This is a genomic window from Leclercia sp. S52 (genome assembly GCF_039727615.1).
Lineage (GTDB): Bacteria > Pseudomonadota > Gammaproteobacteria > Enterobacterales > Enterobacteriaceae > Enterobacter > Enterobacter adecarboxylatus_B.
This window is the reverse complement of sequence record NZ_CP152474.1, coordinates 3,508,211-3,565,881: the sequence shown is the minus strand read 5'-3', so window position 1 is coordinate 3,565,881 and position 57,671 is coordinate 3,508,211. Positions and strand designations below refer to the sequence as shown.

The window sequence follows — 57,671 nt, the reverse complement described above, 5'->3', positions numbered from 1 at the left end:
GACCGTGCGCAGCGGCCAGGCTGAGACGCTGGCGGATGCGCAGGGGCAACACCTGCTGCCGTCTGTGGTCCACTATCAGCCCCAGGGCCACAGCGTGGGTTACGACGCCCGCACCAACGCTGCTCAGGATCCGGCCAACACCATCAGCTCGGTCAAACGCATGATGGGCCGTTCGTTGGCAGACATCCAGAGCCGTTACCCGCATCTGCCGTATCAGCTGCAGGCCAGTGAGAATGGTCTGCCGATGATCGCCACCGCGGCGGGTTTACTGAACCCGATCCGCGTCTCTGCCGATATCCTTAAGGCGCTGGCCGCCCGCGCAACCGCGACGCTGGAAGGCGAGCTGGATGGCGTGGTCATCACCGTTCCGGCCTATTTCGATGACGCCCAGCGTCAGGGCACCAAAGACGCCGCGCGTCTGGCGGGTCTGCACGTGCTGCGTCTGCTCAACGAGCCGACCGCTGCCGCCATTGCCTACGGCCTCGACTCCGGTCAGGAAGGGGTGATCGCGGTCTTCGATCTCGGCGGCGGTACCTTTGATATTTCCATCCTGCGCCTGAGCCGCGGGGTGTTTGAAGTGCTGGCAACCGGCGGCGACTCTGCCCTCGGCGGCGATGACTTTGACCATCTGCTGGCGGATCATATCTGTGAGCAGGCGGGGATCGTCGATCGTAGCGACGCGCGTCTGCAACGTCAGCTGCTGGACGCCGCGACGGCCGCCAAAATCGCCCTCAGCGATGCCCAGTCCGTTACCGTTGAAGTCGCAGGCTGGAAAGGCGATATCAGCCGCGAGCAGTTTAATGAACTGATTGCCCCGCTGGTGAAGCGTACTCTGCTGGCCTGCCGTCGCGCGCTGAAAGATGCGGGCGTCGAGGCACAAGAGGTGCTGGACGTGGTCATGGTCGGCGGCTCGACCCGCGTACCGCTGGTGCGTGAGCGCGTGGGCGAATTCTTTGGCCGCACCCCGCTGACCTCCATCGATCCGGATAAAGTGGTCGCCATTGGCGCCGCCATCCAGGCCGATATTCTGGTCGGCAACAAGCCGGACAGCGAAATGCTGCTGCTGGACGTGATCCCGCTGTCCCTCGGTTTAGAAACCATGGGTGGCCTGGTCGAGAAGGTGATCCCGCGTAATACCACCATTCCGGTGGCGCGCGCGCAGGAGTTCACCACCTTCAAAGACGGCCAGACCGCGATGTCGATTCACGTGCTGCAGGGTGAGCGCGAGCTGGTTCAGGACTGCCGTTCGCTGGCGCGTTTCGCGCTGCGCGGGATCCCGGCGCTGCCTGCTGGCGGGGCGCATATCCGCGTCACCTTCCAGGTAGATGCTGATGGCCTGCTGAGCGTCACGGCGATGGAAAAATCGACCGGTGTCGAATCCTCCATCCAGGTAAAACCGTCCTACGGTCTGACCGATGGCGAAATCGCCACCATGATTCAGGATTCAATGAGTTTTGCTGCGCAGGATGTGAAGGCGCGTATGCTGGCTGAACAGAAAGTCGAAGCCGCACGCGTGCTGGAAAGCCTGAACAGTGCACTCACTGCTGATGCCGCGCTGCTAAGCGCCGCTGAACGTCAGGCCATTGACGACGCCGTCGCGCAACTGAGCGCGGTAGCGGAAGGCGATGACGCTGACGCCATAGAACAAGCGATTAAAAACGTTGATAAACAAACCCAGGAGTTCGCCGCTCGCCGTATGGACCAGTCTGTCCGTACCGCGCTGAAAGGCCACTCCGTGGACGAGGTTTAATATGCCAAAGATTGTTATTTTGCCTCATGCGGACCTCTGTCCGGATGGTGCAGTTCTGGAAGCTGAGACCGGCGAAACCATCCTTAACGTTGCCCTGCGTAACGGTATCGAAGTGGAACACGCCTGTGAAAAATCCTGTGCCTGCACGACCTGCCACTGCATCGTTCGCGAGGGGTTTGACTCCCTTGCGGAGAGCACAGAAGATGAAGACGACATGCTGGATAAAGCATGGGGTCTGGAGCCGGAAAGCCGTCTGAGCTGTCAGGCGCGCGTCACCGATGAAGATCTGGTGGTCGAACTTCCGCGTTATACGCTTAACCACGCACGCGAGCATTAATATGGGACTGAAGTGGACAGACAGCCGTGAAATCGGCGAGGCGCTGTACGACGCCAACCCGGATCTCGATCCGAAGACCGTACGCTTCACCGATATGCATCAGTGGATTTGCGATCTGGAAGAGTTTGACGATGATCCTAACGCATCCAATGAAAAAATTCTGGAGGCGATTCTGTTAGTCTGGCTGGACGAAGCAGAATAAAAACGTAACGGGCTGCCTTCAGGCGGCCCGTTTGCTTGTTGCTAATAAGGATAAATAAAAATGACCGAAGCGATGAAGATTACGCTCTCTACTCAGCCTGCCGATGCGCGCTGGGGTGAAAAAGCCACTTACAGCATCAACAATGACGGTATTACCCTGCACCTGAACGGCAGCGACGATTTAGGTCTGATCCAGCGCGCGGCGCGTAAAATTGACGGCCTGGGCATTAAACATGTCTCTCTCGACGGCGAAGGCTGGGATACCGATCGCAGCTGGGCATTCTGGGCAGGCTACAAAGGCCCGAAAGGCACCCGTAAAATTGAGTGGGCCAACCTCGACGAAGCCGGTCAAACAGAGCTGGAAAGCCGTCTGACCATCATCGACTGGGTACGCGACACCATTAACGCCCCGGCGGAAGAGTTAGGCCCGGAACAGCTGGCGCAGCGCGCGGTGGATCTGCTGAGCAAAGTCGCTGGCGACAAGATGTCTTATCGCATCACCAAAGGTGAAGATCTGCGCGAGCAGAACTACATGGGCATCCACACTGTAGGCCGCGGCTCTGAGCGTCCTCCTGTGCTGCTGGCGCTGGATTACAATCCAACCGGTGATAAAGCGGCCCCGGTATTCGCCTGCCTGGTCGGGAAAGGCATTACCTTTGATACCGGCGGTTACAGCCTGAAGCAGAGCGCGTTCATGGACTCCATGAAGTCCGACATGGGCGGCGCGGCCACCATTACCGGCGGGCTGGCGTTTGCCATCACCCGCGGCCTGAACAAGCGCGTGAAGCTCTGGCTGTGCTGCGCTGATAACATGGTCAGCGGTAACGCCTTCAAGCTGGGCGACATCATTCGCTACCGTAACGGCAAGAACGTCGAAGTGATGAACACCGACGCCGAAGGCCGTCTGGTGCTGGCGGATGGCCTGATTGACGCTTCCGCGCAGAAACCAGAGCTGATCATCGACATGGCAACCCTGACCGGCGCGGCGAAAACCGCGTTGGGCAATGACTACCATGCGCTGTTCAGCTTCGACGACAAGCTGGCAGGCAAACTGATGGCAAGCGCCGCCGCCGAGAACGAGCCATTCTGGCGTCTGCCGCTGGCCGAGTTCCACCGCAGCCAGCTGCCGTCGAACTTTGCCGAACTGAACAATACCGCCAGCGCGGCCTACCCGGCCGGCGCCAGCACCGCCGCCGGTTTCCTGTCGCATTTTGTTGAGAACTATCACGAAGGCTGGCTGCACATCGACTGCTCCGCCACCTACCGTAAAGCGGCGGTCGAGCAGTGGTCTGCCGGCGCAACCGGTCTGGGCGTGCGTACCGTAGCGAACCTGTTGACCGCAGAGTAATTATTTTGCCCTCACCCTAGCCCTCTCCCACGGGGAGAGGGAATGGTTTGCTCCCTCTCCCTTGAGGGAGAGGTCCGGGGTGAGGGGGGAAAATGCAACATCTGGAATACCTATGTCAGAAACCAAAAACGAATTAGAAACCCTGCTGGAGAAAGCGGCCACCGAGCCCGCTCATCGTCCGGCATTTTTCCGCACTCTGCTGGAGTCCACCGTCTGGGTGCCCGGCACCGCGGCGGAAGGTGAGCAGGTTGTTGAGGACAGTGCGCTGGATCTGCTGCACTGGGAAAAGGACGACGGCACCTCGGTGATCCCGTTCTTCTCCTCGCTGGAGGCCTTACAGGAAGCGGTTGAAGATGAGCAGGCGTTCGTGGTGATGCCGGTGCGCACCCTGTTTGAGATGACGCTGGGCGAAACCCTGTTTCTGAACGCCAAACTGCCGACCGGGAAAGAGTTCACCCCGCGCGAAATCAGCCACCTGATTGGCGAAGAGGGTAACCCGCTCAGCACCCAGGAGGTGCTGGAGGGCGGTGAGTCGCTGCTGCTGTCGGAAGTGGCCGAGCCACCGGCGCAGATGATCGACTCCCTGACCACCCTGTTCAAAACCATCAAACCGGTCAAGCGCGCGTTTCTCTGCTCGATTAAAGAGCAGGCCGACGAACAGCCGGTATTGCTGATCGGCATTGAGGCGGATGGTGAGATCGATGACATCATTCAGGCCGCGGGCAGCGTGGCGACCGACACCCTGCCGGGCGACGAGCCGATCGATATCTGCCGGGTCGTAAAAGGCGAGAAGGGCATCAGCCACTTTATCACCGAGCACATCACGCCGTTCTATGAACGTCGCTGGGGTGGCTTCCTGCGCGATTTCAAAAACAACCGTATTATCTGAACCCTTACGGGGTGAGCCTCACCCCGTTGCTTCCAGCAGCAGTAAATCCATCAGCAGCACCAGGTTCGACTCAAACGATGTGATCCCGGCGGCGTCGGCGGCGAAATGCACCGCTTCGTCGTACAGGGCAAAATGGAGATCCGCCATCCCGGCCAGGCTATTCGCCGACGCCCGGGTAAAGGCCACCACCGTCATCCCCACGTTCTGCGCGATCCGCGCCTTATCCAGCACCTGTTCCGTTTCCCCGCTGCGCGAGACCGCGATAAACACCTGATAGCGCGAGGCGTTGCTGAGAAATATATTGCGGCTGTCGCCAGGGCCGGAGATAAACGCCGTCTTGCCCAGCACCTGCAGTTTCTTGGTCAGGTACTCGGCAAACAGATAGGAGAAGCCCGCGCCGTAGAGGAAAAAGCTCTCCTTGTCGCGCAGCAGTTCGGCAAACCGGCGACGTTTCTCCGCCGTGGCCCACTGAAAGGTCTGCTGATAGTTGGCGATAAACTGATTAAAGAGCGCGGGTAATTCATCGGGCGGTCGGGTTTCGGCGGCGATGTGCGGGGTATCGCTCAACAGCTGCTTGCAGTGCCAGATGAACTCGCTAAAGCCGCTAAACCCCAGCTTGCGGCACAGGCGCATAATGGTGGCGGTGGAGACAAAGGTCGCCTGCGCCAGCTCCCGCACCCGAATATGCCCCACCAGCAGGGGATGCTCGGTGAGATGGGCCAGTACGCGATACTCTGCGCGGGTCAGAGACTCCCCGCGCGTTAACAGTGTCGCCAGACGGTTATCCATTACGGGGTCGGTTCAACCGGCAGATCGTCCCGGGCACCCCATTCGCTCCACGCGCCGTCGTACAGCGTGACGTCGGTTTTGCCGAGGGTCGCCAGCGCCAGAATGACAACGCAGGCGGTCACGCCGGAGCCGCAGCTGGCGACGATCGGCTGATGCAGATCCACCCCCTGACGAGAGAAAATCTCCCGCAGCTCGTCGGTGGTTTTCAGTTCACCCTCGAAGACCAGGTCGCCCCAGGGCACGTTACGTGCGCCGGGGATATGGCCGCGCTTAAGACCCGGGCGCGGCTCGTCGGCTTCGGCGTTAAAGCGCGGGGCAGGGCGGGCATCGACAATCTGCGCCGTCTGCTCGTGGCTTGCCAGCAGCACGTCGGTGACGCGCTTGACCGCTCCGGCATCGAAGGTGGCTTCAAAATCGCCATCCGGCAGAGAGACATCGCCCTGCTGGAGCGGTAACTCAGCCCGCTGCCAGCCGGCAAGACCGCCCGCCAGAATCGACACCTTCTCGACGCCAAAGGTTTTCAGCATCCACCACGCGCGTGGGGCGGAGAAGAGATTCCCTTCATCGTAAATCACCAGATGCTTGTCGCTGCTAACGCCCAGCTCGCGCATCGCCACGGCAAAGGCTTCCGGACGCGGCATCATGTGCGGCAGGGGAGAGGTGTGATCGGAGAGGGCTTCGATATCAAAAAATACCGCACCCGGCAGATGCCCGGCGCGGTATTCCGCGGGAACGTCACGATGCTCCTGGCCTGGCGGCGCCATGCGCGCGTCGAGGATCTGGACTTCAGGGTCTTCACTGTGCTCAATCAGCCACTCGGCTGCGACAAAATATGAGGTGGACATGGGTGCCTCCATTAATGAATCCATTGATGGATTGTCGGTGTTTTTTCTGACACCGACAAGCGAACCACGTTCAACTCGCGAGCAAGCCCTTATTTTTTCACCGCTTCCCCATCCTGCCAGGCTTTTTGCAGCGCAGGCCAGTATTCCCGGTTGGCCTCAATCATCTCATCCAGAATCGCCTTCGCATGTTCCATGGTTGGCACGGTGCGGTTCAGGGTGAACGCCTGCAGCGCTTTCTCGTAGCTGCCTTCAATGGTGGCTTCCACCAGCAGCTGCTCGGACGCCAGCTGCTGTTGCAGCAGAGTCTGGTGGAACAGCGGTACCTGGCCGATGCGGATCGGCTCTGGACCAACGCTTGTGATATAGGCCGGGACCTCAACCATCGCGTCGTAAGGCAGGTTGACGATCGCCCCCCGGTTTTCCACCATCACCAGGTGGCGCTGGCGCAGGTTAAACGCCAGTGAACGGGCCACATCCACGATAAACTCGCCGTGCACCCCCACGTGGAACGCATCCGGCAGGATCCCGGTCTGTTTATACTCTTCGGCGGCGGCAAAGAGCTTTTTCTCGCGACCGTTCATCACTTCGTTGGCACGGGTGTAGTCCGGGTTCTGATGTTCCACGATCTGATTCGGCATCAGGTAGTACTGCAGATACGGGTTCGGCAGATACTCCGGGAAGTTATCCATGATCGGCTTGATGTTGCGCCAGGTTTTCACCCACGACGGATCCGAGTGCTGCGGGTCGGTTTTGGCCGCGTCTTCGGTCAGCAGACCAAATCTGGCGACATGGCGACGCAGCTCCGGCAATTTATCCTCGCAATCCACCAGCACGCGGGTAAACCAGCCGAAATGGTTCAGGCCGAAGTAGTCCACCTCCAGCTTGTGGCGATCCACACCCAGAATGGCCCCCATGTTACGCATCGCCGCTACCGGCATATCGCAAATATTCAATACCCGGGCATTCGGGCGCAGGCGGCGCACGCCCTCGGCGACGATGGCCGCCGGGTTGGAGTAGTTAACGATCCACGCCTTCTCATGGGCATAGCGGTCAACCATGTCGATCAGCTCAACCATTGGCAGGATGGTGCGCAGGCCGTACGCCAGCCCGCCCGGGCCGCAGGTCTCCTGGCCGACGACGCCGTGACGCAGGGGGATCTTCTCATCCTGCTCGCGCATTTTGTACTGGCCGACGCGCATCTGGGCGAAGACAAAATGGGCCCCGCTGAAAGCCACCTCCGGGTCGCTGGTGACGATAAATTTGATGCTCTGGCTGTGATCGCGAATCACCTTCTCCACCACCGGGGCGATGGTGTTCTGCCGCGCGGCATCAATGTCGTAGAGGCGAATCTCGGCCAGCGGGAATTTGTCCAGCTGCACCATCAGGCTTTTCACAATCCCGGGCGTATAGGTGCTGCCGCCACCGGCGATAGAGAGAATAAATGGGGGTGTAATCATGTTTATCTCCTTCAGAGAACCGTCTCGACCGCTTCTCGCATTTTTTTGACATGCAGCCCGTAGACCACCTGAACGTTGTTACCTTGCTTGATAATGCCTTTCGCGCCCGTCGCCTTGAGCCGCGGCTCGTCGATGATGGCAACGTCTTTGACCGTAACGCGCAGGCGGGTATAGCAGTTATCCACCACCTCGATGTTTTCACGTCCGCCGAGGCCGACGACAATCGCCTCGCCCAGGCCATCATTACTGCCTTTCGCCTGATACTCCTGCTTGCTGTACAGACGGGTCTCCTGATCTTCCTCTTCGCGTCCCGGGGTCTTCATGCGGAAATGCAGGATCAGGAAGCGGAAGATCACGAAGTAGAGGGCGAACATGATCAGCCCGACCAGGATGTACATCGGCCAGTTGGATTTTTCGGTGCCCAGCGGCAGGTTATAGAGAATGAAATCGATGATGCCGTTGGCCCCGATGGCGTGAACGCCCAGCAGATAAAAGAGCATCATGCCGATCCCGGTCAGCACCGCGTGCACCACAAACAGCAGCGGGGCGACGAACAGGAAGGAGAACTCAATCGGCTCGGTGACACCCACCAGCAGGGAGGTGAGCGCGGCCGGGATCAGAATCGCTTTCGCCGCGGCTTTACGCTCCGGTTTGGCGGTGACATACATCGCCAGCGCGGCGGCAGGCAGACCAAACATCTTGCTGATGCCGCGGGCATCCCACACCGCGGTGCTGCTGAGCTGTTTCACGTCCGGACAGGCCATCTCGGCAAAGTAGATGTTGCGCGCGCCGTGGTAGGTGGCACCGCAGACCTCCTGGGTACCGCCCAGCTCGGTATAGAGGAAGGGGGTATAGACCAGATGGTGCAGGCCGGTTGGCACCAGGATGCGCTCAAGGAAGCCGTATATCGCCACCCCAAACGCTCCGGAGCCTTTGATGGCCAGCGCCATGGTGCTGATCCCGTGCTGGGCAAACGGCCACAGCTCGCTCATTACTACCCCGAGCAGCATCGAGACCGGCAGCATAATAATGGCGACGAAGCAGTGCCCCGAGTAGATCGCCATCGCGCCGTTAAACTGCACCCCGGAGTATTTGTTATACAGGTAACCTGACAGCGCCCCGGTGAGGATCCCGGCAAACACGCCCATCTCCAGCACCTGTACGCCGAGCACCATGCTCTGTCCGGCGGCTTTCATCTGGTCCGCCGGGGCCAGCGCGCCCTGCAGATTCAGGGTCACGTTCATGGCGTTGATAAACACCACGAAGGTCACCAGGCCAATCAGCGCCGCGTAACCTTTATCACGCGTTGCCAGACCAATGGGGATCCCCACGGCAAACACCAGTGCCAGGTTCACCAGCACCGAGACGGCAGATTTTGATATCAGCTGGCCGATGCTCTGGATCAGCGGATGACCGAGGAACGGCAGATAACCGGCAAGGGCGCCGTTACCCAACACATTACCAAAAGCGATGAAAAGACCGACAATAGGCAGGATAAGTACCGGTCCGTACAGTGATTTTCCGAAATTTTGTAGGGCGTTCACGGCTCGTTTCATGTCGTTCTCTCTTATTGAACCGCGCACTCAGGGTGCGTCATAGCATTAAAATTAGCAGTTCAAGCATGAACTTATCCAGCTATCCTGTTGTTTTAAAAACAAATGACGTCAAAGGTCACATGTAACCTTGAACGCTGTGATCGCGCCAGCAACGGAATCTTTATTGGCACACAAAACTTTGCGAGGCGTTGTCCAGAATTGGAATCAACGCTTTTGTATTAATGAAACTTGCGGATAATACTTAACCCGACGACGACCAACAGGCCCGCAAGGCCAGGGATAAAGGATGAAACCGTTTCGCCTTGCCGCGCTGTCAATAGCGCTGCTTACCACCATCACGCTTGTCGGCTGTGATGACAGTAACGATAAGACCTCTTCAGTGGCACCCGCCACAGCCACCGCTTCCACGTCTACGCCAGCGCCTGCCTCTGTGCCGGCAAAGCCGGACAACGCCACGCTGGAGAAGCTGGCTGCGCTTAGCCAGGGCAAAGCGCTGACCCTGCTGGATGCCTCTGAGATCCAGCTGGACGGGGCCGCCGCGCTGGTGCTGACCTTCTCGGTGCCGCTCGATCCTTCGCAGGATTTTGCCCGCACGGTGCACGTGGTCGACAAAAAAAGCGGCAAAGTCGATGGTGCCTGGGAGCTGGCGCCGAACCTGAAAGAGCTGCGCCTGCGCCATCTTGAGCCGAACCGCAACCTGGTGGTCACCGTCGAGCGCGATCTGCTGGCGCTGAATAAAAGTACCTTTGGCAGCGACGTCGAAAAAGCGATCGCGACCCGCGACATTGAACCGAGCGTTGGCTTTGCCAGCCGCGGCTCGCTGCTGCCTGGTAAGGTGGTGGAAGGGCTGCCGGTGATGGCGCTGAACGTTAATAACGTCGATGTGAATTTCTACCGGGTCAAACCCGAATCATTAGCGGCCTTTGTCAGCCAGTGGGAGTACCGCAACTCGCTCACCAACTGGGAGTCCGACAATCTGCTGAAGATGGCGGATCTGGTCTACACCGGTCGTTTCGACCTTAATCCGGCCCGTAATACCCGTGAAAAACTGCTCCTGCCGCTGGCGGATATCAAGCCGTTACAGCAGGCGGGCGTCTATATCGCGGTGATGAATCAGGCCGGGCATTACAACTACAGCAACGCCGCCACCCTGTTTACCCTCAGCGATATTGGCCTCTCTGCGCACCGCTACCATAACCGGCTGGATATCTTCACCCAGAGCCTGGAGAACGGCGCGGCGCAATCGGCTATCGAAGTGCAGCTGCTCAACGATAAAGGGCAGACGCTGGCGCAGGCCACCAGCGACGCCGACGGCCACGCAACGTTACAGACCGACAAAGAGGCCGCGCTGCTCCTCGCCCGCAAGGACGGGCAGACCACGCTGCTGGATCTCACCCTCCCGGCGCTGGATCTGGCGGAGTTCGCCATCTCCGGCGCGCCTGGCTTCACTAAACAGTTCTTTATGTTTGGTCCGCGGGATCTCTACCGCCCGGGCGAAACGGTGATCCTCAACGGCCTGCTGCGCGACAGCGACGGCAAGCCGCTCCCTGACCAGCCGGTGAAGCTGGAGGTGCTGCGCCCGGACGGGCAGGTGGCGCGCACTGTGGTCAGCCAGCCCGCGAACGGCCTTTACCGCTTTGACTACCCGCTTGAAAGCGGTGCTCAGACCGGGATGTGGCATGTTCGCGCCAGCACCGGCGATAACCAGCAGCGGATGTGGGATTTCCACGTCGAAGACTTTATGCCGGAGCGCATGGCGCTGAATATTGAAGGGCAAAAAGCCCCAATTTCGCCGCAGGATCCTGTCGCCTTCGACGTGGTGGGATATTACCTGTACGGCGCGCCCGCCAACGGCAACAGCCTGCAGGGCCAGCTCTTCTTACGTCCGCTGCGTGAAGCCGTCGCCGCCCTGCCGGGCTTCCAGTTCGGGGATATCGCCGAAGAGAACCTGAGCCGCAGTCTTGATGAGGTGCAGTTAACCCTCAACGAGCAGGGGCGTGGACAGGTGAGCAGCGACAGCCAGTGGAAAGAGACCCACTCTCCGCTGCAGGTTGTTTTGCAGGCCAGCCTGCTGGAGTCCGGTGGCCGACCGGTCACCCGACGGGCGGAACAGGCCGTCTGGCCGGCAGCGACCCTGCCGGGCATCCGTCCGCAGTTCGCCAGCAAAGCGGTCTATGACTACCGCACCGATACCACCGTCAACCAGCCGATTGTTGAGGAGAACAGCCAGGCCGGGTTCGATATTGTTTATGCCGATGCCAGCGGGGCGAAAAAAGCGGTCTCGGGCTTGCAGGTTCGCCTGATCCGCGAGCGCCGGGACTACTCCTGGAATTGGTCAGAAAGTGACGGCTGGCAGTCGCAGTTCGATCAAAAAGATCTGATCGAGGGCGAGCAGGCGCTGGATCTGGCCGCCGACGAGACCGGAAAAGTGAGCTTCCCGGTGGAGTGGGGCTCCTATCGTCTGGAGGTGAAAGCCCCGGATGAGACGGTCAGCAGCGTACGCTTCTGGGCAGGCTACAGCTGGCAGGACAACAGTGACGGCACCGGGGCGGCACGTCCGGATCGGGTGACCATGAAGCTGGACAAACCGGCCTATCAGCCCGGGGATACCATCAGGCTGCACATCGCTGCTCCGGCTGCAGGGAAAGGCTATGCGATGATCGAGTCCAGCGAAGGGCCGCTGTGGTGGAAGGAGATCGACGTCCCGGCCGAGGGGCTGGATATGACCATCCCGGTGGATAAAGCCTGGAAACGTCACGATCTCTATCTCTCCACGCTGGTGGTGCGTCCTGGCGATAAATCCAAATCGGCCACGCCAAAACGGGCGGTGGGCTTGCTGCATCTGCCGATGGGCGATGAGAGCCGTCGTCTGAGCATTGCGCTCGATAACCCGCAGAAAATGCGGCCGAACCAGACGCTGGCGGTCAAAGTGAAGGCCAGCGTGAAAGAGGGGGCGACCCCGCAGAAAATCAACGTGCTGGTCTCAGCGGTGGACAGCGGTGTACTTAACATTACCGATTACGTTACCCCCGATCCGTGGCAGGCATTCTTTGGTCAGAAGCGCTATGGCGCGGATATCTACGATATCTACGGCCAGGTGATTGAAGGCCAGGGGCGTCTGGCGTCGCTGCGCTTTGGCGGCGATGGCGATGAACTCAAGCGTGGCGGCAAACCGCCGGTCAACCATGTCACCATCATCGCCCAGCAGGCGCAGCCGGTGGAGCTGGATGCCAACGGCGAGGGCACGGTTTCGTTGCCGATTGGCGACTTCAACGGTGAGCTGCGTCTGATGGCCCAGGCCTGGACCGATGACGATTTCGGCAGCAGTGAAAGCAAAGTCGTCGTGGCCGCGCCCGTCATTACCGAGCTGAACACGCCGCGCTTCCTTGCCAGCGGTGATAACGCCCGGTTGACGCTGGATCTGACCAACCTGACCGATAAACCGCAGACCCTGAACGTGGCGCTGACCGCAGGCGGCAATCTGGCGCTGGAAGGTGCCCAGCCGCAGCCGGTGCAGCTGGCGGCCGGTGAACGCTCGACGCTGTTTATTCCGGTGCGGGCGCTGGACGGTTACGGCGAGGGCGAAATCGCCGCCCAGGTGAGCGGCCTGACCCTCCCCGGCGAAACCTTTGCGCCGCAGCAGAAGAGCTGGAAGATCGGCGTACGTCCGGCGTTCCCGGCGCAGACGGTGAACAGCGGTACGATGCTCAAGCCGGGTGAAAGCTGGCACGCGCCGGAACAGCACCTCGCTAATTTTTCTCCGCTGACGTTGCAGGGGCAGCTTCTGCTCAGCGGTAAGCCGCCGCTCAACCTGGCCCGTTACATTCGTGAACTGCAGGCCTATCCGTATGGCTGTCTGGAACAAACCACCAGCGGCCTGTTCCCGTCGCTCTATACCAGCGCCGCTCAGCTGAGCGCGCTGGGTATTAAGGGCGACAGCGACGAGAAGCGCCGGGCAGCCATCGAGATCGGCATCTCCCGCCTGCTGCAGATGCAACGTACCGACGGTGGCTTTGCCCTGTGGGATAAAAACGGTCCGGAAGAGTACTGGCTCACCGCCTACGTCACCGATTTCCTGGTGCGCGCGGGCGAGCAGGGCTACAGCGTGCCGGCAGATGCTGTTAACAATGCCAACAACCGCCTGCTGCGCTACCTGCAGGATCCGGGCATGATGGCTGTCCGCTACAGCGAGGATACTCAGGGGAGCAGGTTCGCAATCCAGGCCTATGCTGCGCTGGTGTTGGCACGTCAGCAAAAAGCGCCTCTTGGGGCACTGCGCGAAATTTGGGAGCGTCGTGCGCAGGCGAAATCGGGCCTGCCGCTGATGCAGCTGGGGCTGGGGCTGAAGCTGATGGGCGATGCGCCGCGCAGCCAGCAGGCGCTGGATCTAGCCATTAAAACGCCGCGCAGCGAAACGCAGAGCTGGATGGCCGATTACGGTAGCCCGCTTCGCGATAACGCGATGATGCTTAGCCTGCTGGAAGAGTACAACCTGCTGCCGGATGCGCAGAGCACGCTGCTGAACGTCCTTTCTCAGCAGGCGTTCAGCCAGCGCTGGCTCTCCACCCAGGAGAGCAACGCCCTGTTCCTGGCGGGTCGTTCCCTGCAGAACCTCTCCGGACAATGGCAGGCCACCACGTTGCTGGCGGAAGGCAATCTCAAGGGTGACAAACCCCAGATGCAGAACCTCAATGCCGATCAGCTGGCTGCTCTGCAGGTCACCAATACCGGCACTGCGCCGCTGTGGGTGCGCCTGGACAGCAGCGGCTATCCGCAATACGCGCCGCAGCCTGCTTCCAGCGTGCTGAAAATCGAACGTCAGATTCTGGCGACCGATGGCAGCAGCAAATCCCTCTCGTCCCTGAAGAGCGGCGAGCTGGTGCTGGTCTGGCTGAACGTCACTGCCAGCCAGAACGTACCGGATGCCCTGGTGGTTGACCTGTTGCCTGCCGGGCTGGAGCTGGAAAACCAGAACCTTGCCAGCAGCAGCGCCAGCCTGCAGGAGAGCGGCAGCGAGGTGCAAAACCTGCTCAGCCAGATGCAGCAGGCTGATATTCAGCATATGGAGTTCCGCGACGATCGCTTTGTCGCCGCCGTGCCGGTCAATGAAGGCCAGCCGGTGACGCTGGTCTATCTGGCCCGCGCCGTCACGCCGGGAACCTATGCGGTGCCCGTACCGCTGGTGGAATCGATGTACGTGCCGCAGTGGCGGGCAACGGGTGCGGCCAGTGGCCCACTGATCGTCGTACCGTAACGTGCAGTATCGGAAATGGATACGCTCCCGCTGGCTGTGGCTGGCGGGGGTGATACTTCTGCTGTGGGGCGGTGTCATTGCTGCCGATCGCCTGTGGCCGCTGCCGTTACACGAGGTCAATCCCGCCCGGGTGGTGGTGGATGAGAAGGGGATCCCGCTGTGGCGATTTGCCGATCGCGACGGGATCTGGCGCTATCCTGTCACCATCGAAGAGGTCTCACCGCGCTATCTCGAGGCCCTGATCCAGTATGAAGATCGCTGGTTCTGGGATCATCCCGGCGTTAACCCGTTCTCTGTGCTGCGCGCCGCCTGGCAGGATCTTACTGCCGGGAAGGTGGTGTCGGGCGGAAGTACGCTGACCATGCAGGTGGCCCGTCTGCTGGATCCTCATCCCCGTACCTTTGGCGGCAAAGTGCGTCAGCTCTGGCGCGCGCTGCAGCTGGAGTGGCACCTCTCCAAACGTGACATCCTGACCCTCTATCTGAACCGCGCCCCCTTTGGTGGCACGCTGCAGGGGGGTGGGGGCCGCCAGCTGGGCTTATCTTGGAAAAGCCCCTGCGCAGCTGAGCTACTCCGAAGCCGCACTGCTTGCCGTCCTGCCGCAGGCCCCGAGCCGTTTGCGCCCGGACCGCTGGCCGGAGCGCGCCGAGGCGGCACGTAATAAAGTCCTCAAACGCATGGCCTCCCAGGGCGTCTGGCCCGCGCGTCAGGTAAGCGAATCGCAGGAGGAGCCGGTATGGCTGGCCCCCCGGCAGATGCCGCAGCTGGCGCCGCTGTTCTCACGGATGATGCTCAGCAAAAGCCGTGACACCAAAGTGGTGACCACCCTCGATGCCACGCTGCAGCGCCAGCTGGAGGAGCTGGCGCTGAACTGGAAATCCCGGCTGCCGCCCCGCAGTTCGCTGGCGATGATCGTCGTCGATCATAGCGACATGAAGGTGCGCGGCTGGGTCGGATCGGTCGACATCAACGACGACAGCCGTTTCAGCCATGTGGATATGATCTCGGCGATCCGATCCCCGGGATCGGTGCTCAAGCCTTTTGTCTATGGCCTGGCGATGGACGATGGGCTGATTCATCCGGCCTCGCTGTTGCAGGATGTCCCACGCCGCACCGGCGATTACCGACCAGGGAATTTTGACAGCGGTTTTCATGGCCCGATCAGCATGAGCGAGGCGCTGGTGCGATCCCTGAACCTACCCGCCGTGCAGGTGCTGGAAGCCTACGGGCCGAAAAAGTTTGCCGGGATGCTGCGCAACGCCGGCTTACCGCTGCTGCTTCCCGCAGGCGCGCAGCCGAACCTCTCCCTGATCCTGGGCGGTGCCGGGGCGCGTCTGGAGGATATTGCCGCGGCGTACAGCGCCTTTGCCCGTCAGGGGCGGGCAGGGAGACTGCGCATGCAGCCGGGCGACCCGCTGGTTGAGCGGCCCCTGCTGTCACCCGGTGCGGCGTGGATCGTTCGCCGTATTCTGGCCAACGAGGCGCAGCCGCTGCCGGACAGCGCGCTTGCTCAGGTGGTACCCCTGGCGATCAAAACCGGTACCAGCTATGGCTATCGCGATGCCTGGGCGATAGGGCTGAATGCGCGCTACGTGATTGGGATCTGGACCGGCAGACCGGACGGTACGCCGGTGGCCGGGCAATTTGGTTTTGCCAGCGCGGTTCCGGTGTTAAATCAGGTCAACAACCTGCTGCAGTCGCGCTCGGCGCTGGACGAGGCGCGCCAGCCGCGCGACCCGCGTCCGGCCTCGGTGAGCCGCGGCGTGATCTGCTGGCCAGGCGGGCAGTCCCTGCCGGAAGGAGACAGCAACTGTCGCCGTCGCCTCGCGACCTGGCTGCTTGAAGGGAGCCAGCCCCCGACGCTGTTGCTGCCGGAGCAGGAGGGCATCCGCGGGATTCGTTTCCCTGTCTGGCTGGATAACAGCGGTAAACGCGTGGCGGCGGACTGCCCGCAGGCCCAGGAACACAGCGTCGACGTCTGGCCGCTGCCGCTGGAGCCGTGGCTGCCGCAGGCGGAACGGCGGGCGGCGCGTATCCCGCCCGCATCAACAGCCTGTCCGCCGCTCGGCCAGCCCTTCCCGGCGCCGCTGATCCTCTCCGGCATTCGCCAGGGGGCGGTGATTAAGCGTCTGCCAGGGGAGGCGCGCGTATCGTTGCCGCTGCAGGCCAGCGGAAGCGACGGGGCCCGCTGGTGGTTCCTCAACGGTGAACCGCTGAACGGGCAGGGGCGAGCCTGGACGTTGCACCTTGAAAGCGCCGGGGAGTATCAACTGTTGGTGATGGATGAGGCAGGGCAGGTGGCAACCGTCGATTTTACATTGCAATAGATAAAACAGGTTTTAGCCACGATCTGTTGTTAAAACTCGTCTTATTTTAAAAAAATGTTACATCCATCCATAGGCAATGGCGCTAATGCTCATTATAATCCGCGCCATATCTTTCGCATGAATGCAAAACAACAGAACAAATCACAGAGGTAATCATGGCTATTGAACGTACTTTTTCCATCATCAAACCAAACGCGGTGGCAAAAAACGTTATTGGCAGCATCTTTGCTCGCTTTGAAGCGGCAGGGTTCAAAATTGTTGGCACCAAAATGCTGCATCTGACCGTTGAGCAGGCTCGCGGTTTCTATGCAGAGCACGAAGGTCGCCCATTCTTCGACGGTCTGGTTGAGTTCATGACCTCTGGCCCAATCGTGGTATCTGTGCTGGAAGGCGAAAATGCCGTTCAGCGTCATCGCGATCTGCTGGGTGCAACCAACCCGGATAACGCTCTGGCAGGTACTCTGCGTGCAGACTACGCTGACAGCTTCACCGAGAACGGCACCCACGGTTCCGACTCCGTAGAATCTGCTGCGCGCGAAATCGCTTTCTTCTTCGCAGAAGGCGAAGTGTGTCCACGTACCCGTTAATCTAACGGTTTCGTTTACACATTATTTTCGTAAATGCCGCGTGCAGACGTGGCATCCCTGCGCCAGACTTTGTACAATGCAACGCCCCGGATGAGCAGACTGCTTGCCGGGGCGTTTCTTTTTAACCCTCCACGGGCCATAACGTGTAACAACGAGGCCGGAATATATTATGTCTGAACTAGTTAATACCTCCGAAGTCGCCATTCCTGCGGTTCCAAATAAAAATGGAAAAATCAACCTGCTGGACCTGAACCGTCAGCAGATGCGCGAGTTCTTCAAAGAGATGGGCGAGAAGCCGTTTCGTGCCGACCAGGTCATGAAATGGATGTACCACTATTGCAGCGACAACTTTGATGACATGACGGACATCAACAAAGTCCTGCGCAATAAACTCAAAGAAGTGGCTGAAATCCGCGCCCCGGAAGTGGTGGAAGAGCAGCGTTCAGCTGACGGCACCATCAAATGGGCGATTGCCGTAGGCGATCAGCGCGTTGAGACTGTCTATATCCCGGAAGACGATCGCGCCACGCTGTGCGTCTCTTCTCAGGTCGGTTGTGCGCTGGAGTGTAAGTTCTGCTCCACGGCGCAGCAGGGCTTTAACCGTAACCTGCGTGTTTCGGAAATCATCGGCCAGGTCTGGCGTGCGGCGAAGATCGTCGGCGCGGCAAAAGTGACCGGCACCCGTCCAATCACCAACGTGGTGATGATGGGGATGGGCGAGCCGCTGCTGAACCTGACCAACGTGGTTCCGGCCATGGAAATCATGCTCGATGACTTCGGTTTTGGCCTGTCCAAACGTCGCGTGACGCTCTCCACGTCAGGTGTTGTGCCTGCGCTGGACAAGCTCGGCGATATGATTGACGTTGCGCTGGCGATTTCGCTGCACGCGCCAAACGATGCCATCCGTGATGAGATCGTGCCAATCAACAAGAAATACAATATCGAGACCTTCCTGAACTCGGTGCGGGGCTACATTTCGAAGTCCAATGCCAACCAGGGACGCGTCACCATCGAGTACGTCATGCTGGATCACGTCAACGACGGCACCGAGCATGCGCACGAGCTGGCGGCACTGCTGAAAGATACGCCGTGCAAGATCAACCTGATCCCATGGAACCCGTTCCCGGGCGCGCCGTATGGCCGTAGCTCAAACAGCCGTATCGACCGTTTCTCCAAGGTTCTGATGGAGTACGGTTTCACCACTATCGTGCGTAAAACCCGTGGTGATGATATCGATGCTGCCTGCGGGCAGCTGGCCGGTGATGTTATCGACCGCACCAAGCGTACGCTGCGTAAGCGGATGCAGGGTGAGGCTATCGACATCAAGGCCGTGTAATTATTATGCAGTCACGGCGCATTATCTGCGCCGTGGCAGCGTAAGATGCGAATAAACAGTCATTGCACCGGCGTATGGGTAATAATTACGGTGCGTTTTATATGACTTTAAGGCAGTATGTAACGACGCAACAACAGTTTAGCCTCACTGACAAGCCGCTTCTGTCAACGAAAACCTGACAGCGTTGTGCTGTCTTACTAAGGTTAACTGACCAGAAGTTTCGCGGTGCGGGTGGCATTGTGACTCACCAGCGCCAGGATCCTCAATTTTCACGTACCAGTAGTTGTAGCGAATGAATACTGAAGCCACTCACGACCAAAATGCAGCACTTTCCACTGGCGTTCGTCTTCGCAACGCCCGTGAACAACTCGGACTAAGCCAGCAAGCCGTTGCGGAACGCTTATGCCTGAAGGTTTCCACGGTCCGCGATATTGAAGAAGATAAGGCGCCTGCCGAACTCGCTTCAACGTTTCTGCGTGGTTATATCCGCTCCTATGCGAAACTGGTGCATATCCCTGAAGACGAACTGCTGCCGATGATGGAAAAACAGGCACCGGTCAGAGCGGCGAAAGTCGCGCCGATGCAGAGTTTTTCGCTGGGCAAACGTCGTAAAAAACGTGATGGCTGGCTGATGAGCTTTACCTGGCTGGTCTTGTTTGTGGTTATCGGCCTGACGGGCGCCTGGTGGTGGCAAAACCACAAAGCGCAGCAGGAAGAGATCACCACCATGGCCGATCAGTCCTCCGCCGAGCTGAATGGCTCAGCGGGCGATGGCGCTCAGAGCATCCCACTGAATACCGACGCAACCGCCAGCGAACCGCAGGCGCCAGCGACCGACACCACAGATACAGCAACGGCGCAGACTGCTGCGCCTGCTGCTAATCAAACAGCCCAGGCTCCGGCTGACAGCGCCGTTGTTTCGCCTTCTCAGGCGAACGTCGAGACTGCACCGGCCGCCACCGCGGACAACGCGGTTCAGCCTCTGCCATCCGATCCGGCTGGCGTCGCGGCGGCACCGGCCGACCCGAACGCGCTGGTCATGAACTTCAGCGCCGACTGCTGGCTTGAAGTGACCGACGCGACCGGCAAAAAGCTGTTCAGCGGACTGCAGCGTAAGGACGGCACGTTAAATCTGGCAGGCCAGGCGCCTTATAAGCTCAAGATTGGTGCTCCGGCAGCGGTCCAGATCCAGTTCCAGGGTAAACCTGTCGATCTGAGCCGTTTTATCAGAACTAACCAGGTTGCGCGTCTGACCCTCAATGCCGAACAATCAGCAGCACAGTAAGTAACAGACAGGCAACGCGGGAGATTTTCCATGCATAACCAGGCTCCTATTCCACGTAGAAAATCGAAACGTATTTACGTCGGGAATGTGCCAATTGGCGATGGTGCTCCCATCGCCGTTCAGTCGATGACCAACACCCGTACCACCGATGTGGCGGCGACGGTCAATCAGATCAAAGCGTTAGAACGTGTAGGCGCAGACATTGTCCGCGTTTCCGTGCCGACAATGGATGCGGCAGAAGCGTTCAAACTCATCAAACAGCAGGTCTCCGTTCCGCTGGTTGCCGATATTCACTTCGATTACCGTATCGCGCTGAAGGTGGCGGAATACGGCGTCGATTGCCTGCGTATCAACCCCGGCAATATCGGCAGCGAAGAGCGTATCCGCGCGGTCGTTGATTGCGCCCGCGATAAGAACATCCCTATCCGTATCGGCGTGAACGCCGGTTCGCTGGAAAAAGATCTGCAGGAAAAGTACGGCGAACCGACTCCGCAGGCGCTGCTCGAATCGGCCATGCGTCATGTGGATCATCTCGATCGTCTGAACTTCGACCAGTTCAAAGTCAGCGTTAAAGCGTCGGACGTTTTCCTCGCCGTTGAATCCTATCGTCTGCTGGCGAAGCAGATCGATCAGCCGCTGCACCTCGGAATCACCGAAGCCGGCGGCGCGCGTAGCGGTGCGGTGAAATCAGCGATTGGCCTCGGTCTGCTGCTGAATGAAGGTATTGGCGACACCCTGCGTGTCTCGCTGGCCGCCGATCCGGTGGAAGAGATTAAAGTCGGTTTCGATATTCTGAAGTCGCTGCGTATTCGCTCCCGTGGCATCAACTTTATCGCCTGCCCGACCTGTTCGCGTCAGGAGTTTGATGTTATCGGTACGGTGAATGCGCTCGAGCAGCGCCTGGAAGATATCATCACCCCGATGGATGTTTCGATTATCGGCTGTGTGGTGAACGGTCCGGGTGAGGCGCTGGTCTCAACGTTAGGCGTCACGGGCGGCAACAAGAAAAGTGGTCTCTATGAAGATGGCGTCCGCAAAGATCGTCTGGATAATAACGACATGATCGATCAGCTTGAAGCCCGCATTCGCGCCAAAGCCACCATGCTGGATGAAGCGCAGCGTATCAGCGTGCTACATGTAGAAAAATAACGTGATGGGAAGCGGTTCGCTTCCTGTGTATGATTGAACCCTTCGGTTATGAACCCCAGGGTTCATTTTTGTCTATAGAAAGAGAACAAACGTGGCAAAGAACATTCAAGCCATTCGCGGCATGAACGATTATCTGCCTGCCGAGACCGCCATCTGGCAGCGCATTGAAGGCACCCTCAAGCAGGTGCTCGGCAGCTACGGTTACAGCGAAATCCGTTTGCCGATTGTAGAGCAGACCCCGTTATTCAAACGCGCTATCGGTGAAGTCACCGACGTGGTTGAAAAAGAGATGTATACCTTTGAGGATCGTAACGGCGACAGCCTGACCTTACGTCCGGAAGGTACGGCGGGATGTGTACGCGCCGGCATCGAGCATGGTCTCCTGTACAATCAGGAGCAGCGCCTGTGGTATATCGGCCCAATGTTCCGTCACGAACGCCCGCAGAAAGGCCGTTATCGCCAGTTTAACCAGCTGGGTGTCGAAGCCTTTGGTCTACAGGGCCCGGATATCGACGCCGAGCTGATTATGCTTACCGCCCGCTGGTGGCGCGCGCTGGGTATCGCTGACCACGTTTCGCTGGAGCTGAACTCCATTGGTTCTCTTGAAGCGCGTGCAAACTACCGCGATGCGCTGGTGGCCTTCCTCGAGCAGCATAAAGAGAAGCTGGACGAAGACTGCAAGCGTCGCATGTACAGCAACCCGCTGCGCGTGCTGGATTCCAAGAATCCGGACGTGCAGGCCCTGCTGAACGACGCGCCTGCCCTGGGCGATTATCTGGACGAAGATTCCCGCGAACACTTTGCTGGTCTGTGCAAGCTGCTGGAAGCTGCCGGTATTGCTTACACCGTCAACCAGCGTCTGGTGCGTGGTCTGGACTACTACAACCGCACCGTGTTTGAATGGGTCACCACCAGCCTCGGTTCACAGGGAACGGTCTGTGCGGGCGGTCGTTATGATGGTCTGGTAGAGCAGTTAGGCGGTCGTCCCGCCCCTGCAGTTGGTTTCGCCATGGGCCTTGAGCGACTTGTTTTGTTAGTTCAGGCAGTTAATCCGGAATTTAAAGCCGATCCTGTTGTCGATATATACCTGGTGGCCTCAGGCGCGGAAACGCAGTCTGCGGCAATGCAGCTTGCCGAACGCGTGCGCGATGCGCTGCCAGCGGCTAAGCTGATGACCAACCACGGCGGCGGCAACTTTAAGAAACAGTTCGCCCGTGCCGACAAGTGGGGCGCGCGTATTGCACTGGTACTCGGCGAGTCAGAAGTGGCTAACGGCGAAGTGGTAGTGAAGGATCTGCGCTCTGGTGAGCAAACAACGGTAACGCAGGACGGCGTTGCGGCGCACTTGCGCACTCTACTGGGCTAAGGAGAAGGACTGCGTGGAAATGTACGAGAACGAAAACGACCAGGTTGATGCGATTAAACGCTTCTTTGCTGAAAATGGCAAAGCACTGGCTGTTGGGGTCATTTTAGGTGTTGGCGCCCTGGTGGGCTGGCGTTACTGGAACAGTCATCAGGTCGATTCCGCGCGTGGCTCCTCCTTACAGTATGAAAATACCGTGAGCGCCATTCAGGCCGATCGTCCGCAAACCCTGGCGGCGGCAGAGAAATTTGCCGCAGACAACAAAAATACCTATGGCGCGCTGGCGTCGCTGGAAGTGGCTCAGCAGTTCGTGGATAAAGGCGAACTGGATAAGGCGGCAGCCCAGCTGCAGCAGGGTCTGGCAGCAGCAGGTAACGATAACCTGAAAGCGCTCATCAATCTGCGTCTTGCCCGTATTCAGGTGCAGCAGAAGAAGCCCGACGAAGCGCTGAAAACCCTCGACACTGTCAAAGGTGAAGGTTTTGCCTCGATTGTTGCCGACCTGCGTGGTGAAGCACTGCTGAGCAAGGGTGACAAACAAGGCGCGCGCAGCGCATGGGAAGCGGGTGTGAAAAGCAACGCCTCACCAGCGCTGAGCGAAATGATGCAGATGAAAATAAATAATTTGTCCGTCTGAGAGGGACCCGATGCAATTGCGTAAATTACTTCTGCCAGGACTGCTTTCCGTTACGTTATTGAGCGGCTGTTCACTGTTCAGCGGCGAAGAAGATGTTGTCACCATGTCTCCACTGCCGACGGTTGAAAACCAGTTTGCGCCGTCTACCGCATGGAGCACCTCCGTCGGTGACGGTATTGGCGACTTCTATTCCAACCTGCATCCGGCTTCTGCGGACGGCGTTGTCTATGCGGCTGACCGCAAAGGCATAGTAAAAGCCGTTAACGCCGATGACGGCAAAGAGGTGTGGTCGATTAATCTGGCAGAAAAAAGCGGCTGGCTGTCACGCACGCCGGCTCTGCTGTCAGGTGGCGTAACGGTTGCCGGTGGCCATGTCTACATTGGCAGCGAAAAGGCCCAGGTCTACGCCCTTAACGCCAGCGACGGTTCCATTGCCTGGCAAACCCGCGTGGCGGGAGAAACCCTCTCCCGTCCGGTCGTCAGCGACGGCATGGTGCTGGTGCATACCGCCAACGGTCAGCTGCAGGCGCTGAATGAATCTGACGGTGCGGTGAAGTGGACCGTTAACCTGGATATGCCTGCGCTCTCCCTGCGCGGTGAGTCTGCGCCAGCGACTGCCTTTGGTGCGGCCATTGTTGGCGGCGATAACGGTCGCGTCAGCGCCGTATTGATGCAGCAGGGTCAGCTGATCTGGCAGCAGCGTATCTCTCAGGCAACCGGTCCGACCGAAATCGACCGTCTGAGCGACGTGGATACCACGCCGGTTATCGTCAATGGCGTTGTCTACGCTCTGGCCTATAACGGCAACCTGACCGCGATGGATCTGCGTAGCGGCCAGGTGATGTGGAAACGCGAGCTGGGCTCGGTGAATGATTTTGTGGTGGATGGCAACCGCATCTATCTGGTCGATCAGAACGATCGCCTGCTGGCGCTGAGCACCGATGGCGGCGTGACGCTGTGGACGCAGAGCGATCTGCTGCACCGTCTGCTGACCGCACCGGCGCTGTATAACGGCAGCCTGGTGGTGGGTGATAGCGAAGGTTACATGCACTGGATTGACCCGAGCAACGGTCGTTTTGTCGCCCAGGAAAAAGTCGACGGTTCCGGTTTCCTGACCGAGCCGGTGGTGGCTGACGGCAAACTGCTAATCCAGGCAAAAGACGGTACGCTGTACGCGATCACGCGTTAATCACCGCGGTTGTAGTATACTCAACGGCTCCTGTTGCTTCAGGGGCCGTTTTGATTTTTTAAAAAACGCCGCAAACGCGACGTGATATCGAATTTTATGAGGCTTTAAACATGGTACCTGTGGTCGCGCTTGTCGGGCGCCCGAACGTTGGAAAATCCACTCTTTTTAACCGTTTAACACGCACCCGTGATGCGCTGGTTGCGGATTTCCCGGGGCTCACGCGTGACCGTAAGTACGGTCGTGCAGAAGTGGAAGGTCGTGAGTTTATCTGTATCGATACCGGCGGTATCGACGGGACAGAAGACGGCGTTGAAACCCGCATGGCGGAACAATCCCTGCTGGCGATTGAAGAAGCGGACATCGTGCTGTTTATGGTGGATGCGCGCGCGGGCCTGATGCCTGCCGACGTTGCCATCGCCAAGCACCTGCGCTCACGTGAAAAATCTACCTTCCTGGTGGCGAACAAAACCGACGGTATCGATCCCGATCAGGCGATGGCCGATTTCTGGTCATTAGGCCTGGGCGATATCTACCCGATCGCCGCTTCACACGGTCGTGGCGTTACCAGCCTGCTGGAAACCGCGCTGCTGCCGTACGTTGACGAGATCAACCCGCCGGAAGAGGTCGACGAAGACGCCGAGTACTGGGCGCAGTTCGAAGAAGGCGAAGAGGGTGAAGAGGAGCCGGAAGACGACTTCAACCCGCAGGATCTGCCGATCAAGCTGGCCATCGTCGGTCGTCCAAACGTCGGTAAGTCAACGCTTACTAACCGTATTCTCGGTGAAGACCGCGTGGTGGTGTACGACATGCCGGGCACCACCCGCGACAGTATCTACATCCCGATGCAGCGTGACGAACGTGAATACGTTCTGATCGACACCGCGGGCGTGCGTAAGCGCGGCAAAATCACCGATGTGGTGGAAAAATTCTCGGTAATCAAAACTCTGCAGGCGATTGAAGACGCCAACGTGGTGATGCTGGTTATCGATGCCCGTGAAGGCATCTCCGATCAGGATCTCTCCCTGCTCGGCTTTATCCTTAACAGTGGGCGCTCACTGGTTATCGTCGTCAACAAGTGGGACGGCCTGAGCAACGAAGTGCGTGAGCAGGTCAAAGAGATGCTGGACTTCCGTCTGGGCTTTATCGACTTTGCCCGCGTCCACTTCATCTCAGCCCTGCACGGCAGCGGCGTGGGTAACCTGTTTGAGTCCGTACGCGAAGCCTATGACTGTTCAACGCGTCGTGTCGGTACCGCGATGCTGACCCGTATCATGACCATGGCGGCAGAAGACCATCAGCCACCGCTGGTGCGTGGTCGTCGCGTGAAGCTGAAATATGCCCACGCCGGCGGTTATAACCCGCCTATCGTGGTGATCCACGGTAACCAGGTGAAGGATCTGCCGGATTCTTACAAACGCTATCTGATGAACTACTTCCGTAAATCGCTGGAAGTAATGGGCACACCGATTCGTATCCAGTTCAAGGAAGGCGATAACCCGTTTGCTAACAAGCGTAACACCCTGACGCCGAACCAGATGCGTAAGCGTAAGCGTTTGATTAAACACATTAAGAAAAGCAAATAATCCTTGCTGCTCTGCTGAAAAACCCGCGCCTGTCGCGGGTTTTTTTATGCCTGAAAGGGACGAATAATTATTGATGTGATGTCAATCACTATTCATGTTTATCCAACATAAAATCTAAGAAATAAGACGATTGTCGAACTTTCATCTTTTGGTGGTGGGTTGGGGGCTGGACAAAAGTTGCCTTAGGTTATCAAATGGTTAAATAACATTTCGCCGGATGTAAAAAAAGCCACCTGAACGTTAACCGGGCGGCGGGTTTCCGGTGTTTACAAGTACGACGACACATCATCTCGGGAGAATTATGCAATCCTCTGTTAATAAAAACGAAAGCCGAACTTTCTTCGGCCATCCTTATCCGCTCGGCGCGCTGTTCTTCACGGAGATGTGGGAGCGCTTCTCGTTTTACGGTATTCGTCCGCTGCTGATCCTGTTTATGGCGGCCACCGTCTATGACGGCGGCATGGGGCTGGCGCGTGAAAATGCCTCCGCTATCGTCGGTATCTTCGCCGGAACCATGTACCTGGCCGCGCTGCCGGGCGGCTGGCTGGCGGATAACTGGCTCGGCCAGCAGAAAGCGGTCTGGTACGGCTCAATTCTGATTGCCCTCGGCCACCTGTCGATTGCGCTGTCGGCGGTGATGGGCAACAACCTGTTCTTTATCGGCCTGATGTTTATCGTCCTGGGCTCGGGCCTGTTCAAAACCTGTATCTCGGTGATGGTGGGCACGCTGTATAAAAAGGGCGATGCGCGTCGTGACGGCGGCTTCTCGCTGTTCTATATGGGCATCAACATGGGGTCGTTTATCGCGCCGCTGATCTCCGGCTGGCTGATTAAATCCCACGGCTGGCACTGGGGCTTTGGTATTGGCGGCATCGGCATGCTGGTGGCGCTGGTCATCTTCCGCCTGTTTGCCGTGCCGTCGATGAAGCGCTACGACAGCGAAGTGGGGCTGGACTCCACCTGGAACAGTCCGGTGGTGAAGAAAAATGGCGTTGGCGGCTGGTTACTGGCGCTGGCGGCGGGTGTGGCGATTATTGTCACCCTGATTGCGCAGGGCGTGATTGTCATTAACCCGGTCGCGGTGGCCAGCGTGCTGGTGTACGTGATTGCCGCCTCGGTGGCCCTGTACTTCATCTGGCTGTTCATGTTTGCCGGCCTGAACCGCAAAGAGCGCGCCCGCCTGCTGGTGTGCTTTATCCTGCTGGTTTCTGCGGCCTTCTTCTGGTCGGCGTTTGAACAAAAGCCGACCTCGTTCAACCTGTTTGCCAACGACTACACCAACCGCATGATCGGTGATTTTGAAATCCCGGCGGTGTGGTTCCAGTCAATTAACGCCCTGTTTATTATCCTGCTGGCACCGGTCTTTAGCTGGGCCTGGCCGAAGCTGGCGAGCAACAACATCCGTCCGGGCAGCATCACCAAATTCGTGATCGGCATTCTGTGTGCAGCAGGGGGGCTTTGGCCTGATGATGCTGGCGGCACAGAACGTCCTCAACAACGGTGGAGCGGGGGTATCGCCGTTCTGGCTGGTGGGCAGTATCCTGATGCTGACCCTCGGTGAGCTGTGTCTGAGCCCGATTGGTCTGGCGACGATGACGTTGCTGGCGCCGGAAAGAATGCGTGGCCAGATGATGGGCCTGTGGTTCTGTGCCAGCGCGCTGGGCAACCTGGCGGCGGGTCTGATTGGCGGCCATGTTAAAGCCGATCAGCTGGAGCTGCTGCCGAACCTCTTCGCGCGCTGCTCCATCGCGCTGCTGATTTGTGCCGCTGTTCTGATTGTGCTCATTGTTCCGGTGCGTCGTATGCTGGAAAATGCGCAAACCAAAAACGAGCCGAAACCGGTAACCAACGTCTGATATCCGCCTGAGCTGGCCGGGGCGTAGGTTACGCTCCGGCCTTGCCACGACAGAGGTGATATATGCAGATTGGGTTTGTTGGACTTGGCGCGGTGGTTGAAACCGCCTACTTACCCGCACTACAACATACCTTTGGCGCTTCCCTCCACTGTCTGGGGTTTGATATCCAGCCGGCTAAGACGCTTGATGGCGTCACCCGATGTCCTTCGCTTGCCGATCTCCTCGCCCAATCCCCCGATACGCTGTTTATTACCACCGCATCGCTGCAGCACCTTGAGGTGCTTGAGCAGGCGCTGGCGTCTTCCATCCCGCGCATTGTGGTCGAAAAGCCGGTGGTCGCTACACTTGCCCAAATCGCCAGGCTGAAAACGCTGCTGGCGAGGCCGGAGGCGGCCGCCCGGGTGCTGGCGCTCGATCACTGGATGGCACGCATTAACCTCGTGCAGCTGGGGTTGGTCAACACCTTTTCGGATATCGTCCGCATCGAGGGCTTTTTACAGGAGCCGAGCGGGTTTAACGCGGCGGGGGGAGCCCATCGCGCTCAACTTCGCCACCGGGGAACCCGACACCCGAACGCTTCGTCATCCTGACGGGGGTGATCCTCGATATCGGCACGCACGTGCTGGCGATGCTGCGCGAAACGCTGCGCTATCTGGGAGGAAGCGGTGATATAGCCCTGCAGGTTGTGGAGGCCAGAGACCGTCTGGGGCGCGATATCGCCAGAGGCGACCTGACCACGGCGGAAGGCGAAGCGCATCTTCAGGGGCTGCTCGGCGGCGTGCCGGTGGATATCTGGCTTAACAAATATGCCGGGCCGTCCGGCGGGCAAAAAGGGCTGCGGCTGTATCTGCGGGATGGACGCATTATCAGCCATGACCGACGCGGGGCAGAAGATGTGCTTGAGCTGATCGATGGCGATAAGGTTCACTCCTGGCGTTTTGGCGGCACGATCTATGAGCGCTGCCTGGCGGAGCATATTCTGGGTGAGCAGAGCCTGTTTGCCCGCGATCCGGAAGAGGTGAGCCGCACGACGCAGCGCAGGCTTGAAGAGGTGGAAATCCTGCTAACATTACAGCAACAGCTGCGTGGCCCCCACTAAACGCATCGTGGTAACATCAGGGCAGAACTGAATATCCTTCAAAGGAGGCATCATGTCGATTACCTGCCCGGATTGCCATGCGGAGATTGAACCGCAAAACGGTGTGGCGCACTGCGAAACGTGCAACAAAGATATCGTACTGGAAGCGCGCTGCCCGGAGTGCCATCAGCCACTCCAGGTGTTAAAAGCCTGCGGTGCAGTGGACTATTTCTGCCAGAACGGCCACGGTCTGATCTCGAAAAAGCGCGTGGAGTTCGTCAGAGCTGACGCTTAATCGCATACGCAGCCTTCGCCTTTTTGCCAGAGCTCGATCAGCGACTCTGGCGCTTCCTGTTCGGGAACCAGCACAATAATGTCGGTGTATTGCGCCTGATTGTGCCGGGTCCATATTATCTGGATGCGAAAATAGCGCTGGTCGCCGCCACCGGGTGACGACCGCTGGCCGGGCGGCTCTCCCCGCGGAATAGCCTGCTCCAGTATATTCACCACGCGCTGGCGCTGCGCGCTGTTAAGCGTCGAGAGCGCGATTCGCCGTAAGCCGCTGAGATGGGGAATATAGGCCACGCCGCCTTCACGGGCCAGCTCGACCACCGCGTCATCCGTCAGTTCCGGAACCTGCATTTACAACACTCCCACCTGTTTCCAGGCTTGCTCAATGGCTGCTGCGACGTTGCCACCCGATCGCTTTTCACCGTGTGCCACCGTCAGTTTCGCAAAGGCGTCAAAATCTGCATCTTGCGCCAGCTGGCGATCGCAAACCGTGTCATACCAGGCATAACCGGCTTTCTCCCAGGCATGGCCGCCAATGGCCGTCGCGGCAAGGTAAAACGCGCGATTAGGAATACCCGAATTAAGATGCACGCCGCCGTTATCTTCGCGCGTTTTGATAAAGTCTTTCATATGCCCGGGCTGGGGATCTTTGCCGAGCAGGGGATCGTCATAGGCGGTTCCAGGTTCTGACATCGATCGCAGCCCTTTGCCATTAATCCCTTCAGCCAGCAGCCCTTCGCCAATCAGCCAGTCGGCTTTGTCGGCCGTTTGCTTCAGGTGATACTGTTTCACCAGCGAGCCGAAAACGTCAGATAACGACTCATTCAGCGCACCCGATTGTTCAAAGTAGATAAGCCCGGCTTCGGTTTCGGTCACCCCATGGCTAAGTTCATGTGCCACAACGTCAATGGCAATAGTGAAGCGGTTAAATATCTCGCCGTCACCATCGCCAAATACCATCTGCTGACCATTCCAGAAAGCGTTCTGATATTCCCGCCCATAATGAACGGTGCCCGTCAGTATCAGCCCTTTGTTATCCAGCGAGTCGCGATGATAATTTTTCCAGAAAAAATCATGGGTGATACCTAAATAATCATAGGCTTCATCGACAGCAATATCCCCATTTGACGGCTGTCCCTCATAACGCACCTGAGTGCCCGGCAGTTCCTGGGTCTGTTTGGCATCATAAATATCGCGCTCCAGCTGCCCGGCTTTATTAACGTGCGGCGCAGCGGGTTTACCTGGCATATGTGCCATCAGCGTTTGTACATGCGTCAGCGTCTGGCGGGCGCAGCGCTGCTGGGGCTCAGAGCCACTTTCAATAATACGACGAAGAATATACGGCGGGATCACGCTATAAGTTCGGGTCATGCGACTCTCCTGTTATGGCAATGCCGAAAAAGCAACAACTTAAGTGTAAGTCATAACAGCAAAACGGCAGGTAAGTCGGACAAATCGCGGCCTGACGCGTGTCAGGCCTTTTTGCGGGCGCGGGTTTTCTTCACCGGCGTCACGCCTTTCACTTCGCTTTCCACCCAGCCGTCTGACAGGCGGGTGGTGAGGACATCCCCGGCTTTGACCTGTTTGGTCTGCTTCAGCACCTGGCCATCGGTCGCGGTGGTCACGCTGTAGCCGCGCGCCAGCGTCGAGAGCGGGCTGACGGCTTCCAGATGGGTGACCGCGTTACCGAAGCGTTCCCGGGTACTGCTTAGCCGTGCGCGCAGGTTCTCCGCGAGGCGATATTCCAGCTGCTGGATACGCGTTTGTGCGCGATAAATGCGCGGCTGCGGGTTGTGCTGATTCAGGCGCTGGGTCGTGCGCTGCTGGCGCTGTACCGCGCGCTTGAGCTGATTGTCCACCGCAAGGTTCATCCGCTGGCGCAGACGCTCCAGCACGGTCTGCTGTCGCGCCAGACGCAGCTGCGGGTGCTGCTGCTGCAGGCGATGATGAAGCTGGGTAAAACGACGGGTGCGGTTGGCGAGGAAGTAGTCCATCGCCATCTCGAGGCGCTGCTGGCCGTTTTGCATCTGGCGCAGCAGTTCGAGCTGGTTACGGCTCACCACTTCTGCCGCGGCAGACGGCGTCGGTGCCCGCAGGTCGGCAACAAAATCGGCGATAGTGACGTCGGTTTCGTGCCCGACGGCGCTGACCACCGGGATCTGGCTGGCAAAAATCGCCCGCGCCACGCGTTCGTCGTTAAAGCTCCACAGATCTTCCAGCGAACCGCCTCCGCGTCCGACAATCAAAACATCACACTCCTGACGGGCGTTAGCCAACTGAATGGCGCGAACAATCTGCCCGGGCGCATCGTCCCCCTGCACCGCGGTCGGGTAGATGATGACCGGCAGGGAAGGGTCGCGGCGGTTCAGCACGTGCAGGATGTCATGCAGCGCGGCACCGGTTTTCGACGTGATCACCCCCACGCAGTGGGCAGGGGAGGGAAGCGGTTTTTTGTACTGCTGATCGAACAGACCTTCTGCCGAAAGCGTGGCTTTCAGCTGCTCGTATTTCTGCTGGAGAAGTCCTTCACCCGCAGGCTGCATACTCTCGACGATAATCTGGTAATCACCGCGCGGCTCGTACAGGGTGATACTGGCGCGAACCAGAACCTGCTGGCCGTGCTGCGGCCGGAAGGTGACCCGACGGTTGCTGTTGCGGAACATCGCGCAGCGCACCTGAGCGGTATTGTCCTTCAGGGTGAAGTACCAGTGACCGGATGCCGGCTGGGTGAAATTAGAGATCTCTCCGCTAATCCACACCTGGCCAATTTCCTGCTCAAGCAGCAAACGGACCGTCTGATTAAGGCGGCTGACGGTATAAATTGAGGGGGATTGAGAGGATAACATGTGAGCGGGATCAAATTCTAAATCAGCAAGTTATTCAGTCGATAGTAACCTGATAAGAGGCAATCGCAAGCATTTTTTATAAAAAAGTGTAGATGCAATCGGTTACGCTCTGTATAATGCCACGGCAATATTTAACCACCCAGGTCAGAGATATTGCCCATGCTACGTATCGCTAAAGAAGCACTGACGTTTGACGACGTCCTCCTCGTTCCCGCTCATTCCACCGTTCTGCCGAATACTGCCGACCTCAGCACGCAGTTGACCAAAACCATTCGCCTGAACATTCCTATGCTCTCCGCGGCAATGGACACCGTGACTGAAGCGCGCCTGGCTATTGCCCTGGCTCAGGAAGGCGGCATTGGCTTTATTCATAAAAACATGTCTATCGAGCGCCAGGCGGAAGAAGTTCGCCGCGTGAAGAAACATGAATCTGGCATCGTTACCGATCCACAGACCGTTCTGCCAACCACCACCCTGCACGAAGTCAAAGCGCTGACCGAGCGTAACGGCTTTGCAGGCTACCCGGTTGTGACCTCCGATAACGAACTGGTGGGTATCATCACCGGCCGTGACGTGCGTTTCGTCACTGACCTGAACCAGCCTGTCAGCGTCTACATGACCCCGAAAGAGCGTCTGGTGACCGTGCGTGAAGGCGAATCCCGCGACGTGGTCTTCGCAAAAATGCACGAAAAACGTGTTGAAAAAGCGCTGGTTGTGGATGGCGGCTTCCACCTGCTCGGCATGATCACCGTTAAAGACTTCCAGAAAGCAGAACGTAAACCGAACGCCTGTAAAGACGAGCATGGCCGTCTGCGCGTCGGTGCTGCGGTTGGCGCAGGTGCGGGCAACGAAGAGCGCGTTGATGCGCTGGTTGCCGCAGGCGTTGACGTCCTGCTGATCGACTCCTCTCACGGCCACTCCGAAGGCGTGCTGCAACGTATTCGCGAGACCCGTGCAAAATATCCTGACCTGCAGATCATCGGCGGTAACGTGGCGACCGGCGCAGGCGCACGTGCGCTGGCTGAAGCCGGTTGCAGCGCGGTGAAAGTGGGTATCGGCCCTGGCTCCATCTGTACTACCCGTATCGTCACCGGCGTGGGCGTTCCGCAGATCACCGCGGTATCCGACGCGGTAGAAGCGCTGGAAGGTACCGGTATTCCGGTTATCGCTGACGGCGGTATCCGCTTCTCCGGCGACATCGCCAAAGCCATCGCGGCCGGTGCGGCAGCGGTAATGGTGGGTTCCATGCTGGCCGGTACCGAAGAGTCCCCGGGCGAAATCGAACTGTTCCAGGGCCGTTCTTACAAATCTTACCGCGGGATGGGTTCTCTGGGCGCGATGTCAAAAGGCTCCTCCGACCGTTACTTCCAGACCGATAACGCTGCCGACAAACTGGTGCCGGAAGGTATCGAAGGCCGCGTGGCCTATAAGGGCTACCTGAAAGAGATCATTCACCAGCAGATGGGCGGCCTGCGCTCCTGTATGGGCCTGACCGGCTGTGGTACCATTGACCTGCTGCGTACTAAAGCGGAATTCGTGCGTATCAGCGGTGCAGGTATCCAGGAAAGCCACGTTCACGACGTGACGATCACCAAAGAGTCTCCGAACTACCGTATGGGCTCCTGATTAATTTCCGCGCCCGGCTCTGAGCCGGGCGCTCTGTTTTTGTTTCACTTGCCTCGGAATTAGCGTCAATGACGGAAAACATTCATAAACATCGCATTCTCATCCTCGATTTCGGTTCTCAATACACTCAGCTGGTGGCACGTCGCGTGCGTGAGCTGGGCGTTTACTGCGAACTGTGGGCGTGGGATGTTACGGAAGCTCAGATTCGCGCGTTCAATCCAAGCGGCATCATCCTTTCCGGCGGCCCGGAAAGCACCACCGAAGATAACAGCCCGCGTGCACCGCAATATGTGTTCGAAGCAGGCGTGCCGGTGTTCGGCGTCTGCTACGGCATGCAGACCATGGCGATGCAGCTGGGTGGTCACGTTGAAGGTTCTAACGAGCGTGAGTTCGGCTACGCACAGGTTGAAGTACAGACCGACAGCGCCCTGATCCGCGGTATCGAAGACTCCCTGACCGCAGACGGCAAAGCGCTGCTCGACGTCTGGATGAGCCACGGCGACAAAGTCACCGCTATCCCGTCCGACTTTGTGACCGTTGCCAGCACTGAAAGCTGCCCGTTCGCCATTATGGCCAACGAAGAGAAACGCTTCTACGGCGTGCAGTTCCACCCGGAAGTGACCCATACCCGTCAGGGCCTGCGCATGCTGGAGCGTTTTGTCATCGACATCTGCCAGTGTGAAGCTCTGTGGACGCCAGCAAAAATCATCGACGATGCGGTTGAGCGTATTCGCCAGCAGGTCGGTGACGATAAAGTCATCCTCGGCCTGTCCGGCGGTGTTGACTCCTCCGTGACCGCCATGCTGCTGCACCGCGCCATCGGCAAAAACCTCACCTGCGTGTTCGTGGACAATGGTCTGCTGCGTCTGAACGAAGCCCAGCAGGTGATGGACATGTTCGGTGACCACTTCGGTCTGAACATCGTTCACGTGGAAGGCGAGAAGCGCTTCCTCGACGCGCTGGAAGGCGAAAACGATCCGGAAGCCAAACGTAAAATCATCGGCCGCGTCTTCGTGGAAGTGTTCGACGAAGAAGCGCTGAAGCTGGAAGACGTGAAGTGGCTGGCACAGGGCACCATCTACCCTGACGTGATCGAATCCGCGGCTTCTGCCACCGGTAAAGCACACGTCATCAAATCTCACCACAACGTGGGCGGCCTGCCGAAAGAGATGAAGATGGGTCTGGTTGAGCCGCTGCGCGAGCTGTTCAAAGACGAAGTGCGTAAGATCGGTCTGGAGCTGGGTCTGCCGTACGACATGCTCTACCGTCACCCGTTCCCGGGTCCGGGTCTGGGCGTGCGCGTGCTGGGCGAAGTGAAGAAAGAGTACTGCGACCTGCTGCGTCGTGCGGACGCGATCTTCATCGAAGAGCTGCACAAAGCTGATCTGTACAACAAAGTGAGCCAGGCGTTCACCGTGTTCCTGCCGGTTCGCTCTGTCGGCGTAATGGGCGATGGCCGTAAGTACGACTGGGTTGTCTCCCTGCGTGCGGTTGAGACCATCGACTTTATGACCGCCCACTGGGCACATCTGCCGTATGACTTCTTAGGCCGCGTGTCTAACCGCATCATCAACGAAGTGAACGGTATTTCCCGCGTGGTGTATGACATCAGCGGTAAGCCACCAGCGACGATCGAGTGGGAATAACTCCCGCCCGTTAATCGTGCTCTGTTTAAGCCCGCGTCCTGCGGGCTTTTTATTGCTCGTTTCATTTCACCGCTTGCTCAATCGCCCGGACAATCTCCTCCGGGTGACTCACCATCGACACATGGCTTGCCGCCACTTCGGTGGTTTTGGCATGAATTGCTTTCGCCATCGCACGCTCCAGCTCCGGGTTGATCATCCGGTCATTCTTGCTGACCACATACCAGCTCGGTTTGTCGTGCCAGGCTGCATGGGTGACCTTTTCTGCAAAAGCGTCGGCGCGGATCGGGCCCTGAGTGGCGGTCAGCGTATTCTGCTCATCAGCTTTGATGTCCGGTGCAAAATCCTCGCGTACCGATTTTCCTGGTAAATAGAGAAAACCCTCTGCGGTTTTGGCGATGCCCGCGCTGCCCGGCGGAGCGGGGTAGCTCCCGGCCAGATCCGCCGTCGACTGGCCCGAGTCCGGGGCAAATGCCGCCACATAGACCAGCGATTTGACCCGCGGATCGTTGCCCGCCTCGCTAATCACCGTCCCGCCCCAGGAGTGGCCCACCAGCACCACATCCCCGTGGGCCCGCGCGATGGCGCGCTGGGTTGCGGCGACATCCTCTTTCAAAGAGGTGAGCGGCAGCTGAACGGCAATGACCTCGGTATGCTGTTTTTGCAGTTTATTGATCACCCGATTCCAGCTGCTGCCGTCGGCAAAAGCACCGTGCACCAGGACCACGGTTTTATTATTCGCCAACGCGGAGCCACTGGCGGCGGCCAGCAGCAGGCCTGTTGCGAGCGTCTGAGTAAACAGTTTTTTCATTATCACGGCCTCAACGATAGATATCCGCAGTGCCCGACAGGGTGTTATTTCCCCCGGCGGAGGTAATACGAAACGCGCTGGCACCCGCTTCTGCGGCTTTGGCCTGCAGTTTTGCCTCCAGATCCGCCAGCGACGATGCGCCGCTGCTGTCGGAAACGGTGCCAATTTTTTGCTGCTCCTGAGGGTGGTTAATTTCCTGGGCAGCGAAAGCGGAAGAAGTCATGGCGGCGGTGAAGGTCAGGACAGCGATTAGTAATGTTTTCATTTTACGATTCCTCAAAACGGTTTATGTGAATGCGAAGGTTTTCTTAACGACAGACACAGAAGACCATTTTTATGTATCGGCCCTGTTTGCTGCGGGCGGCTTTTTTTGTATGGCCGCGTAAGGAGGGAGTCGTGGATACAGTGGGATACATTTCGGTCGCGCGCGAAGCCTGGCCCTTCACGATAGCCACCGCCAGCCCGGCAATCACCAGCGTCAGCCCCCACGACAGCCACATCGCGCCGATCGTCCCGAACGCCCGGTTTAACCATGCATAGGCCAGCGGGGAGGCCGCCGCCATCAGCTGGGCCGGGATCAGCAGTACCCCGGTGCGCCGGGCGTACTCTTCAGGGGCAAACAGCTGCAAGGGTAAGGTGGCTTTCACAATGGTCACCAGTCCGTTTATCGCCCCGTAGCCCAGCACAAAACCGGCGGCAGACCAGAGGAAGAATGTACTGCTCAGCCCGAGCAGAAAGCACACCGGCATGGCGAGCGCGGTGAGCAGCGTCAGGCGCAGCGGGGTGAGCCCCGCCCCGGCAACGACCTCCAGGAACCGCGCGCCGGTCTGCCCAATCCCCCATAACATGCCGATGGTAACCGGCAGGCCGACGCTGGCGATAAATTCCGGCAGGTGTGTGGAGGTGCCGTTAGAGACAAAGGTGATCAGCGCAATGAAGGCGGCATACAGCCAGCCGTTGCGGCCACCGGCAGGCGGGGCGGGCTGCTTTACTGCGGGGCGTGTCTGATTGGGTAGCGAAAAGACTAACGCGGCGCTCAGCAGGCCGAACAGGGCGTAGATCAGCAGCGCACTTCGCCAGCTCATCACCGTCAGCAACGCCTCGCCCAGCGGCCAGAACACCACCGAGGCCAGCCCACCTGCCAGGGTGACGCGGGAGATGGTGCGCCGCGCCTGCTGGCCGTAGAGATTCACCAGCGCCGCAAAGAGTGCATCGTACAGCGACAGGCGCATGCCGATGCCGGTTACCATCCAGGCGGCGTACCAGGCGACAAGGGAGTGGGCGTTGGCCATCAACACACAGCTGGCGGAAATCAGCAGCGATCCGATCATCACCACCCGTTGTCCGCCCATCCACGCCAGCAGTTTAGCGACAAAGGGGGAGAGGGCGGCCATCACCAGCATGGCGAGGGTCAGCCCCGAATAAATCGCCGGTGACGACCAGCCGCTGTCCGCCGCGATGGCCCGGGCGAAGGTGCCCGGCATGTAAAAGGAGATCCCCCAGTTGATAAGCTGGTTACAGCCGGTGGTGAGGGGGAGGGTGCGGGGCATGGGCAGGTTTTTCATTATCTTTCATTCCATCAGACAGTTATCCTGAGCATATCCCGCGCATCAGACCGCAGGCAGGCCGGTGCGTTTATGGCTCCTATAAGAGAAACTTTGTGATGACGACGCTGAATCTGGGACAGCTGGCAACCTTTCGACTGGTCGTGCAGCGGGGCAGTTTTTCTGCGGCTGCGGACGTGCTGGGGCTTTCGCAACCGGCGGTGAGTTTGCAGATCCGCCAGCTGGAGCAGTTTTTACAGGCGCGATTAATCGAGCGTACCGGTCGGGGCGTGAAAGCCACGGCGGCCGGGCTGGCGCTGTTGACTCATGGCGAGCGGATTGAGCAGGCGGTGGACGAGACGATTCGGGCGGTGGCCGCGTTCAGCCATGAGGTGAGCGGAACGATCGCTATCGGGATGGGGGCGACGGCCTGCATCCATCTTTTACCGCCGCTGTTGCAGCAGCTGCGGCAGGATCATCCCCTGCTGCGGGTCGGCGTCACCACCGGCAACACGCTGGAGATTGTCCGCGCCATAGAGGAGAACCGTCTCGATCTGGGGCTGGTCACCTTACCCGTTGTAGGTTCGGCGCTGGCGATCGCGCCGGTGCTGGATGAGGAGTTTGTGTTTATTGCAGCAGCGGATCAGCAGGGGCTGTTTGCCACGCTGACCGCACCTGAACTACAGGCCCACCCCTTTATCGCCTTTGAAACCGGGAGCAGCACAAGGGCAGTGATCGACGCCTGGTTTCAGGCCAGCGGTCTGGAGGTGCAGCCGATCATGCAGTCTGGCAGTATCGAAGCCATCAAACGTATGGTTCGCGTCGGGCTGGGATACAGCATTATTCCACGCATGGCGGTGGAATGTGCGGAGGACAGGCAGGGGCTATGCGTGCGCTCACTTACGCCGGTTTTAGAGCGTCAGCTGGCCATCGTTATGCGTCAGGATAAAGTGCTGAGTAAAGGGATCAGCGAAATTATTCGATTATTACAAACGGCGTAATAATTTAATTAGCCCATAAAAACAGAAGGCTTAATTAATTGTGGTGGTGGAGCGTTCGACGTATTCGCCAGAGAGGCTGGATTGTTGCGCCTGCTTTTTTTCCTGGTGGTGATACCAGGCACCAATGGAGGAGTAAACGAAGCGGCCCACGAAAAAGAATAAGCTGATTAGCAGTATGATACGCGTCATCCGAGTGTTAAACCGATGTCGTTTTCGCATACGTGTGGCCTGACTCACTGTAGTGTTCCAGAAAATACCCTGCGGGCGATGTGCCATTAAGGCATACGGGGCCACAGGGGTCAATTAATCCGAATGTAAAATTCTGTCAACGATTAATCCACTGATTGTTATGTTTAATAATAACTTTATTTACGCCACTGATAATTAGCACAAAAGTACGGTTAAAAAATGTGAATATTCTTTCCCGGGATTAATCTCTTTGATTTAAGTCAAATCTCCCTCGCCAGGGCTTACTAAAATCTTTCCTCCTTTCGTGTAAGCGTTATTTCGCCTGCACGACAACGTCGTCAGGTTGGATGCCTGTCTGAACTGCCCCTGGATGAGTGGGTTAACTATGGCATCTATGACTATTTTCTCGTTATACAAAAAATATAGAGACCGCTGGTGGGCGCTGCCGCTGATCCTGCCGGTCGTTCTGCTGCCCGTCGCGCGCCTTGCCACCACCTACACCCAGGTTCAGGGGAATATCGTGGTGCTCTACTATATGCCGCTGGCGTTCTTATTGTCGCTGATGCTGTTTTACGGCATGGCAGCGGTGCCCGGCATTATGCTTGCGCTCTTTGTGCGCTACTACCCTTCGGTGGGCGGTTACGAGACTGCCGTGGCAATTGGCCATTTTTTGATCCCGATAACCCTCAGCTGGGGCGGATATCGGGTCTTCGCTCCCCGCCGCAATAATGTCTCCTATGGTGACGCACGACTGATGGCGCAACGGATGTTCTGGCAGATGCTCTGTCCGGCCACGATTTTCCTGCTGCTGTTTCAGTTCGCCGTCTACCTTGGCGTCTACAAAACACGGTTTGACCTGGCGGGTATCAGCACCCCCGGGATCCGCTCGCTGATTAATTACCAGGGCTTACTTGTTGGCTGCCTGACGGGCGTGCCGTTCTGCTATCTGATCATCCGCACCCTTCGCCACCCCCGCTATCTGCGCAGCCTGCTGTCGCAGATTGTGGGTCAGATCGACCGTAAAGTGACGGCGACGGAAGTGGTTATCTGGCTGATGGCAACGAGCGCACTGCTGGCCTTGCTCCTGTGGCCCATCACCGAAAACAGTACTATCTTCAGCACCAACTACACGCTGTCGCTGCTGATGCCGGTGATGCTCTGGGGATCGATGCGCTTCGGCTATAAGCTGATGTCCCTGATCTGGACGCCGGTACTGATTGTCTCAATTCACTTTTTTGACAGCTACATCCCGCGGGCGCAGGGCTATGACATTCAGCTCACCATCACCTCCTCCAGCTATCTGGTCTTTACCTTCGTGGTGGTTTACATGGCGATGCTGGCGACGCGGCAGCGGGCGATTAATATCCGCGCCAGACGGCTGGCGTTTCTCGACCCGGTGGTGCACATGCCCAACCTGCGGGCGCTTAACCGTGCGCTGGGGAAAAAGCCCTGGTCGGTGCTCTGCTTCCTGCGCATTCCGGAGCTGGAAGTGCTGGGACGTAACTACGGCGTCCTGCTGCGTATCCAGTACAAACAGAAACTGGCCGCGTGGATTAATGATTATCTGCAGCCGGATGAGTGCGTCTATCAGCTGTCGGGGCACGATCTGGTGCTGCGGCTGAATACCGAGTCGCATCAGTCCCGCATTGATGAGCTGGATTTACACATCAAGCGTTTCCGCTTCCTCTGGGACGGAATGCCGCTCCAGCCGCAGGTGGGGGTCAGCTACTGCTACGTGCGGTCGCCGGTGGTGCACCTTTATCTGCTGCTGGGGGAGCTGAGCACCATTGCCGATCTCTCCCTGGCGACCAATCACCCGGAAAACTTACAGCAGCGGGGCGCCATCAATCTGCAACGCGGCCTGAAAGATAAAGTCGCGATGATGAGCCGCCTGCAGCGTGCGCTGGAAAAAGATGAATTTACCCTGCTGGCGCAGCCGGTGAAGGGGATCCGCGGGGATGACTATCACGAGGTGCTGCTCCGTCTGCAAAACGATGGCGCAGAGCTGATTTCCCCCGATGAGTTCCTGCCCGTCGCGCAGGAGTTTGGCCTCTCTTCGCGAATCGATCTGCTGGTGCTGGAGAAGACGCTGCAGTTTATGGACGATAACCGGGAGAGTCTGCCGGGCCAGCGGTTTGCCATTAATCTGTCGCCTTCATCCGTTTGCCGGGCGCAGCTGCCGCTGGAGGTGAGCCGCATGCTGCAAACCTATGCCATTGAGAGCTGGCAGCTGATATTCGAGATCACCGAGAGCAGCAGTTTTGGCAATGCCGGGCTGGCGATGCAGACGATGAACCATTTGCAGGAGATGGGCTGCCGGGTGGCCATTGATGACTTTGGTACCGGCTACGCCAGTTACGCCCGCTTAAAAAGCGTGGATGCCGATATCCTGAAGATCGACGGCAGCTTTATTCGTAACATCGTCAACAACAGCCTGGATTATCAGATCGTGGCCTCGATTTGCCATCTGGCGCGGATGAAGAAAATGCTGGTGGTGGCAGAATATGTCGAGAGCGAGGAGATCCGCTGCGCCGCCGAGGCGCTGGGAATTGATTATTTCCAGGGGTATTTAATTGGCAAACCCGTACCGCTGGACTCTTTACTGCCGCAACAGGCGCTCACGAAGAGCGCCTGAAGGAGAGGTTACGCGGCGACGTTCGGAGAGTGCTCTTCTTCGATTTTCAGGCACCAGCCGGTGACGGCGCTCCAGTACTGCTGCTCTCTTTCCAGATCCAGCAGCACCAGCGCGTTCTGGCTGAACCAGTCGTGCGGGAAACTCAGCGTCCAGTGGTTATCGTCCGTGGTGAGCGTCAGCGTCGGCGGCGTGGTCGTTGCCTGACGTTGGTTGTTGAGCAGCACGCCCAGACGTAACAGCTGGATCAGCGGCAGGAACTGTTTTTTCTTGAACAGCGTAAAGCGCGGCAGCTCGTCCAGCTTAACGGCTTTACGATGATAGCGGACCAGCGAGGCCATCATGGTCTGCTGCTCCTGGTTAAAGCCAGGCAGGTCGCTGTTTTGCAGAATGTAGGCCGAGTGGCGGTGCATTCCACTGTGATTGATGTTCAGCCCGACTTCGTGCAGCATCGCTGCCCACTTCAGCAGGGCCGCCAGCTGCGGATGCGCCAGTTTCGGGTTCTGGGTTTCCCACTGCTCATACATATGGGTCGTGGTTTCCAGCACGCGTCTTGCCTGCTCGCGGTCAATGTTGTACTGATTCGCCAGGCTCTGCGCGGTACGGCTGCGAATATCCTGGTGGCGGAAACGGCCTTCCATCTCATACAGCACGCCTTCGCGCAGCGCACCGTCAGACAGGCGCAGCTCGCGAATGGCCAGCGCATCGAACACGCCGCACAGGATCGCCAGGCCCGGGACAAACACCGCTTTGCGCTCTTCGGAGAGGCCAGGCAGGCTCAGGGCATCAAAGCTCTTATGCTTGATCACCTCTTCCATCAGCATCGACAGACGCTCAGGGGTGATAAAACCGTCTTTTTCGCCCATCTCCACCAGTACTTCATGGGCGGCTTTGATGGTGCCCGAAGCGCCAAGCGCCACGTTCCAGCCCTGTAGGCGGTATTGCCAGGCGAGCGACTCCAGCTTCTGCACCGCGGCCATGCGCGCGCGCTGGAAGTTCTCCCGGCTGATTGTTCCGCCCGGGAAGTAGATCTGGGCGAAACTGACGCAGCCCATCCGGCGGCTTTCGACCAGATGTGGCTCAAAGTTTTCGCCAATCACCAGCTCCGTTGAGCCGCCGCCGATATCGATCACCAGCTTACGGCCTTTTTCCGGCTGAGTATGTTCCACACCCATGAAGATCAGACGGGCTTCTTCATTGCCCGAAATGATCTCGATAGGGTAGGGGATCACCTGCTCCGCGCGCTTTAAAAAGTCCGTGGCGTTCGACGCCTGGCGCAGGGTATGGGTTCCGACAATGCAGACGCTCGACGGGGTGAAACCCTGCAGGCGTTCGGCAAACAGCGACAGGCAGTTCAGCCCGCGCTCCATCGCCTCTTCGCTGAGCATGTTGTCTGCACCCAGGCCGTCAGCCAGGTGGACGCGCTGTTTCAGACGACCAATGATCTGCATTGCGCCATCAACCTCACGGGCAATGACCATGTGGAAGCTGTTAGAACCAAGGTCGACCGCAGCAAACTCCTGCGGTCGTGGGGTCTTATCGTTTATCGGCATAGGTTAATCGGGTTGCTCGAGTGATTTGATATAGTCGTAAATCGCCAGCTGTGACCGCACCTTACGGCGATTGCCGCGCGGCACATAGCGGTTACTCAGTTCTTTATCGATATACCGTGCTTTCACGGTATCGTTTAACAGTAAATCAATAATATCAAGAACTTGTTGCTTAAGTCGCGGATCGAGCAGCGGCGTCGCTACCTCGATGCGATAGTCGATGTTGCGCGTCATCCAGTCGGCAGAAGAGAGGTAGACCTGCTTATCGCCACCGTTCTCAAAAATATAGGTGCGATCGTGCTCGAGGTAACGGTCAACGATGCTAATGACGCGAATATTTTCGCTGATACCCTCAAGCTCGGGGATCAGAGAGCACATGCCGCGGATCAGCAGATTGACCGGCACGCCTGAGCCGGAGGCGGCATACAGGCGATCCACCAGCCCTTTATCGACCAGGTTATTGAGCTTCAGCGTGATGCCGGAAGGCAGGCCTTTCTGCGCATTGGCGATCTCACGGTCGATCATGTCATACAGCAGACGGCGGGAGTTCTGCGGCGACACCAGCAGGTAGTCGAAGCTGACAGGCCGGTACGGGTTCTCAATGAAGTTAAAGACCCGGCGCACCTCGTTGGTGATGCGCGCATCGGCGGTGAGCAGCGAGTAGTCGGTATAAATACGCGCGGTCTTCTCATTGAAGTTACCGGTACCGATGTGGGCATAACGCACCACGTCATCACCCTCTTTACGGGAGATGAGGAACAGCTTGGCGTGGATCTTCAGCCCCGGGGCCGAGAAGATCACGTGTACGCCCGCTTCGGTCAGACGACGGGCCCAGTGGATGTTGGCCTCTTCGTCGAAACGCGCCTGCAGCTCCACCACCACGGTCACTTTCTTCCCGTTGTGGGCGGCATGGATCATCGCATCGATAATGCGCGAATCCTTCGCCACGCGGTAGATGTTGATTTTGATCGCCAGCACGTTGGGGTCGAACGACGCCTGACGCATCAGCTCCAGCACGTGCTCAAAGGTGTGGTACGGATAGTAGAGCAGGACGTCGCGCTCGCGAATGGCGTCGAAGCCGTTGCGGAACTTGTCAAACCAGATATGGCGCAGGCGCGGCAGCGGCTTGTTCACCAGGTTGGCCTTGCCAACGTTCGGGAAGCCGATAAAGTCTTTGAAGTTGTGATAGCGGCCGCCCGGCACGATGGAGTCGTAGCGGGAGATGGTCAGCTTTTCACGCAGCATCTCGACCATCGCGTCCGGCATATCGCGCTGGTAGACAAAGCGCACCGGTTCAGCGGTAAGGCGCTGCTTGAGGCTGGAGGACATCAGCTCCATCAGGCTGGCTTCCATCTCGTGCACCAGGTCGTACTCGGCGTCACGGGTCATCTTCATCGAATAGGCGTTGAGCGCGTCGTAATCGAAGAAGCCCTTAAAGATATCGTCCAGGCAGTAGCGCAGGATGTTATCCAGCAGGATCATCGGCTTGCGGCGACGCGGCGTTTCCGGCGGCAGGTTGACGAAGCGCGGCACCTTGTCCGACGGGATCTCCAGCAGCGCATAGCGAATGCTGTCGCCGCGGATTATCTCCACTGCCAGATAGGTGTAGTCATCCTTCAGGAACTGCACCAGGTCCGTTTCACGGTTAATCAGAATAGGGGTGATGTGCTGGCGCAGATAGTGTTTGAAATAGTGGCGCAGCCAGCTCTGCTGGTTGACCGAGAGCTGTCGCTCGTTGATCAGGAAGATTTGATTGCGTGCCATCTCCAGCAGCAATTCGTTATACAAGCTGTCAAATTCCTGATCGGCTTTCAGGACCCGGGACTGGATCTTGCCAAGCAGATGACGCGAATTCGAGTTTAAACCCTGCTCTTCGCTAATGATGATTCGACGCTTCAGTTCAGCAAAGCGAACTTTATAGAACTCGTCCAGGTTATTGGAGTAAATCCCCAGAAAACGCATGCGTTCAATCAGCGGGTTACTTTTATCCGCCGCTTCCTGAAGCACGCGCTCGTTGAATGCTAACCAGCTTAGCTCTTTCTCGATGTATAACTTTTCCTGACCCATTACTACTCACACTCCAGTTCAATCACAGGACGTGGTAAATCCGTCTCGCCTTTATTATGGCGAGCATTTCCACTATATGTCCAACTGTGTCAGAAAAGTATGACAGTTAAATTTATTCTTGAGGGATAATAGAAGGTTGGCTGGTGGTGCGGAATAGTGCTTCGCCATAAAACGTAGGCCGGGTAAGCGTCGCGTCACCCGGCAAAAAACTACTCTTCCGCCGCATGTCCTTGCGGAGGTAGCGGCGCGCCATCCAGCCAGGCGGCACCGTCGCGCATTTCCAGGCGGCCATCAACAAACCAGCTCACCACCAGCGGATAGATGGCATGCTCCTGGGCCTGAACCCGAGCGGTGACCTCTTCTTCGCTGTCGCCTTCAAAGACCGGCACTTTCGCCTGCAGGATAACCGGGCCACCGTCCAGTTCGTCAGTGACAAAATGGACCGAGGTGCCGTGCTCCTCATCGCCATTATCCAGCACCTGACGGTGGGTATTCAGGCCGGGATATTTTGGCAGCAGGGAAGGGTGGATATTCAGCAGGCGTCCGGCATAGTGCGCCACAAACGCCGGGCTGAGGATCCGCATATAGCCCGCCAGCACCACTACGTCCGGGGCGTAGGCGTCGATCTCCTGCACCAGCTCGCGGTCAAAGGCCTCGCGGCTGGCAAACTGGGAGGCGCTGAGCGCATGCGCGGCAATGCCTGCCTCGCGGGCACGCTCAAGGCCGAACGCGTCGGCCTTGTTACTGAATACTGCGCGGAGGGTGCCGTTGATCTTCTTCTGTTTGCAGGCATCGATAATAGCCTGCAAATTACTTCCGTTACCGGAAATGAGCACCACTATGTTTTTCATTCAATGACCACACGCTGTTCGGAATCAGATGCTTTGATGATACCGATTTTCCACGCGTTTTCACCTTTCGCCTGCAGCAGCGCCAGGGCATTGTCCACTTCGCTGGCCGGCAGGGCGATCAGCATCCCTACGCCGCAGTTGAAGGTGCGATACATTTCGTGATCGCTGACGTTACCGGCATCCTGCAGCCAGTTAAACACCGCCGGCCACTGCCAGGAAGATTCGTCGATCACTGCCTGGGTGTTGTCCGGCAGCACGCGCGGAATGTTTTCCCAGAAGCCGCCGCCGGTCAGGTGGGCGATAGCGTGAACGTCCACGTTCTCGATCAGTTCCAGAATGGATTTCACGTAGATGCGGGTCGGTTCGAGCAGGTGATCGGCCAGCGGTTTGCCTTCCAGCTCGGTGGTCAGCGGGTCGCAGCCGCTCACTTCGACAATTTTGCGCACCAGGGAGTAGCCGTTGGAGTGCGGGCCGCTGGAGCCCAGCGCAATCAGCACGTCGCCGTCGGTTACTTTGCTGCCGTCAATAATCTCGGATTTCTCGACAACGCCCACGCAGAAGCCGGCGACATCGTAATCTTCGCCGTGGTACATCCCCGGCATTTCAGCGGTTTCGCCGCCGACCAGCGCACAGCCAGACTGCAGACAGCCTTCCGCGATCCCGCTGATCACGCTGGCTGCGGTGTCGACGTCCAGCTTGCCGGTCGCGTAGTAGTCGAGGAAGAACAGCGGCTCAGCGCCCTGAACCACCAGGTCGTTAACGCACATGGCGACCAGGTCAACACCGATGGTGTCGTGGCGTTTCAGATCCATCGCCAGGCGCAGCTTGGTGCCCACGCCGTCGGTGCCCGAGACCAGAACCGGTTCACGGTATTTTTGCGGCAGCGCGCACAGGGCGCCGAATCCTCCCAGCCCACCCATCACTTCCGGGCGGCGGGTTTTTTTAACTACCCCTTTGATACGGTCAACCAGCGCATTACCTGCGTCAATATCTACACCGGCATCTTTGTAGCTGAGAGAAGTTTTGTTGGTCACGGCTCAAGTCCCCACGCGATTGCATTGCGATAGTAAGAAAAATCGGCGCAATTCTAACAGTCCAGGCAAACGTTTGCGAGCCCATTCTGCAACAGAAAAAAGCGACCCTGAAAATCCTGAGAAAATCGCCGCCTGGCGCACAAACTTGAACCTGTTCACGAAAATGAAACCGGGTACATTCTTATTCTTGCAACCCCTTCGCTGAATGCACATCATCTCACTGAAACCGGTTTCTGTACTCTTTTTTGCCGATAATTAACGCTGAATGAGGGATATCGCATGTCAGGATTCAAAGAGGGTTTTCTGTGGGGCGGCGCGGTGGCGGCGCATCAACTTGAAGGCGGCTGGCAGGAGGGCGGGAAGGGCCCGAGCGTCGCAGACGTGATGACCGCAGGCGCGCACGGCGTCCCGCGCGAAATCACCGACGGCGTGCTGCCGGGCAAAAACTACCCCAACCATGAAGCCATCGATTTCTATCACCGGTACAAAGAAGATATCCAGCTGTTCGCGGAGATGGGCTTTAAATGCTTCCGCACCTCGATAGCCTGGACGCGTATTTTCCCTAAAGGTGACGAACAGCAGCCTAACGAAGCGGGTCTGCAGTTTTATGACGATCTCTTTGATGAGTGTCTGAAGCACGGCATCGAGCCGGTGATTACCCTCTCGCACTTCGAAATGCCTTATCACCTGGTAAGCGAATACGGCGGCTGGCGTAACCGCAAACTGATCGACTTCTTTGTGCGCTTTGCCAGCGTGGTGTTTAAGCGTTATCAGCACAAAGTGAAGTACTGGATGACCTTTAACGAGATCAACAACCAGGCCAACTTCCACGAAGATTTTGCTCCGTTCACTAACTCCGGCCTGCACTATCAGCCGGGCGAGGATCGCGAGCCGGTGATGTTCCAGGCGGCGCACTACGAGCTGGTGGCCAGCGCTCTGGCGGTAAAAGCCGGACGTGACATCAACCCGTCCCTGCGGATTGGCTGCATGATCGCCATGTGTCCTATTTACCCGCTAACCTGCGCCCCGGACGACATGATGATGGCGATGAACGCCATGCACCGCCGCTACTGGTTTACCGACGTGCACGTGCGCGGCGCCTATCCGCAGCATCTGCTCAACTACTTTACCCGCCGTGGTTTTGATCTTGATATCACCGAAGAGGATAAAGCCGCGCTGAAGCAGGGCTGCGTGGATTATATCGGCTTCAGCTACTACATGTCGTTTGCCACCAAAGCGACGGCGGATAATCCGCAGCTGGATTACGACGAGAGCAAAAGTCTGGTCTCCAACCCTTATGTGCAGAAATCGGACTGGGGCTGGCAGATTGACCCGGTGGGGCTGCGCTACTCCCTGAACTGGTTCTGGGATCACTACCAGCTGCCGCTGTTTATCGTCGAGAACGGTTTTGGCGCCATCGACGTGCTGGAGAGCGACGGCACGGTGAACGACCAGTACCGCATTGACTATCTCAGCGCCCATATCCGCGAGATGAAGAAAGCGGTGATGGAAGATGGCGTGGATCTGATGGGCTACACCCCGTGGGGCTGTATCGATTTGGTTTCTGCCGGCACCGGCGAAATGAAAAAACGCTATGGCTTTATCTACGTCGATAAAGATAACGAAGGCAACGGCACGCTGAATCGCAGCAAGAAAAAGTCGTTCGCCTGGTACCAGAAGGTGATCGCCAGCAACGGCGAGTCGCTTTAACTCCGCATTGCCGGGTGGCGGCTGCGCCTTACCCGGCCTACAAGCCCGTAGGCCCGCGCAAGCGCAGCGCCGCCGGGCATAAAATCCTCCGCTTCTCTCCAGAATGATTTGTCTGTTTTATAATCTGTAACGGCCTGTTAATCACTTTGCTTGATCAGCGTCAAGCAAGATGGGTATGGCGTAGTCCGCAAAAAGCGGTATAATCCGGCGATTTTTTTTGTGGCTGCCACCCGAAGGAGAAAGAGAATGAAGATTGTGGAAGTGAAACACCCACTCGTTAAACACAAGCTGGGCCTGATGCGTGAGCATGACATCAGCACTAAGCGCTTTCGTGAACTGGCCTCTGAAGTTGGCAGCTTACTGACCTATGAAGCAACCTCCGATCTGGAAACTGAAAAGGTGACCATTGAAGGCTGGAACGGCCCGGTACAGGTTGAGCAGATCAAAGGCAAAAAAATTACCGTTGTGCCAATCCTGCGTGCCGGTCTGGGCATGATGGAAGGCGTGCTGGAGCACGTTCCGAGCGCGCGTATCAGCGTGGTCGGCATCTACCGTAACGAAGAAACGCTGGAGCCCGTACCGTATTTCCAGAAGCTGGTTTCCAACATCGACGAGCGTATGGCGCTGGTTGTTGACCCGATGCTGGCGACAGGCGGTTCGATGATCGCCACTATCGACCTGCTGAAAAACGCCGGCTGCAGCAGCATCAAGGTGCTGGTACTGGTTGCCGCGCCGGAAGGTATCGCCGCGCTGGAAAAAGCGCACCCGGACGTTGAGCTGTATACCGCCTCTGTCGATCAGGGTCTGAACGAGCACGGGTATATCATCCCGGGCCTCGGCGATGCCGGCGATAAGATTTTTGGTACTAAGTAATCGCATAACGATAAAGAAGCCGACTTTGATAGTCGGCTTTTTTTTGAATAAAACACACACAACCAATAATACTCAGAGGAAAACACTATGACGCGCCGTGCTATCGGGGTGAGTGAAAGACCGCCGCTTTTACAGACAATCCCGCTTAGTTTGCAGCACCTGTTTGCAATGTTTGGCGCAACCGTGCTGGTGCCAATCCTGTTCCACATTAACCCGGCCACCGTGCTGCTGTTTAACGGCATCGGAACGCTGTTGTACCTCTTCATCTGTAAAGGGAAAATCCCGGCCTATCTGGGTTCCAGCTTTGCCTTTATCTCCCCGGTGCTGTTGCTGCTGCCGTTAGGCTACGAAGTGGCGTTGGGCGGCTTTATCATGTGCGGCGTGCTCTTCTGCCTGGTGGCTTTCATTGTGAAGAAAGCGGGTACCGGCTGGCTGGATGTGATGTTTCCGCCTGCGGCAATGGGCGCAATCGTTGCCGTCATCGGTCTTGAGTTAGCCGGTGTAGCGGCAAACATGGCGGGTCTGCTGCCAGCCGACGGTCAGTCACCGGATACCAAAACTATTATCATCTCGCTGGTAACGCTGGGCGTGACGGTCTTTGGCTCCGTACTGTTCCGCGGCTTTATGGCGATTATCCCGATCCTGATTGGGGTGCTGGCGGGCTATGCGCTCTCCTTCGCCATGGGTGTGGTCGATACTACTCCAATCGCCCAGGCCCACTGGTTCGCACTGCCAACTTTCTATACCCCGCGCTTTGAGTGGTTTGCCATCTTCACCATCCTGCCTGCAGCGCTGGTGGTGATTGCCGAGCATGTCGGCCACCTGGTGGTGACGGCGAACATCGTTAAGCGCGATCTGATCCGCGACCCGGGTCTGCACCGCTCGATGTTTGCTAACGGCTTCTCAACCATCATCTCCGGTTTCTTCGGCTCAACGCCAAACACCACCTACGGTGAGAACATCGGCGTGATGGCCATTACCCGCGTGTACAGCACCTGGGTAATCGGCGGGGCGGCGATTATCGCTATTCTGCTCTCCTGCGTCGGTAAACTGGCGGCCGCCATCCAGATCATCCCGGTGCCGGTGATGGGCGGCGTTTCGCTGCTGCTGTACGGGGTAATTGGTGCCTCCGGTATCCGCGTTCTGATCGAATCCAAAGTCGATTACAGCAAAGCGCAGAACCTGATCCTGACTTCGGTGATCCTGATTATTGGCGTCAGCGGTGCCATGGTACACATTGGCGCGGCCGAGCTGAAAGGCATGGCGCTGGCGACCATCGTCGGTATTGGCCTGGCCCTGATCTTCAAACTGATCTCCGTTCTGCGCCCGGAAGAAGTGGTTCTGGACGCTGAAGAGACAGAAAAAGTCTCCCATTGATCCTCCAGCCGGGCGGCCGATCCGCCCGGTTCTCTCCCCGCTTGTTCCGTGTTAAACTCTGGGCCGATTCCGAGTTAGACCTGGTTGAGGTATTTCTGAACGCACCGGCACAGCTCTCTTTGCCACTTTATCTTCCCGACGACGAAACTTTCGCGAGTTTCTGGCCGGGTGATAACCCCTCTTTACTGGCTGCACTGCAAAACGTGTTGCGCCAGGAGCACAGCGGTTACATCTATATCTGGTCACGCGAAGGCGCGGGGCGCAGCCATCTGCTGCACGCAGCCTGTGCCGAACTCTCCCAGCGCGGGGATGCGGTCGGCTATGTGCCGCTGGATAAACGCACCTGGTTTGTGCCGGAAGTGCTCGACGGGATGGAACAGCTGTCGCTGGTCTGCATCGACAATATCGAATGCGTGGCGGGGGATGAGCTGTGGGAAATGGCGATTTTTGATCTCTATAACCGCATTCTGGAGTCCGGGAAAACCCGGCTGCTGATCACCGGCGATCGCCCACCGCGTCAGCTGAATCTCGGGCTGGCCGATCTGGCTTCGCGTCTCGACTGGGGGCAAATCTACAAATTACAGCCGCTCTCTGACGAAGATAAACTGCAGGCTTTGCAGCTGCGGGCGCGGTTGCGGGGGTTTGAACTGCCGGAAGACGTGGGGCGTTTTCTGTTAAAGCGGCTGGATCGCGAGATGCGTACGCTGTTTATGACCCTCGATCAGCTGGATCGGGCATCTATCACCGCCCAGCGTAAGCTCACCATTCCTTTTGTGAAAGATATCCTCAATCTGTAGGCCCGGCGCACGCAGGCTTCCGGGCCATTTCATGCTTACTTCACAATCTCCAGCACCTGTTCAGGCGGACGACCAATACGCGCTTTGCCGTTTGCCACCACAATCGGGCGCTCGATCAGCTTCGGATTTTCCACCATCGCCTGAATTAATGCCTCTTCACCGAGCGCGCTGTCAGCCAGCCCCAGCTCTTTGTAAAGCTCCTCTTTCTGGCGCATTAACTCTCTGGCGCTGGACATGCCCAGCTGGCTTAACAGCGTGCGAAGGGTATCCGCATCCGGCGGCGTCTCCAGATAGAGCACTACCTGCGGCTCAATGCCGTTGGTTTTCAGCAGGGTCAGGGTTTCGCGGCTCTTGGAGCAGCGAGGGTTGTGGTAGATCGTAACCGCGTCAGACATCTTTTCTCCTTTTACATCTTTTCATACGGACGGTAGCGCTGCTGCAGCTGGCGCAGCTGATCGATGCGGGCATCGTAACGGGCCTGTTGCAGGCTGCCCAGTTTCACCTGCGAACTGGCGCTGCTCAGCAGGGAGATGGCCTGGTCCAGGCGTCCGGCCAGGGCATAGCCTTCGGCGCGGGCCGCCAGCTCCTGATCGCGATGGCCAAGCGCGGATTCCACCTGGGCCAGCAGATCCCAGCCGTTAGGGTCATCTTTGTTATTGAAGGTGTAGCGGTTGAGAATAGGAGCGGCTTCCTGCGGCTGTCCAGCCTGTAAGTAAGCATTCGCCAGGTTAAGTTGAAGAACCGGGTTGGTGCGCAATTCCCGGGCGCCTTTCAGACGGTTGATCGCATCCTGGCCTTTTTTCTGGCCTAAATCGATGTCGGTGGCCAGATCGAGATACCAGGCATTGTTCGACTCTGCGCTCAGCAGCGGCTGCAGGTTCTTGCGGGCCTCATCATAATTGCTGGCCTCCATCGCCTGTAACGCCCGGCCATACTGGGCCGCGCGTTGTTCGCGCACGTTGCCTTTGGCCAGCGCGTCCAGCAGATCGTTGGTCAGCTGGTTGCGCCCGGAATTGTACATACCGAGGGTTCTGACCTTCGCCATGTAGAAATTTTCCGAGGATTGCACCACCACCGGACGCATCTGGTTGGCGCGGTTGCGGGCATCCGAAAGACGGCTTTCCGGCAGCGGGTGCGTCAGCAAAATTTCCGGCGGGCGCGAAGAGTAGCGCGCCTGGTCGAGTAATTTTTCGAGGAAGCCCGGCATCGCCTGCGGGTCGAACCCGGAGCGCTGCAGCACCTGAATCCCGATGCGGTCGGCTTCCTGTTCGTTCTGCTGGGTAAAGCTGATCATCCCCTGGCGCGTGCCCGCCAGCGTACCGGTCAGCGCCGCCATGCCCGCCTGCGGGCTGGCCATCGCCAGCAGAATAGAGCCCAGGGCGCCTACCCAGGTTAGCGGGGCGCTGCGCTTTTGATCTTCCATCGCGCGCGCCAGATGGCGCTGGGTGACGTGAGAAATTTCGTGCGCCATGACCGAGGCCAGCTGGCTTTCGTTATCGGCATAGCGGAATAACGCCGAGTGCAGCACCACATTGCCGCCGAAGAAGGCAAAGGCGTTGATCTCATCGTTATTGATTAAAAAGAAGTGGAAAGGGGTCTTCACCGAATCCGCATGGGAGACCAGACGCATCCCCAGGGAGTTGATGTACTGCACCAGCAGCGGATCGTTAATCAGCGGCGCACTGCCGCGCAGCTGGCGCACATAGTAGTCGCCCATTTGCATCTCCTGACCAATGGAGAGCGTGCTGCCTGCCGAGGTGCCCATGTCAGGCAATGATTCTGCAGAGTCAGCGAACGCTGGCATCATCTGGCCGGCGGTCAGCGCAGCAATGAGCGTCGCAACCAACGTTTTTTTCAACTGCCTGAACATAACTTCTGTCCTGTCTGGTAGGTGTGCTAATTTGACCGAATAACCCGCATATCGTTCACCTGCGGCTGCTCTGGGAGTGTAGCCGCGTCAGGGCGATAAGAAAATCCCTCTTTTCAGGCTTTTGCGTTTTGTGACAGAGCCAGAAAAAGCGAAAGTCTTTTCATTGACTCTCCGATACAATTCACCCTTTACGTCCAGCCATCATCTTCAGGGAAGGGTTGTATGCTCGAGTTATTAATGCAGTGGTACCGCCGACGCTTTAGCGATCCCGAGGCCATTGCTTTACTGGTTATTCTGGTTGCCGGATTTGGCATCCTCTTCTTCTTTAGCGGGCTGCTGGCCCCGCTGCTGGTAGCGATTGTGCTCGCCTATCTGCTGGAGTGGCCGACGGTCCGGCTGGAAAACATCGGCTGTTCCCGTCGCTGGGCCAGCATCATCGTGCTGGTCTTTTTTGTCGGTATCCTGCTGGTGATGTCCTTTGTGGTGCTGCCGATCGCCTGGCAGCAGGGGATCTACCTGATTCGCGATATGCCCGGCATGCTCACCAAGCTCTCTGATTTTGCCGCCACTCTGCCGCGTCGTTATCCGGCCCTGATGGATGCGGGCATTATTGATGCGATGGCTGAAAATATGCGTACCCGCATCATGACGATGGGGGACACGGTGGTGAAATTCTCCCTCGCGTCGCTGGTGGGCCTGCTGACGCTGGCGGTCTATCTGGTGCTGGTGCCGCTGATGGTCTTCTTCCTGGTGAAAGACAAAGAGCAGATGCTGAACGCGGTGCGCCGCGTGCTGCCGCGTAACCGTGGCCTGGCAGGGCAGGTATGGAAGGAGATGAACCAGCAGATCACGAATTACATTCGTGGCAAAGTGCTGGAGATGATCGTCGTCGGCATCGCCACCTGGATTGGCTTCTTTATCTTCGGTCTGAACTATTCTCTGCTGCTGGCGGTACTGGTGGGCTTCTCGGTGCTGATCCCCTACATCGGGGCCTTTGTAGTCACTATTCCGGTGGTGTGCGTGGCGCTGTTCCAGTTTGGTCTGGGCACCGAGTTCTGGAGCTGTTTCGTCGTCTATCTGATTATTCAGGGGCTGGACGGTAACCTGCTGGTGCCGGTGCTGTTCTCGGAGGCGGTGAACCTGCACCCGATCGTCATTATTCTGTCGGTGGTAATTTTTGGCGGACTATGGGGATTCTGGGGGGGTGTTCTTTGCGATCCCGCTGGCAACGCTGATTAAAGCGGTGGTGCATGCCTGGCCGGATGTTCCGGCGGTTGAGGAGTAATCTGTTGCCCGGCGGCGCTAGCGCTTGCACGGGCCTACGGGTTTTGTGCGGGCTGATGCCCTCACCCCAACCCTCTCCCACGGGGAGAGGGCGCAAACACTAAAAACGGCAACTCAGGTTGCCGTTTTGCGTTTACCTTCAGGCGTTCTCTTTCACCCAGTTCAATACCACATCGTGGTGATTGCTGGTTTTAAAGTCATCAAACACATGTTCAACCTTACCTTCGGCATCGATCAGGAAACTGATGCGGTGGATACCGTCGTAGGTTTTGCCCATAAAGGTTTTTTCACCCCAGATGCCAAACTCGCTGCAGACCTGATGGTCTTCGTCGGAGAGCAGCGTGAAGTTCAGTAACTCTTTTTCAGCAAAACGAGACAGCTTTTCAGGCTTATCGGTACTGATACCCAGCACTTCTACGCCCGCATTTTTCAACTCGTCCATGTTGTCGCGTAGACCGCATGCTTGTACGGTACAGCCTGGCGTCATGGCTTTCGGGTAGAAATAGACCAGAACACGCTGTCCCTGGAAGTCGGTTAAATTTACTTGCTCACCGTCTTGATCGGGCAAGCTAAATTTCGGTGCGATGTCACCGGCTTTCAGTGGATTCATTACTCAACTCCGTCTTGTTCATGCTGGGAATAATTGACGACGTTTATACTGCCTTGCGCATTTAATTCTGTACAGAGGGCTTTGAACGCTTGCTCGATATTTGACGCATCCTGAGAGGCCGGGCTGTGCGCGGTGATCTGGATAAACAGTTTAGGGATAGTGTCGCCTTCACCCGGCTGGGTACGGGAGACCAGCTCGGCAATGTTCATCTGATGGCTGTCAAACAGGGCGGTAAAGCGTTCGATTAAGTGCGGGGAGTCAGTCACTTCCACCTGGACCCAGACGGTGGCCGGCAGGGCCGGTTGCGGGCGCGCAGTGGTGCGCTTCATCACGATCAGCAGATCCAGCTCTGCGCCTTTTAACGGCAGGGTCGATTCAATTAAGGTGATCGCATTCCACGACCCGGAAAGCAGCATGATGAAGGTGAACTCTTCTCCCAGCATCGCCAGGCGGCTGTCTTCGATGTTGCAGCCGCAGCTACTGACGTGGCGAGTGATGGTGTTCACGATCCCCGGCCTGTCGGCACCCAGCGCAGTGATAACCAGGTAATGTTGTGATGAGGTTGTCAAACCTGTTCTTCCTTTGCGTGGTTTAGTCTTTCTAAGGAAAGCATAAAAAAAACCGGCATACAATAACCTGGAGGCCTCATGTCCCTTGCTTTTATTACAGCACCAAACGTACCATTGAGAATCTTGTACGCACAGAGGATGGCCCATGTTCACGGGAAGTATTGTCGCGCTTGTAACACCGATGGATGAGAAAGGTAATGTCTGCCGGTCAAGCCTGAAGAAACTGATTGATTATCATGTCGCCAGCGGAACCTCGGCGATTGTTTCGGTAGGGACTACCGGTGAATCTGCTACGCTGAGCCATGAAGAGCATGGTGAAGTGGTCATGATGACCCTCGAACTGGCGGACGGGCGTATCCCGGTTATCGCCGGTACGGGTGCCAATGCGACCGCGGAAGCCATCAGTCTGACCCAGCGTTTTAACGATAGCGGTGTCGTGGGTTGCCTGACGGTAACGCCGTACTACAACCGTCCGACCCAGGAAGGTCTGTTCCAGCATTTCAAAGCCATCGCTGAACATACTGACTTGCCACAAATCCTGTATAATGTGCCGTCGCGTACTGGCTGCGATATGCTGCCAGAAACGGTTGGCCGTCTCGCGAAAGTAAAAAATATTATCGGTATTAAAGAGGCGACCGGGAACTTAAGCCGTGTTCACCAGATCAAAGAGCTGGTTTCAGACGACTTTATTCTGCTGAGCGGTGATGATGCGACCTCGCTGGACTTCATGCAGCTCGGCGGCCACGGCGTAATTTCCGTGACCTCCAACGTTGCAGCCCGCGATATGGCTGAAATGTGTAAACTGGCTGCTGCCGGTCATTACCAGGAAGCTCGCGTGATTAACCAGCGTCTGATGCCGCTGCACAACAAATTATTTGTCGAACCCAATCCGATCCCAGTGAAATGGGCATGTAAGGAGTTGGGACTTGTAGCGACCGATACGCTGCGTCTGCCGATGACCCCGATTACCGACCACGGTCGCGAAACGGTCACCAGCGCGCTGAAGCATGCCGGTCTGCTGTAAAGTTTAGGGAGATTTGATGGCTTACTCAGTACAGAAGTCGCGCCTGGCGAAGGTTGCGGGTGTTTCGCTTGTTATGCTGCTCGCAGCCTGTAGCTCAGATTCACGCTACAAGCGCCAGGTGAGCGGTGACGAATCCTATCTGGATGCTGCGCCGCTTGCTGAACTTCATGCGCCCGCTGGCATGATCCTGCCGATTCAGAATGGCGACTACAACATTCCGGTCACCAACGGGAGCGGCGCGGTAGGCAAAGCGCTTGATATTCGTCCGCCAGCCCAGCCTCTGGCGCTGGTAAGCGGGGCGCGTACTCAGTTCACCGGCGATACCGCGACGCTGCAGGTTGAGAGCGCGCGTAATGCCACGCTGTGGCCGCAGGTGGTCAGCGTGATCCAGTCGAAGAACTACACAATCACGCAACGCGATGACGCCAGCCAGACGCTGTCGACAGACTGGATCGAATGGACCCGTCTGGATGAAGATCAACAGTACCGTGGACGTTATCAAGTCTCTGTTAAACCTCAGGGTTATCAGCAGGCGGTCGTGGTTAAGCTGCTGAACCTGGAGCAGGCAGGCAAGCCGGTCTCAGATGCGGCTTCCATGCAGCGCTACAGCACCGAGATGCTTAACACCATCGCTGCGGGCCTCGACAAAAACGCAA

Annotated in this window: 44 protein-coding genes and 4 pseudogenes (2 of these 48 running past the window's edge); 29 read left to right on the top strand and 19 right to left on the bottom strand. The window is 57.9% G+C overall.

All coding sequences use genetic code 11. The features are described 5' to 3' along the window. The 5 genes from hscA to sseB form a co-directional block, all read left to right on the top strand. Positions 1 to 1,750 carry the 3' portion of a Fe-S protein assembly chaperone HscA gene (gene hscA, locus AAHB66_RS17055; protein ID WP_347113738.1) on the top strand. It extends 101 nt beyond the left edge of the window, so the window shows 1,750 of its 1,851 coding nt (coding positions 102-1,851); its start codon lies off the left edge, out of view; the stop codon is at positions 1,748 to 1,750. 1 nt (position 1,751) lies between these two features. After that, complete coding sequence (gene fdx, locus AAHB66_RS17050) at positions 1,752 to 2,087, top strand: ISC system 2Fe-2S type ferredoxin (protein ID WP_106994594.1); 336 nt, start codon at positions 1,752 to 1,754, stop codon at positions 2,085 to 2,087. A gap of 1 nt (position 2,088) precedes the next feature. Then, the gene (gene iscX, locus AAHB66_RS17045) at positions 2,089 to 2,289 is read left to right on the top strand and encodes a Fe-S cluster assembly protein IscX (protein ID WP_032613119.1); all 201 of its coding nucleotides are present in this window, start codon (positions 2,089 to 2,091) and stop codon (positions 2,287 to 2,289) included. Between the two features lie 60 nt (positions 2,290 to 2,349). Beyond that, positions 2,350 to 3,636, top strand: a complete 1,287-nt coding sequence (gene pepB / locus AAHB66_RS17040; protein WP_347113736.1) for an aminopeptidase PepB — start codon at positions 2,350 to 2,352, stop codon at positions 3,634 to 3,636. Positions 3,637 to 3,748: 112 nt separating this feature from the next. Further along, positions 3,749 to 4,525: an enhanced serine sensitivity protein SseB gene (gene sseB, locus AAHB66_RS17035; RefSeq protein WP_142486704.1), complete on the top strand. Its 777-nt coding sequence runs from the start codon at positions 3,749 to 3,751 to the stop codon at positions 4,523 to 4,525. A gap of 18 nt (positions 4,526 to 4,543) precedes the next feature. On the opposite strand, the gene AAHB66_RS17030 is transcribed toward sseB, so the two are convergent. The 4 genes from AAHB66_RS17030 to AAHB66_RS17015 form a co-directional block, all read right to left on the bottom strand. Beyond that, positions 4,544 to 5,314: a MurR/RpiR family transcriptional regulator gene (locus tag AAHB66_RS17030; protein WP_347113734.1), complete on the bottom strand. Its 771-nt coding sequence runs from the start codon at positions 5,312 to 5,314 to the stop codon at positions 4,544 to 4,546. Beyond that, a complete protein-coding gene (sseA, locus tag AAHB66_RS17025; protein WP_347113732.1) occupies positions 5,314 to 6,159 on the bottom strand; it encodes a 3-mercaptopyruvate sulfurtransferase in 846 nt (281 codons plus the stop codon). The genes AAHB66_RS17030 and sseA overlap by 1 nt, the downstream gene beginning before the upstream one ends. Positions 6,160 to 6,248: 89 nt before the next feature. Then, positions 6,249 to 7,616 (bottom strand): 6-phospho-alpha-glucosidase, encoded by a 1,368-nt coding sequence (locus tag AAHB66_RS17020; RefSeq protein ID WP_347113731.1) that lies wholly within the window; start codon positions 7,614 to 7,616, stop codon positions 6,249 to 6,251. 11 nt (positions 7,617 to 7,627) lie between these two features. Next, positions 7,628 to 9,172 carry a PTS transporter subunit EIIC gene (locus AAHB66_RS17015; protein ID WP_347113730.1) on the bottom strand — a complete coding sequence of 515 codons (1,545 nt, stop codon included), beginning with the start codon at positions 9,170 to 9,172 and terminating at the stop codon, positions 7,628 to 7,630. A 286-nt stretch (positions 9,173 to 9,458) separates the two neighbouring features. Between AAHB66_RS17015 and AAHB66_RS17010 the strand changes: the two genes are divergently transcribed. The 13 genes and pseudogenes from AAHB66_RS17010 (at position 9,459) to AAHB66_RS16950 (ending at position 29,111) form a co-directional block, all read left to right on the top strand. Further along, on the top strand, positions 9,459 to 14,426 hold the full coding sequence (locus AAHB66_RS17010) for an alpha-2-macroglobulin (protein ID WP_347113728.1): 4,968 nt from the start codon (positions 9,459 to 9,461) through the stop codon (positions 14,424 to 14,426). A gap of 1 nt (position 14,427) precedes the next feature. After that, a pseudogene (gene pbpC / locus AAHB66_RS17005) lies at positions 14,428 to 16,753 on the top strand (peptidoglycan glycosyltransferase PbpC). Positions 16,754 to 16,908: 155 nt separating this feature from the next. After that, positions 16,909 to 17,340: a nucleoside-diphosphate kinase gene (gene ndk / locus AAHB66_RS17000; RefSeq protein WP_032613104.1), complete on the top strand. Its 432-nt coding sequence runs from the start codon at positions 16,909 to 16,911 to the stop codon at positions 17,338 to 17,340. A 169-nt stretch (positions 17,341 to 17,509) separates the two neighbouring features. Beyond that, entirely contained in the window at positions 17,510 to 18,676 is a 1,167-nt protein-coding gene (locus AAHB66_RS16995) for a bifunctional tRNA (adenosine(37)-C2)-methyltransferase TrmG/ribosomal RNA large subunit methyltransferase RlmN (RefSeq protein ID WP_347113727.1), read from the top strand. Positions 18,677 to 18,968: 292 nt separating this feature from the next. Continuing rightward, positions 18,969 to 19,961 (top strand): cytoskeleton protein RodZ, encoded by a 993-nt coding sequence (rodZ, locus tag AAHB66_RS16990; RefSeq protein WP_347113726.1) that lies wholly within the window; start codon positions 18,969 to 18,971, stop codon positions 19,959 to 19,961. A gap of 30 nt (positions 19,962 to 19,991) precedes the next feature. Continuing rightward, positions 19,992 to 21,110, top strand: coding sequence for a flavodoxin-dependent (E)-4-hydroxy-3-methylbut-2-enyl-diphosphate synthase (gene ispG, locus AAHB66_RS16985; protein WP_225758291.1), 1,119 nt, complete (start codon positions 19,992 to 19,994; stop codon positions 21,108 to 21,110). Positions 21,111 to 21,201: 91 nt separating this feature from the next. Then, complete coding sequence (hisS, locus tag AAHB66_RS16980; RefSeq protein WP_142486695.1) at positions 21,202 to 22,476, top strand: histidine--tRNA ligase; 1,275 nt, start codon at positions 21,202 to 21,204, stop codon at positions 22,474 to 22,476. Positions 22,477 to 22,489: 13 nt separating this feature from the next. Next, positions 22,490 to 23,110 (top strand): YfgM family protein, encoded by a 621-nt coding sequence (locus tag AAHB66_RS16975; protein WP_347113725.1) that lies wholly within the window; start codon positions 22,490 to 22,492, stop codon positions 23,108 to 23,110. 10 nt (positions 23,111 to 23,120) lie between these two features. Continuing rightward, the gene (gene bamB, locus AAHB66_RS16970) at positions 23,121 to 24,299 is read left to right on the top strand and encodes an outer membrane protein assembly factor BamB (RefSeq protein ID WP_347113724.1); all 1,179 of its coding nucleotides are present in this window, start codon (positions 23,121 to 23,123) and stop codon (positions 24,297 to 24,299) included. Between the two features lie 110 nt (positions 24,300 to 24,409). After that, the gene (der, locus tag AAHB66_RS16965) at positions 24,410 to 25,882 is read left to right on the top strand and encodes a ribosome biogenesis GTPase Der (RefSeq protein ID WP_166183342.1); all 1,473 of its coding nucleotides are present in this window, start codon (positions 24,410 to 24,412) and stop codon (positions 25,880 to 25,882) included. Positions 25,883 to 26,183: 301 nt separating this feature from the next. Next, a pseudogene (locus tag AAHB66_RS16960) lies at positions 26,184 to 27,738 on the top strand (peptide MFS transporter). Between the two features lie 62 nt (positions 27,739 to 27,800). Beyond that, a pseudogene (locus tag AAHB66_RS16955) lies at positions 27,801 to 28,837 on the top strand (Gfo/Idh/MocA family oxidoreductase). A gap of 52 nt (positions 28,838 to 28,889) precedes the next feature. Continuing rightward, entirely contained in the window at positions 28,890 to 29,111 is a 222-nt protein-coding gene (locus tag AAHB66_RS16950) for a zinc ribbon domain-containing protein (RefSeq protein ID WP_347113723.1), read from the top strand. Here the strand turns inward: AAHB66_RS16950 and AAHB66_RS16945 are convergent. The 3 genes from AAHB66_RS16945 to xseA all read right to left on the bottom strand — a co-directional run bounded on the left by AAHB66_RS16945 (position 29,108) and on the right by xseA (position 31,953). Further along, a complete protein-coding gene (locus AAHB66_RS16945; RefSeq protein ID WP_347113721.1) occupies positions 29,108 to 29,458 on the bottom strand; it encodes a protealysin inhibitor emfourin in 351 nt (116 codons plus the stop codon). The genes AAHB66_RS16950 and AAHB66_RS16945 overlap by 4 nt on opposite strands. After that, the gene (locus AAHB66_RS16940) at positions 29,459 to 30,478 is read right to left on the bottom strand and encodes a M4 family metallopeptidase (protein WP_347113720.1); all 1,020 of its coding nucleotides are present in this window, start codon (positions 30,476 to 30,478) and stop codon (positions 29,459 to 29,461) included. A gap of 101 nt (positions 30,479 to 30,579) precedes the next feature. Beyond that, the gene (xseA, locus tag AAHB66_RS16935; protein WP_347113718.1) at positions 30,580 to 31,953 is read right to left on the bottom strand and encodes an exodeoxyribonuclease VII large subunit; all 1,374 of its coding nucleotides are present in this window, start codon (positions 31,951 to 31,953) and stop codon (positions 30,580 to 30,582) included. A 159-nt stretch (positions 31,954 to 32,112) separates the two neighbouring features. Here xseA and guaB point away from each other — a divergent pair, with 159 nt between their 5' ends. Together guaB and guaA are read left to right on the top strand one after the other, a co-directional pair. After that, complete coding sequence (gene guaB, locus AAHB66_RS16930; protein ID WP_347113717.1) at positions 32,113 to 33,579, top strand: IMP dehydrogenase; 1,467 nt, start codon at positions 32,113 to 32,115, stop codon at positions 33,577 to 33,579. Positions 33,580 to 33,647: 68 nt separating this feature from the next. Further along, entirely contained in the window at positions 33,648 to 35,225 is a 1,578-nt protein-coding gene (guaA, locus tag AAHB66_RS16925; protein WP_347113715.1) for a glutamine-hydrolyzing GMP synthase, read from the top strand. A 61-nt stretch (positions 35,226 to 35,286) separates the two neighbouring features. Here the strand turns inward: guaA and AAHB66_RS16920 are convergent, their stop codons facing one another. The 3 genes from AAHB66_RS16920 to AAHB66_RS16910 are packed head-to-tail and all read right to left on the bottom strand — an operon-like array spanning position 35,287 to position 37,598. Then, the gene (locus AAHB66_RS16920) at positions 35,287 to 36,033 is read right to left on the bottom strand and encodes an alpha/beta hydrolase (RefSeq protein ID WP_347113714.1); all 747 of its coding nucleotides are present in this window, start codon (positions 36,031 to 36,033) and stop codon (positions 35,287 to 35,289) included. Positions 36,034 to 36,043: 10 nt separating this feature from the next. Next, positions 36,044 to 36,298, bottom strand: coding sequence for a YdgH/BhsA/McbA-like domain containing protein (locus AAHB66_RS16915; RefSeq protein ID WP_347113713.1), 255 nt, complete (start codon positions 36,296 to 36,298; stop codon positions 36,044 to 36,046). Positions 36,299 to 36,341: 43 nt separating this feature from the next. Beyond that, entirely contained in the window at positions 36,342 to 37,598 is a 1,257-nt protein-coding gene (locus AAHB66_RS16910) for an MFS transporter (protein ID WP_347113711.1), read from the bottom strand. A gap of 98 nt (positions 37,599 to 37,696) precedes the next feature. Between AAHB66_RS16910 and AAHB66_RS16905 the strand changes: the two genes are divergently transcribed. Further along, a complete protein-coding gene (locus AAHB66_RS16905; protein WP_347113709.1) occupies positions 37,697 to 38,578 on the top strand; it encodes a LysR family transcriptional regulator in 882 nt (293 codons plus the stop codon). 30 nt (positions 38,579 to 38,608) lie between these two features. Here AAHB66_RS16905 and AAHB66_RS16900 read toward each other — a convergent pair whose 3' ends face one another. Beyond that, positions 38,609 to 38,815: a YfgG family protein gene (locus AAHB66_RS16900; protein ID WP_347113708.1), complete on the bottom strand. Its 207-nt coding sequence runs from the start codon at positions 38,813 to 38,815 to the stop codon at positions 38,609 to 38,611. 346 nt (positions 38,816 to 39,161) lie between these two features. Between AAHB66_RS16900 and AAHB66_RS16895 the strand changes: the two genes are divergently transcribed. Then, entirely contained in the window at positions 39,162 to 41,402 is a 2,241-nt protein-coding gene (locus AAHB66_RS16895) for an EAL domain-containing protein (RefSeq protein WP_347116510.1), read from the top strand. Between the two features lie 8 nt (positions 41,403 to 41,410). On the opposite strand, the gene ppx is transcribed toward AAHB66_RS16895, so the two are convergent. The 4 genes from ppx to purM form a co-directional block, all read right to left on the bottom strand. Beyond that, complete coding sequence (gene ppx, locus AAHB66_RS16890; RefSeq protein ID WP_347113706.1) at positions 41,411 to 42,952, bottom strand: exopolyphosphatase; 1,542 nt, start codon at positions 42,950 to 42,952, stop codon at positions 41,411 to 41,413. Between the two features lie 3 nt (positions 42,953 to 42,955). Next, on the bottom strand, positions 42,956 to 45,016 hold the full coding sequence (gene ppk1, locus AAHB66_RS16885; RefSeq protein WP_347113705.1) for a polyphosphate kinase 1: 2,061 nt from the start codon (positions 45,014 to 45,016) through the stop codon (positions 42,956 to 42,958). Between the two features lie 209 nt (positions 45,017 to 45,225). Further along, positions 45,226 to 45,867: a phosphoribosylglycinamide formyltransferase gene (gene purN / locus AAHB66_RS16880; RefSeq protein WP_347113704.1), complete on the bottom strand. Its 642-nt coding sequence runs from the start codon at positions 45,865 to 45,867 to the stop codon at positions 45,226 to 45,228. Continuing rightward, on the bottom strand, positions 45,864 to 46,901 hold the full coding sequence (gene purM / locus AAHB66_RS16875) for a phosphoribosylformylglycinamidine cyclo-ligase (RefSeq protein WP_106994629.1): 1,038 nt from the start codon (positions 46,899 to 46,901) through the stop codon (positions 45,864 to 45,866). The genes purN and purM overlap by 4 nt, the downstream gene beginning before the upstream one ends. 279 nt (positions 46,902 to 47,180) lie before the next feature. On the opposite strand from purM, the gene AAHB66_RS16870 reads away from it, so the two are divergent. The 4 genes from AAHB66_RS16870 (at position 47,181) to AAHB66_RS16855 (ending at position 51,658) form a co-directional block, all read left to right on the top strand. Then, on the top strand, positions 47,181 to 48,611 hold the full coding sequence (locus AAHB66_RS16870; protein WP_347113702.1) for a 6-phospho-beta-glucosidase: 1,431 nt from the start codon (positions 47,181 to 47,183) through the stop codon (positions 48,609 to 48,611). Positions 48,612 to 48,857: 246 nt separating this feature from the next. Beyond that, complete coding sequence (gene upp / locus AAHB66_RS16865; protein WP_154128364.1) at positions 48,858 to 49,484, top strand: uracil phosphoribosyltransferase; 627 nt, start codon at positions 48,858 to 48,860, stop codon at positions 49,482 to 49,484. 87 nt (positions 49,485 to 49,571) lie between these two features. Further along, positions 49,572 to 50,861: a uracil permease gene (gene uraA / locus AAHB66_RS16860; RefSeq protein ID WP_347113701.1), complete on the top strand. Its 1,290-nt coding sequence runs from the start codon at positions 49,572 to 49,574 to the stop codon at positions 50,859 to 50,861. A 95-nt stretch (positions 50,862 to 50,956) separates the two neighbouring features. After that, the gene (locus AAHB66_RS16855; RefSeq protein ID WP_337016545.1) at positions 50,957 to 51,658 is read left to right on the top strand and encodes a DnaA inactivator Hda; all 702 of its coding nucleotides are present in this window, start codon (positions 50,957 to 50,959) and stop codon (positions 51,656 to 51,658) included. Between the two features lie 35 nt (positions 51,659 to 51,693). Here the strand turns inward: AAHB66_RS16855 and arsC are convergent, their stop codons facing one another. Continuing rightward, on the bottom strand, positions 51,694 to 52,053 hold the full coding sequence (gene arsC, locus AAHB66_RS16850; RefSeq protein ID WP_347113700.1) for an arsenate reductase (glutaredoxin): 360 nt from the start codon (positions 52,051 to 52,053) through the stop codon (positions 51,694 to 51,696). A gap of 11 nt (positions 52,054 to 52,064) precedes the next feature. Beyond that, positions 52,065 to 53,528 (bottom strand): beta-barrel assembly-enhancing protease, encoded by a 1,464-nt coding sequence (bepA, locus tag AAHB66_RS16845; RefSeq protein ID WP_347113699.1) that lies wholly within the window; start codon positions 53,526 to 53,528, stop codon positions 52,065 to 52,067. Between the two features lie 222 nt (positions 53,529 to 53,750). Between bepA and AAHB66_RS16840 the strand changes: the two are divergent. Beyond that, positions 53,751 to 54,813, top strand: a pseudogene (locus tag AAHB66_RS16840) (AI-2E family transporter). Between the two features lie 138 nt (positions 54,814 to 54,951). On the opposite strand, the gene bcp reads toward AAHB66_RS16840, so the two are convergent. Both bcp and AAHB66_RS16830 read right to left on the bottom strand, forming a co-directional pair. Further along, the gene (gene bcp, locus AAHB66_RS16835) at positions 54,952 to 55,422 is read right to left on the bottom strand and encodes a thioredoxin-dependent thiol peroxidase (protein ID WP_142486666.1); all 471 of its coding nucleotides are present in this window, start codon (positions 55,420 to 55,422) and stop codon (positions 54,952 to 54,954) included. Next, the gene (locus AAHB66_RS16830; protein ID WP_032613050.1) at positions 55,422 to 55,991 is read right to left on the bottom strand and encodes a glycine cleavage system transcriptional repressor; all 570 of its coding nucleotides are present in this window, start codon (positions 55,989 to 55,991) and stop codon (positions 55,422 to 55,424) included. Before AAHB66_RS16830 ends, bcp begins: the two co-directional genes overlap by 1 nt. A 145-nt stretch (positions 55,992 to 56,136) precedes the next feature. Between AAHB66_RS16830 and dapA the strand changes: the two genes are divergently transcribed. Together dapA and bamC are read left to right on the top strand one after the other, a co-directional pair. Beyond that, positions 56,137 to 57,015, top strand: coding sequence for a 4-hydroxy-tetrahydrodipicolinate synthase (gene dapA, locus AAHB66_RS16825; protein WP_142486664.1), 879 nt, complete (start codon positions 56,137 to 56,139; stop codon positions 57,013 to 57,015). Positions 57,016 to 57,031: 16 nt separating this feature from the next. Beyond that, positions 57,032 to 57,671, top strand: partial view of an outer membrane protein assembly factor BamC gene (gene bamC, locus AAHB66_RS16820; RefSeq protein WP_347113696.1) — the 5' portion only. Its footprint extends 395 nt past the window's final position; 640 of the gene's 1,035 nt are visible here — the first part of the coding sequence; the start codon lies at positions 57,032 to 57,034; its stop codon lies beyond the right edge, outside the window.

Coding starts and splice junctions, on each gene's coding strand:
- fdx (WP_106994594.1), top strand. CDS start 1,752: ATGCCAAAGATTGTTATTTTGCCTCATGCGGACCTCTGTCCGGATGGT.
- iscX (WP_032613119.1), top strand. CDS start 2,089: ATGGGACTGAAGTGGACAGACAGCCGTGAAATCGGCGAGGCGCTGTAC.
- pepB (WP_347113736.1), top strand. CDS start 2,350: ATGACCGAAGCGATGAAGATTACGCTCTCTACTCAGCCTGCCGATGCG.
- sseB (WP_142486704.1), top strand. CDS start 3,749: ATGTCAGAAACCAAAAACGAATTAGAAACCCTGCTGGAGAAAGCGGCC.
- AAHB66_RS17030 (WP_347113734.1), bottom strand. CDS start 5,314: ATGGATAACCGTCTGGCGACACTGTTAACGCGCGGGGAGTCTCTGACC.
- sseA (WP_347113732.1), bottom strand. CDS start 6,159: ATGTCCACCTCATATTTTGTCGCAGCCGAGTGGCTGATTGAGCACAGT.
- AAHB66_RS17020 (WP_347113731.1), bottom strand. CDS start 7,616: ATGATTACACCCCCATTTATTCTCTCTATCGCCGGTGGCGGCAGCACC.
- AAHB66_RS17015 (WP_347113730.1), bottom strand. CDS start 9,172: ATGAAACGAGCCGTGAACGCCCTACAAAATTTCGGAAAATCACTGTAC.
- AAHB66_RS17010 (WP_347113728.1), top strand. CDS start 9,459: ATGAAACCGTTTCGCCTTGCCGCGCTGTCAATAGCGCTGCTTACCACC.
- ndk (WP_032613104.1), top strand. CDS start 16,909: ATGGCTATTGAACGTACTTTTTCCATCATCAAACCAAACGCGGTGGCA.
- AAHB66_RS16995 (WP_347113727.1), top strand. CDS start 17,510: ATGTCTGAACTAGTTAATACCTCCGAAGTCGCCATTCCTGCGGTTCCA.
- rodZ (WP_347113726.1), top strand. CDS start 18,969: ATGAATACTGAAGCCACTCACGACCAAAATGCAGCACTTTCCACTGGC.
- ispG (WP_225758291.1), top strand. CDS start 19,992: ATGCATAACCAGGCTCCTATTCCACGTAGAAAATCGAAACGTATTTAC.
- bamB (WP_347113724.1), top strand. CDS start 23,121: ATGCAATTGCGTAAATTACTTCTGCCAGGACTGCTTTCCGTTACGTTA.
- der (WP_166183342.1), top strand. CDS start 24,410: ATGGTACCTGTGGTCGCGCTTGTCGGGCGCCCGAACGTTGGAAAATCC.
- AAHB66_RS16950 (WP_347113723.1), top strand. CDS start 28,890: ATGTCGATTACCTGCCCGGATTGCCATGCGGAGATTGAACCGCAAAAC.
- AAHB66_RS16945 (WP_347113721.1), bottom strand. CDS start 29,458: ATGCAGGTTCCGGAACTGACGGATGACGCGGTGGTCGAGCTGGCCCGT.
- AAHB66_RS16940 (WP_347113720.1), bottom strand. CDS start 30,478: ATGACCCGAACTTATAGCGTGATCCCGCCGTATATTCTTCGTCGTATT.
- xseA (WP_347113718.1), bottom strand. CDS start 31,953: ATGTTATCCTCTCAATCCCCCTCAATTTATACCGTCAGCCGCCTTAAT.
- guaB (WP_347113717.1), top strand. CDS start 32,113: ATGCTACGTATCGCTAAAGAAGCACTGACGTTTGACGACGTCCTCCTC.
- guaA (WP_347113715.1), top strand. CDS start 33,648: ATGACGGAAAACATTCATAAACATCGCATTCTCATCCTCGATTTCGGT.
- AAHB66_RS16920 (WP_347113714.1), bottom strand. CDS start 36,033: ATGAAAAAACTGTTTACTCAGACGCTCGCAACAGGCCTGCTGCTGGCC.
- AAHB66_RS16915 (WP_347113713.1), bottom strand. CDS start 36,298: ATGAAAACATTACTAATCGCTGTCCTGACCTTCACCGCCGCCATGACT.
- AAHB66_RS16910 (WP_347113711.1), bottom strand. CDS start 37,598: ATGAAAAACCTGCCCATGCCCCGCACCCTCCCCCTCACCACCGGCTGT.
- AAHB66_RS16905 (WP_347113709.1), top strand. CDS start 37,697: ATGACGACGCTGAATCTGGGACAGCTGGCAACCTTTCGACTGGTCGTG.
- AAHB66_RS16895 (WP_347116510.1), top strand. CDS start 39,162: ATGACTATTTTCTCGTTATACAAAAAATATAGAGACCGCTGGTGGGCG.
- ppx (WP_347113706.1), bottom strand. CDS start 42,952: ATGCCGATAAACGATAAGACCCCACGACCGCAGGAGTTTGCTGCGGTC.
- ppk1 (WP_347113705.1), bottom strand. CDS start 45,016: ATGGGTCAGGAAAAGTTATACATCGAGAAAGAGCTAAGCTGGTTAGCA.
- purN (WP_347113704.1), bottom strand. CDS start 45,867: ATGAAAAACATAGTGGTGCTCATTTCCGGTAACGGAAGTAATTTGCAG.
- AAHB66_RS16870 (WP_347113702.1), top strand. CDS start 47,181: ATGTCAGGATTCAAAGAGGGTTTTCTGTGGGGCGGCGCGGTGGCGGCG.
- upp (WP_154128364.1), top strand. CDS start 48,858: ATGAAGATTGTGGAAGTGAAACACCCACTCGTTAAACACAAGCTGGGC.
- uraA (WP_347113701.1), top strand. CDS start 49,572: ATGACGCGCCGTGCTATCGGGGTGAGTGAAAGACCGCCGCTTTTACAG.
- arsC (WP_347113700.1), bottom strand. CDS start 52,053: ATGTCTGACGCGGTTACGATCTACCACAACCCTCGCTGCTCCAAGAGC.
- bepA (WP_347113699.1), bottom strand. CDS start 53,528: ATGTTCAGGCAGTTGAAAAAAACGTTGGTTGCGACGCTCATTGCTGCG.
- bcp (WP_142486666.1), bottom strand. CDS start 55,422: ATGAATCCACTGAAAGCCGGTGACATCGCACCGAAATTTAGCTTGCCC.
- dapA (WP_142486664.1), top strand. CDS start 56,137: ATGTTCACGGGAAGTATTGTCGCGCTTGTAACACCGATGGATGAGAAA.